This window comes from Marinobacter sp. E2 (genome assembly GCF_055755345.1).
In genome coordinates this window covers 3040216-3097886 of record NZ_CM146911.1, presented here as the reverse complement: position 1 = coordinate 3097886, position 57671 = coordinate 3040216, and the positions used below count along the sequence as shown (strand labels likewise).

At 60.7% G+C, this 57671-nt stretch carries 48 protein-coding genes (2 of these 48 only partly in view); 30 read left to right on the top strand and 18 right to left on the bottom strand.

Features of this window, described 5'->3' with window-relative positions; all coding sequences use genetic code 11:
- The 3 genes from AC0J1C_RS14155 to AC0J1C_RS14145 form a co-directional block, all read left to right on the top strand.
- On the top strand, positions 1 to 896 hold the 3' portion of the coding sequence (locus AC0J1C_RS14155; protein ID WP_473044422.1) for a sodium:calcium antiporter. The gene continues 145 nt to the left of window position 1, outside the view; only the last 896 of its 1041 coding nucleotides appear in the window; its start codon lies beyond the left edge, outside the window; its stop codon occupies positions 894 to 896.
- Between the two features lie 34 nt (positions 897 to 930).
- Positions 931 to 1293, top strand: a complete 363-nt coding sequence (locus AC0J1C_RS14150) for a DUF488 domain-containing protein (protein ID WP_473044421.1) — start codon at positions 931 to 933, stop codon at positions 1291 to 1293.
- Positions 1294 to 1608: 315 nt separating this feature from the next.
- Positions 1609 to 2757 (top strand): NnrS family protein, encoded by a 1149-nt coding sequence (locus tag AC0J1C_RS14145; protein WP_473044420.1) that lies wholly within the window; start codon positions 1609 to 1611, stop codon positions 2755 to 2757.
- A 6-nt stretch (positions 2758 to 2763) separates the two neighbouring features.
- Here the strand turns inward: AC0J1C_RS14145 and ubiT are convergent, their stop codons facing one another.
- The 3 genes from ubiT to AC0J1C_RS14130 form a co-directional block, all read right to left on the bottom strand.
- Positions 2764 to 3240, bottom strand: coding sequence for a ubiquinone anaerobic biosynthesis accessory factor UbiT (ubiT, locus tag AC0J1C_RS14140; RefSeq protein WP_473044419.1), 477 nt, complete (start codon positions 3238 to 3240; stop codon positions 2764 to 2766).
- Between the two features lie 68 nt (positions 3241 to 3308).
- Positions 3309 to 3968, bottom strand: a complete 660-nt coding sequence (gene narL, locus AC0J1C_RS14135) for a two-component system response regulator NarL (protein WP_375193375.1) — start codon at positions 3966 to 3968, stop codon at positions 3309 to 3311.
- A 17-nt stretch (positions 3969 to 3985) separates the two neighbouring features.
- Entirely contained in the window at positions 3986 to 5845 is a 1860-nt protein-coding gene (locus tag AC0J1C_RS14130; protein ID WP_473044418.1) for a histidine kinase, read from the bottom strand.
- A gap of 178 nt (positions 5846 to 6023) precedes the next feature.
- Between AC0J1C_RS14130 and AC0J1C_RS14125 the strand changes: the two genes are divergently transcribed.
- The 15 genes from AC0J1C_RS14125 to AC0J1C_RS14055 all read left to right on the top strand — a co-directional run bounded on the left by AC0J1C_RS14125 (position 6024) and on the right by AC0J1C_RS14055 (position 25158).
- Complete coding sequence (locus tag AC0J1C_RS14125; protein ID WP_473044417.1) at positions 6024 to 7292, top strand: MFS transporter; 1269 nt, start codon at positions 6024 to 6026, stop codon at positions 7290 to 7292.
- Positions 7293 to 7438: 146 nt separating this feature from the next.
- A complete protein-coding gene (locus AC0J1C_RS14120; RefSeq protein WP_473044416.1) occupies positions 7439 to 11182 on the top strand; it encodes a nitrate reductase subunit alpha in 3744 nt (1247 codons plus the stop codon).
- On the top strand, positions 11179 to 12753 hold the full coding sequence (gene narH, locus AC0J1C_RS14115) for a nitrate reductase subunit beta (protein WP_473044415.1): 1575 nt from the start codon (positions 11179 to 11181) through the stop codon (positions 12751 to 12753). Before AC0J1C_RS14120 ends, narH begins: the two co-directional genes overlap by 4 nt.
- Positions 12754 to 12763: 10 nt before the next feature.
- Positions 12764 to 13504, top strand: coding sequence for a nitrate reductase molybdenum cofactor assembly chaperone (narJ, locus tag AC0J1C_RS14110; RefSeq protein ID WP_473044414.1), 741 nt, complete (start codon positions 12764 to 12766; stop codon positions 13502 to 13504).
- A 23-nt stretch (positions 13505 to 13527) separates the two neighbouring features.
- Positions 13528 to 14205 carry a respiratory nitrate reductase subunit gamma gene (gene narI, locus AC0J1C_RS14105; RefSeq protein ID WP_473046557.1) on the top strand — a complete coding sequence of 226 codons (678 nt, stop codon included), beginning with the start codon at positions 13528 to 13530 and terminating at the stop codon, positions 14203 to 14205.
- Between the two features lie 64 nt (positions 14206 to 14269).
- Complete coding sequence (locus tag AC0J1C_RS14100) at positions 14270 to 15076, top strand: peptidylprolyl isomerase (RefSeq protein ID WP_473044413.1); 807 nt, start codon at positions 14270 to 14272, stop codon at positions 15074 to 15076.
- 428 nt (positions 15077 to 15504) lie between these two features.
- Positions 15505 to 16254: a Crp/Fnr family transcriptional regulator gene (locus AC0J1C_RS14095; RefSeq protein WP_473044412.1), complete on the top strand. Its 750-nt coding sequence runs from the start codon at positions 15505 to 15507 to the stop codon at positions 16252 to 16254.
- A 42-nt stretch (positions 16255 to 16296) separates the two neighbouring features.
- Positions 16297 to 16689 (top strand): putative zinc-binding protein, encoded by a 393-nt coding sequence (locus tag AC0J1C_RS14090; protein ID WP_473044411.1) that lies wholly within the window; start codon positions 16297 to 16299, stop codon positions 16687 to 16689.
- 36 nt (positions 16690 to 16725) lie between these two features.
- Positions 16726 to 17127, top strand: coding sequence for a ribonucleotide reductase subunit alpha (locus AC0J1C_RS14085; protein ID WP_473044410.1), 402 nt, complete (start codon positions 16726 to 16728; stop codon positions 17125 to 17127).
- A 166-nt stretch (positions 17128 to 17293) separates the two neighbouring features.
- Entirely contained in the window at positions 17294 to 19393 is a 2100-nt protein-coding gene (gene nosR / locus AC0J1C_RS14080; RefSeq protein WP_473046556.1) for a transcriptional regulator NosR, read from the top strand.
- 65 nt (positions 19394 to 19458) lie between these two features.
- A complete protein-coding gene (gene nosZ, locus AC0J1C_RS14075) occupies positions 19459 to 21354 on the top strand; it encodes a TAT-dependent nitrous-oxide reductase (RefSeq protein ID WP_375193385.1) in 1896 nt (631 codons plus the stop codon).
- A gap of 225 nt (positions 21355 to 21579) precedes the next feature.
- The gene (locus AC0J1C_RS14070; RefSeq protein ID WP_473044409.1) at positions 21580 to 22848 is read left to right on the top strand and encodes a nitrous oxide reductase family maturation protein NosD; all 1269 of its coding nucleotides are present in this window, start codon (positions 21580 to 21582) and stop codon (positions 22846 to 22848) included.
- Complete coding sequence (locus tag AC0J1C_RS14065; protein ID WP_473044408.1) at positions 22845 to 23777, top strand: ABC transporter ATP-binding protein; 933 nt, start codon at positions 22845 to 22847, stop codon at positions 23775 to 23777. The genes AC0J1C_RS14070 and AC0J1C_RS14065 overlap by 4 nt, the downstream gene beginning before the upstream one ends.
- On the top strand, positions 23774 to 24604 hold the full coding sequence (locus AC0J1C_RS14060) for an ABC transporter permease (RefSeq protein WP_375193388.1): 831 nt from the start codon (positions 23774 to 23776) through the stop codon (positions 24602 to 24604). The genes AC0J1C_RS14065 and AC0J1C_RS14060 overlap by 4 nt, the downstream gene beginning before the upstream one ends.
- 14 nt (positions 24605 to 24618) lie before the next feature.
- Positions 24619 to 25158 (top strand): nitrous oxide reductase accessory protein NosL, encoded by a 540-nt coding sequence (locus AC0J1C_RS14055; RefSeq protein ID WP_473044406.1) that lies wholly within the window; start codon positions 24619 to 24621, stop codon positions 25156 to 25158.
- 222 nt (positions 25159 to 25380) lie between these two features.
- On the opposite strand, the gene moaA is transcribed toward AC0J1C_RS14055, so the two are convergent.
- From moaA to AC0J1C_RS14040, 3 genes are all read right to left on the bottom strand, one after another.
- On the bottom strand, positions 25381 to 26373 hold the full coding sequence (gene moaA / locus AC0J1C_RS14050; RefSeq protein WP_473044405.1) for a GTP 3',8-cyclase MoaA: 993 nt from the start codon (positions 26371 to 26373) through the stop codon (positions 25381 to 25383).
- 170 nt (positions 26374 to 26543) lie between these two features.
- On the bottom strand, positions 26544 to 28838 hold the full coding sequence (locus AC0J1C_RS14045; RefSeq protein ID WP_473044404.1) for a nitric-oxide reductase large subunit: 2295 nt from the start codon (positions 28836 to 28838) through the stop codon (positions 26544 to 26546).
- Positions 28831 to 29340 (bottom strand): hemerythrin domain-containing protein, encoded by a 510-nt coding sequence (locus tag AC0J1C_RS14040; protein WP_375193392.1) that lies wholly within the window; start codon positions 29338 to 29340, stop codon positions 28831 to 28833. Before AC0J1C_RS14040 ends, AC0J1C_RS14045 begins: the two co-directional genes overlap by 8 nt.
- A gap of 225 nt (positions 29341 to 29565) precedes the next feature.
- Between AC0J1C_RS14040 and AC0J1C_RS14035 the strand changes: the two genes are divergently transcribed.
- The 4 genes from AC0J1C_RS14035 to AC0J1C_RS14020 all read left to right on the top strand — a co-directional run bounded on the left by AC0J1C_RS14035 (position 29566) and on the right by AC0J1C_RS14020 (position 32619).
- Positions 29566 to 29790: a hypothetical protein gene (locus AC0J1C_RS14035; RefSeq protein WP_375193393.1), complete on the top strand. Its 225-nt coding sequence runs from the start codon at positions 29566 to 29568 to the stop codon at positions 29788 to 29790.
- Between the two features lie 47 nt (positions 29791 to 29837).
- On the top strand, positions 29838 to 30206 hold the full coding sequence (locus AC0J1C_RS14030) for a YbaN family protein (RefSeq protein WP_473044403.1): 369 nt from the start codon (positions 29838 to 29840) through the stop codon (positions 30204 to 30206).
- A gap of 28 nt (positions 30207 to 30234) precedes the next feature.
- The gene (locus AC0J1C_RS14025) at positions 30235 to 30672 is read left to right on the top strand and encodes an RrF2 family transcriptional regulator (protein ID WP_091987556.1); all 438 of its coding nucleotides are present in this window, start codon (positions 30235 to 30237) and stop codon (positions 30670 to 30672) included.
- A 114-nt stretch (positions 30673 to 30786) separates the two neighbouring features.
- Positions 30787 to 32619, top strand: coding sequence for a sensor domain-containing diguanylate cyclase (locus AC0J1C_RS14020; protein WP_473044402.1), 1833 nt, complete (start codon positions 30787 to 30789; stop codon positions 32617 to 32619).
- Here the strand turns inward: AC0J1C_RS14020 and AC0J1C_RS14015 are convergent.
- Complete coding sequence (locus tag AC0J1C_RS14015) at positions 32609 to 33682, bottom strand: fatty acid desaturase family protein (RefSeq protein ID WP_375192389.1); 1074 nt, start codon at positions 33680 to 33682, stop codon at positions 32609 to 32611. The genes AC0J1C_RS14020 and AC0J1C_RS14015 overlap by 11 nt on opposite strands.
- Positions 33683 to 33750: 68 nt before the next feature.
- The gene (locus tag AC0J1C_RS14010; protein WP_473044401.1) at positions 33751 to 34854 is read right to left on the bottom strand and encodes a ferredoxin reductase; all 1104 of its coding nucleotides are present in this window, start codon (positions 34852 to 34854) and stop codon (positions 33751 to 33753) included.
- A gap of 194 nt (positions 34855 to 35048) precedes the next feature.
- Here AC0J1C_RS14010 and AC0J1C_RS14005 point away from each other — a divergent pair, with 194 nt between their 5' ends.
- Positions 35049 to 35675: a TetR family transcriptional regulator gene (locus AC0J1C_RS14005; protein ID WP_091990865.1), complete on the top strand. Its 627-nt coding sequence runs from the start codon at positions 35049 to 35051 to the stop codon at positions 35673 to 35675.
- 26 nt (positions 35676 to 35701) lie between these two features.
- On the opposite strand, the gene AC0J1C_RS14000 is transcribed toward AC0J1C_RS14005, so the two are convergent.
- Entirely contained in the window at positions 35702 to 37201 is a 1500-nt protein-coding gene (locus AC0J1C_RS14000; protein ID WP_473044400.1) for a WS/DGAT/MGAT family O-acyltransferase, read from the bottom strand.
- A gap of 252 nt (positions 37202 to 37453) precedes the next feature.
- On the opposite strand from AC0J1C_RS14000, the gene AC0J1C_RS13995 reads away from it, so the two are divergent.
- The 4 genes from AC0J1C_RS13995 to AC0J1C_RS13980 all read left to right on the top strand — a co-directional run bounded on the left by AC0J1C_RS13995 (position 37454) and on the right by AC0J1C_RS13980 (position 41695).
- Entirely contained in the window at positions 37454 to 38338 is an 885-nt protein-coding gene (locus tag AC0J1C_RS13995) for a bile acid:sodium symporter family protein (protein WP_473044399.1), read from the top strand.
- A 15-nt stretch (positions 38339 to 38353) separates the two neighbouring features.
- A complete protein-coding gene (locus AC0J1C_RS13990; RefSeq protein WP_375192385.1) occupies positions 38354 to 38734 on the top strand; it encodes a CidA/LrgA family protein in 381 nt (126 codons plus the stop codon).
- A complete protein-coding gene (locus tag AC0J1C_RS13985) occupies positions 38727 to 39464 on the top strand; it encodes an LrgB family protein (RefSeq protein ID WP_375192384.1) in 738 nt (245 codons plus the stop codon). Before AC0J1C_RS13990 ends, AC0J1C_RS13985 begins: the two co-directional genes overlap by 8 nt.
- Positions 39465 to 39619: 155 nt before the next feature.
- A complete protein-coding gene (locus AC0J1C_RS13980; RefSeq protein ID WP_473044398.1) occupies positions 39620 to 41695 on the top strand; it encodes a TonB-dependent receptor family protein in 2076 nt (691 codons plus the stop codon).
- An 18-nt stretch (positions 41696 to 41713) separates the two neighbouring features.
- Here AC0J1C_RS13980 and AC0J1C_RS13975 read toward each other — a convergent pair whose 3' ends face one another.
- From AC0J1C_RS13975 to tmpT, 5 genes are all read right to left on the bottom strand, one after another.
- Entirely contained in the window at positions 41714 to 43651 is a 1938-nt protein-coding gene (locus AC0J1C_RS13975; protein ID WP_473044397.1) for an alkaline phosphatase D family protein, read from the bottom strand.
- A complete protein-coding gene (locus tag AC0J1C_RS13970) occupies positions 43638 to 45197 on the bottom strand; it encodes a SpoVR family protein (protein ID WP_375192381.1) in 1560 nt (519 codons plus the stop codon). Before AC0J1C_RS13970 ends, AC0J1C_RS13975 begins: the two co-directional genes overlap by 14 nt.
- Positions 45194 to 46483 carry a YeaH/YhbH family protein gene (locus AC0J1C_RS13965; RefSeq protein ID WP_473046554.1) on the bottom strand — a complete coding sequence of 430 codons (1290 nt, stop codon included), beginning with the start codon at positions 46481 to 46483 and terminating at the stop codon, positions 45194 to 45196. Before AC0J1C_RS13965 ends, AC0J1C_RS13970 begins: the two co-directional genes overlap by 4 nt.
- A gap of 39 nt (positions 46484 to 46522) precedes the next feature.
- Complete coding sequence (locus AC0J1C_RS13960; protein WP_091987529.1) at positions 46523 to 48445, bottom strand: PrkA family serine protein kinase; 1923 nt, start codon at positions 48443 to 48445, stop codon at positions 46523 to 46525.
- A 289-nt stretch (positions 48446 to 48734) separates the two neighbouring features.
- Positions 48735 to 49388, bottom strand: a complete 654-nt coding sequence (gene tmpT / locus AC0J1C_RS13955; RefSeq protein ID WP_473044396.1) for a thiopurine S-methyltransferase — start codon at positions 49386 to 49388, stop codon at positions 48735 to 48737.
- A gap of 115 nt (positions 49389 to 49503) precedes the next feature.
- Between tmpT and AC0J1C_RS13950 the strand changes: the two genes are divergently transcribed.
- The 3 genes from AC0J1C_RS13950 (at position 49504) to AC0J1C_RS13940 (ending at position 53214) form a co-directional block, all read left to right on the top strand.
- Positions 49504 to 50439 (top strand): D-2-hydroxyacid dehydrogenase, encoded by a 936-nt coding sequence (locus tag AC0J1C_RS13950; protein WP_473044395.1) that lies wholly within the window; start codon positions 49504 to 49506, stop codon positions 50437 to 50439.
- A gap of 126 nt (positions 50440 to 50565) precedes the next feature.
- A complete protein-coding gene (gene malE, locus AC0J1C_RS13945) occupies positions 50566 to 51783 on the top strand; it encodes a maltose/maltodextrin ABC transporter substrate-binding protein MalE (RefSeq protein ID WP_473044394.1) in 1218 nt (405 codons plus the stop codon).
- A 69-nt stretch (positions 51784 to 51852) separates the two neighbouring features.
- Positions 51853 to 53214 carry a YihY/virulence factor BrkB family protein gene (locus AC0J1C_RS13940; protein ID WP_473044392.1) on the top strand — a complete coding sequence of 454 codons (1362 nt, stop codon included), beginning with the start codon at positions 51853 to 51855 and terminating at the stop codon, positions 53212 to 53214.
- Here AC0J1C_RS13940 and AC0J1C_RS13935 read toward each other — a convergent pair.
- The 4 genes from AC0J1C_RS13935 to AC0J1C_RS13920 all read right to left on the bottom strand — a co-directional run.
- Positions 53197 to 54246, bottom strand: a complete 1050-nt coding sequence (locus tag AC0J1C_RS13935; protein ID WP_473044390.1) for an HDOD domain-containing protein — start codon at positions 54244 to 54246, stop codon at positions 53197 to 53199. The two genes, AC0J1C_RS13940 and AC0J1C_RS13935, sit on opposite strands and share 18 nt — an antisense overlap.
- 110 nt (positions 54247 to 54356) lie before the next feature.
- A complete protein-coding gene (locus AC0J1C_RS13930) occupies positions 54357 to 55586 on the bottom strand; it encodes a DUF445 domain-containing protein (protein ID WP_473044389.1) in 1230 nt (409 codons plus the stop codon).
- A gap of 374 nt (positions 55587 to 55960) precedes the next feature.
- Entirely contained in the window at positions 55961 to 56695 is a 735-nt protein-coding gene (locus tag AC0J1C_RS13925; RefSeq protein WP_473044388.1) for a 16S rRNA (uracil(1498)-N(3))-methyltransferase, read from the bottom strand.
- Between the two features lie 44 nt (positions 56696 to 56739).
- On the bottom strand, positions 56740 to 57671 hold the 3' portion of the coding sequence (locus AC0J1C_RS13920) for an adenosylmethionine--8-amino-7-oxononanoate transaminase (protein ID WP_473044387.1). The gene runs 421 nt beyond the window's last position; 932 of the gene's 1353 nt are visible here — the last part of the coding sequence; its start codon lies beyond the right edge, outside the window — the gene reads right to left on this strand; it ends in the stop codon at positions 56740 to 56742.

Here is a 57671-nt window from a genome sequence, read left to right as displayed (position 1 = left end):
TGGTGGCCATCGGTTCAAGCTTTCCCGAGCTGGCAACGGTGGTCGTCTCCACTCTTGTTCATGGTGAATTCGAACTGGGCGTCGCAGCCATTGTCGGTTCCGCACTGTTCAACATCATGGTCATCCCCGCCCTGAGTGGCCTGGTTGCCCGGGAACAGTTGGCAACCAACCGCGACCTTGTCTATAAGGAAGCGCAGTTCTACATGATTGCGGTGGCCACCCTGCTGCTGACGTTTTCCTTCGCCGTTATCTACAACCCCGTTGAATCAACCGGGGGCCAGTTACAGGGTGAGCTCACCCGCGGGCTGGCATTCCTGCCCCTGGTGCTCTATGTGGTCTACGTGTTTGTCCAGTACCAGGACACCATGGACTATCAGTCCAACGAGGATGTCTCCCACATTCAGCCGGCCAGGGAGTGGGGTAAACTGGCGGTGGGACTGGTGCTGATTCTCGTCGGTGTTGAAGGGCTGGTTCGCGCGGCGGTCAATTTCGGCGATATTCTCGGTACGCCCAGTTTCCTCTGGGGCATCACCGTGGTGGCTGCCGGTACCTCAATCCCGGACGCCTTCGTTTCGGTGCGAGCCGCTCGCAAGGGAAAGGGCATTACAAGCACGGCCAACGTCCTTGGCAGTAACATCTTCGACCTGCTCTGCTGTATTCCGATAGGCGTGTTGATCGCCGGCACCGCAGTGATCAACTATTCCGTGGCCGCGCCCATGATGGCGGTGCTGACCCTGGCCACGCTGATCCTGTTCCTGATGATGCGCACGCACATGATCGTGAGCCGAACCGAATCCTGGAGTCTGCTTTTGCTCTACGGCGGCTTTGTGGCGTGGATTGCCCTTGAATCGTTCAATGTAGTCAATCTGCTGGTGAATTTCCCACCCGGTTCGTGAGAATCCGGGTCCACGGCAAGGAGGTGACAGGACCATGGACATCCGACTGAAACGCGCCTACGAAGCACCCGCCCGCTCCGATGGACCTCGGGTGCTGGTAGACCGCATCTGGCCCCGGGGTGTGTCAAAAGACGATGCCGACATCGACCACTGGCTGAAGGGGCTTGCACCGTCCACCGAGCTGCGCAAATGGTTCGGACATGATCCGCAGAAATGGCCGGAGTTCTGTGACCGCTACCTGAAAGAGCTCAAATCCGATGAGGCCGCCGAGGATCTTGCGACACTCGCCCGGATCCTCGATGAGCACAAGCGCATAACGCTGGTGTTTGCCGCCAAAGATACCGAGCACAATAACGCCGTGGCGCTTCGGGATTATCTTCTGAAGAACCAGATCTGAGTCCTCAGTTCCTTGACAGTTCATTGCACATCGCCCTCGACTCCTATAAGATTTATTTAAAATAAATCTTTATTCTTACCAAGTGGTTTTTTCACTTTCTCGATGCATCGGGAGGCCGTAATGACCTGTAACAAGCCTGCGCATATAAAAGATGAGCTCTGGGCACAGCACCTGAGATGGCTGGATCTTGTTGGTCAGGAGAGCCGGGCCAACCGCCTCAAGCGGGAACAAGACAAGATTAAGCGCACGCGTTCGTCGTCACAGCCCACTGATGTGTGCGGTGGGAGCTAGAGGATAAGGATTTTCGCCTTGTTCGTGCCCGGCCAACGGCCTTTCGCCTACCTTTACTTTTTTCCGGTGGCAGCAGCCTTTTCCGCCATTGCTTTACCTTGGTCTGTTTCTGCTCATTTCGGTCTGGTGATTGCGCCACCGGGCCTGGCAGGCTCGTTAGGGCACGCCCACGAAATGCTGTATGGGTTCGCCATGGCGGTTGTTGCGGGCTATATGCTGGGCCCGCAGCCCAGGCGCTGGATCGGCCTGATGCTGGCTCTCTGGCTGGTGGGCCGAGTGGCGTTTCTGGGCTGGCCGGGGAGCCTGTTTGCGGGTATTGCAAACATTGGTTTTCTGGTGGCTCTGGCCTGGCGGGTGGTACCCCGTTTTTCCCGTTCCGCCAAGAAATGGCGGAACAAGGCGGTAGCGCCGCTGATTCTCGGCCTCTGTATCGCCGGCTCCCTGTTCCAGGCGCTGTATATGGCAGGCAAATCCGGTCCTCTTTACGGGCTGCTGCTGGAAGCCATACTCCTTCTGAGCACTCTGATGTTTTTTATGGGTGGGCGCATGCTGGCACCGGGGGTGGCTGGTCATCTGAACAAGCAGGGCCGGGAACTGGAGGCCCGTGTACAGCCCGGGCTTGAGGGGGCCGTCCTGGTTTTGATGGGGGGTGCGGTGGTTCTCAACCTGTTGCCATGGGAAGCGTTAAGGCCCCTGGTTGGCATCCTGTTGGTGCTGGCAGCAGTGGCAACCCTAGTGCGCCTTCTGCGTTGGCCAGCCAGGTACTGCCTAGATCGGCCCGACCTGATTGCGTTAATGGCCGGATACCTCTGGCTGGTGGTCGGGTGGCTGTCGATTGCAGCCGCTTTGTTGATGGCGCTGCTTCCCCTGGGCACGGCATTGCACGGCCTTACCATTGGGGCTCTGGGCACGCTCACCCTTACGGTCATGGCCCGTACGCACACACAGCGCAGCCGCAAGACATTACGTATGCCGTTTGTTCTCTACCTCGCGGTTGCCATGATCAGCCTTGCCGCTTTCACAAGGCTCTTGGCAGGCAGTCTTCAGATGGGTATGGGGCCTTACCTGGTAGCCGCTGCCTGCTGGAGCCTGGCGTTCCTGCTCCTGCTGGGATTTCTCCTGCGCCTGGAACCTTCGCCAGCCCGCTCAAGGTCGCGCGGGCGGCCAGCCTGAGTCGTATCAAGTCCTGAAAACCTGCCACTCCAGGCTATCCAGCAGGTTTTTCAATGCCAATCCGAGCTCGGTATCGCCCTCAATGATCAGGCGGCGCTGGAAGAACAGCTGATCGGGGTCCTGTCGTCGCTCTGCCAGGGTTTTAAAGGCGGCCAGTGAACCGCGGATGGTGGCCTCCCCGGGGCCATCAACCACACGCAGGCGACCGGCCCAGAAGCCAAGGGTGATGCCCGGTTGTCCGCTGTCAACCTCCAGTCGGATGCGCCGGCCCGCGAACTCATCGAATTCTCCGTCTCTGATTGCCCGGGCGAACAGGCGATTCAGTGGTGCCTCTGCCACAAGTTGTTTGACCGGCATCGGAATTCGTTGATCGATAGCAGCAATCAGTGGCGCGGGGGAGGGTAGGTACTCCCGGATAACGGTAAGTGTCTGGCTTGTCAGAGGGGATTCAATGGAGCCAACCAGGGGCAGGGATAAGGCCATGCTTTACTCCGTGCGGTTAAAAACCTGCACAGGGTAAAGCAAAGCCCGCCGTTGCGATTTGATAAAACTCAGCCTTTGTGGAGGCCCTCCTCCACGGCCCACACGGCCACCTCCACCCGGGAGCGCAGGTTCAGCTTCTTTAGCAGGTGTTTCACGTGTACTTTGACCGTGCCGTCGCTGATGTCCAGCTTGCGACCGATCATCTTGTTCGACAGTCCTTCGGCGATCAGTCGCAGGATGTCTTTTTCCCGTGGGGTCAGACTGTCGTAATCCGGGCGCGAGGTCTGCTGGGGCTTGTTGGAACGCAGGGCCTGGGCCAGCAGCGTGGTCAGCCGGTCGCTGATCACCATTTTGCCAACGGCGGCCTGGTGCAGCTGGGTGATCATGTCCTCGGGTTCCATGTCTTTGAGCAGGTAGCCGTCGGCGCCGGCGCGAAGGGCGGCAACCACGTCGTCTTCCTGATCCGATACGGTGAACATCACAATCCGGGAGCTGATGTTCTGTTCGCGGAGCTTCCGCAGCGCCTCGATACCATCCATCTCTGGCATGTTCAGATCCATCAGGATCAGGTCCGGCTCCAGTTCTGTGGCCAGTCGAATGCCATCGGCGGCATTGCTGGCTTCGCCGGCCACGACCATATCCTCTTCCATGTCGATGAGCTGCTTGATGCCCTGGCGCAGCAGCGGGTGGTCGTCAATCAGCAGTATGGTTGCGGGGGATTCAGACATCGGGCTCTCTCTTGTTGTCAGGCGCTGGACGATTCCAGTGCAATAAGATTTCGGGTTTTGGGTACAAAGGACAGCACCACTTCAACGCCACCTTCCTCGCGGTTGCGCACCTTCACCTGGCCGCCCAGGGTTCGGGCGCGATCCTGCATGATGATCAGGCCGTAGTGGTTCATGGGCTGATCACCCCCGGGCAGGCCCTTGCCATTGTCCCGGATGCTGACCCGCACCTGGGGCGACTCGAACAGCACGTCCACGCAGATGTTGCTGGCGTCCGCGTGTTTCACCGCATTGGCCAGCCCTTCCCGGACGATCTGCAGGGTATGGATCTCCTCATTAGGGGAGAGGGTCTGGGGCGGCAGGTTGTAGTTGAGCTCCACCGGTTTACCCAGGCGCTCGGAAAATTCCGCGATGGTTTTCTGCAGGGCGCTGTACAGGTCCGGCGTGTCCAGCTTCAGCCGGAAGGTAGCCAGCAGTTCCCGCAGCTGCCGGTAGGCGCTGTTCAGCCCGGTACTGAGTTCGTCCAGTATGGCTTCATGGGTGGCCTGTTGTTCGCCGTCGATATTCAGGCGTCGCAGTCGGGCCACCTGCATCTTGAGGTAGGACAGCGACTGGGCCAGGGAATCGTGCAGCTCACGGGCGATCACAGTACGCTCCTCGGCCAGGGTCTGCTGCTGCTCCTCGGTGATCTGCCGTTCCAGGAAAATTGCCGTGGCCAGCTGGTCGCTGAGGGTCTCCAGCAGCCGGCGATTGGTTTCGGACAGGCCGGTCTCCACCGGGTACCAGACTTCCAGCGTGCCCAGCAGCTGGCCTGGCGTGCGTATCGGCAGCAGCAGGCGACGACCGTCGTTATCCTCTACCGGGAGTTCGTCATACACCTCCGGGGTTACCAGGCAGGCGTTGCAGTGGTGATCCCGGCAATAGAAGGGCCGTTCGCGGGTGGCGGTGGTAATGGCCTCGATCGGTTCCGCCGACTCCCGGTCATGGAGGTAGAGACGGATGGGGCCGATGCCCAGCAGCTGCTCCAGTTCCTGCAGCATGGGAATGGCGCCATGGCACAGGTCGTGGTTGGCAAACAGCTCGCGGCTTGCGGAGTGCAGCAGTTGCAGCGCCGCGTGACTTCTCTCGAGTTCTTCGGTTTTCAGCCGGGCCCGCTCTTCCAGCTCGTAGTAAGTCAGGGCCAGCTCGCTGGTCATCTGGTCGAACGCCTGGCCCAGCTGGGCCAGTTCATCGGAGCCGGCCAGGTTGGCCTTGTGGGAAAAGTCCTGTTCGCCCACGGCGGTGGCAATGCCCACCAGCTTGCGCAGTGGCCGGAGAATCCGGTTCCTCAGGTCGATAAACAGGGCCACGATGATCAGTATGGAAAACACCAGGCTGATAATCTGGATCAGGTGCAGAAGATCGATTCGGGCTTCGGTGCGTTGTTCCAGCATGCCCACCAGCCGGTCGACATCTTCCACGTAGGCCCGGGTGGCGGCCAGCATCTCCCCGCGTATGGGGGCTCCCTGATCGTGTCCTTCCAGGGCCGGCCGTAGACCGGTGTTCCAGGCGTTCAGAATGGTCTGGTACTGGAGCGCGAGGGGATGATCCCTGCCCTGGGGAACCGCTGCCTGGATGGCCGGCGCGGTGAGCCGCTCCTGGTACTGGTCCAGCATGGTGGCAATGCCATCCTGCCCGGGCTGCTCCGCTGACGGTGTTGCGGTTCTGGACAGGAGCTGGAAAGCCCCCATTCGTAAGGCGCCTGCCAGGTTGATGGCGGTGGCGTTACCTTCAATACTTTTCGACACCGCAAGCGTGGTCGCCATGCTGACAAGTGCGGTCAACACAACGGCGCCAACGACAATGGCAATTCGGTGGACAAGCGGGCTTCTGGGTGTCATTCGATCTCGTACGCGTCAATGCCTGTAGGCGGCGGATTGATTATGCCCCGCCGGCGACTTCCCTGATACCTCCTTGAGGATAGTCAATTACCCCGATGGTTGGTAACCCATCATAAACTTTGACCCCTTCCGGATCAAAAGATGAAACTGAAAAGAAGCTTTTGAATGAGCAGGGGTCATGATATCCGAACGGGAGCGCGTGGATGAACGTCTGGCATCACTGGCCGTGGTGCTGCCACTGGCGTTGGCCGGCTTTGTGGTTGCCGCCGGATGCTGGACGCTGTTTGCAGTGGCCGGCGTGCATTTGCGCCTGGAACTGGGGCTGAGTGACCTCCAGTTCGGTTTGCTGTTGGCCATGCCCATGGCCGTGAGCGCTGCACTCGCCATTCCGTCGGGGCTGGCCGCCCAGAAGTTCGGGGCCCGCCGGGTGATGCTGGGTTGCTTAGGCGGGCTTGCCGCCTGCATGCTGATCCTGCTTACCACCGACACTTTTTCCGGGTACCTGCTGGCCGCCGGTGGGTTGGGGCTGGCCGGGGGCTTTTACAGCGCCGGGCTCCAGTTCGTGACCGGTCATTGTGAATCGCAGCGGCTCGGGCTGGTGCTCGGAGTGTTCGGTGCCGGTGTGACCGGCGCCGGCTTCAATTACTATCTGGTGCCTCTGTTCCACGAGGCCTTTTCCTGGCACGGGGTGCCGCTCGCCTATCTGATCGTACTGGTGCTGATCATTGCCCTGCTGTTGCTGCTCACGGAACCGGAAGATGCCGAGGCGGACCCGCTCGCCGAAACCTCGGTGCGGGTGTTGTTGCAGCGCATGCGACGAAAACGCGCCGGGCAACTGTGCGCCTATTTTGGCGTGGTGGCTGGCAGCTTCTTCGCCCTGGCTCTGTGGTTGCCTGACTATCTCTCGGCACAGTTCGGGCTGTCGGTGGATGCCGGGGCCCGGTTGGCCCAGTGGTTTGTTGTTCCCGGTGCCCTGGCCCAGATGGCCGGGGGGTATCTGGCAGACCGGTTCGGCAGTGCCCGGGTGGTCAGCCGCGCGCTGCTGGTCTGCCTGGTCTCGCTGTTCGTGCTGTCCTACCCGCCCATGACCCTGTTCATCCAGGGGGTGGACCAGACAATCCAGGTGGAATTCGCCTTGCCTCTGCCGCTGGAGGGCCTGTTTGTGGTGCTCCTTGGGCTGGCGCTGGGTTGCACCATGGGTAGCCTGCAACGGCTGGTGATCATCGAGAACCGCCCGGTGGCAGCGTTCGTTGCCGGTCTGCTGCTGGTGAGCGCCTTCTCCGTGGCGTTCGTGCTGCCCGTGATCTTCAGCGGCGTGAACTACTGGCTGGGTATCCGCAGTGCCGTGTTCATGATCCTGTTCTTCCTGCTGGTCAGCTGCCTGTTCCTGTTCGCACGGGAAAGCCGGCGGCATGAACGCCAGAGCCTACTCCACCCGGGTGTATAGGTGTTCTACCACCAGGGTGGTAGAGGTGGGTTATGAGGTAGTAACCACGCAGATTTTACGGTTTTGCTCACACACAATGGTCTCAATTCGAAGCAACGATCCGTCAAACAGGTTGATGGGTTGATGGGTTGATGGAGAGAGAGACCATGAGTCATTTGATCGACAAACTGAACTACTTCAGGAAGAAGCGCGAGCCGTTCGCCAACGGCCACGGCGAAACCCACGAAGTGAGCCGCGACTGGGAAAACAGCTACCGCCAGCGCTGGCAGCACGACAAGATCGTGCGCTCCACGCACGGCGTAAACTGCACCGGCTCCTGCAGCTGGAAAATCTACGTGAAGAACGGCCTGGTGACCTGGGAAACCCAGCAGACCGACTACCCGCGTACCCGTCCGGATCTGCCCAACCATGAGCCTCGCGGCTGCCCCCGTGGTGCCAGCTACTCCTGGTACATGTACAGCGCCAACCGCCTGAAGTACCCGCTGATGCGCAAGCACCTGATGAAACTCTGGCGTGCGGCGAAGGTTGAACACCAGGATCCGGTCGACGCCTGGGCCTCGATTGTCGAGGATCCCAAGAAGACCGCCGAGTACAAGCCCCGTCGCGGCATGGGTGGTTTTGTTCGCTCCAGCTGGGATGAAGTGAACGAGCTGATCGCCGCCTCCAACGTCTATACCGCCCGCAAGTACGGCCCGGACCGGATCATCGGCTTCTCTCCGATTCCCGCCATGTCCATGGTCTCCTACGCCGCCGGCAGCCGTTATCTGTCCATGATCGGTGGCGTGTGCATGAGCTTCTACGACTGGTACTGCGACCTGCCGCCGGCCTCCCCGCAAACCTGGGGTGAGCAGACCGACGTGCCAGAGTCCGCCGACTGGTACAACTCCGGCTACATCATCGCCTGGGGTTCCAACGTACCCCAGACCCGTACCCCGGACGCCCACTTCTTCACCGAAGTCCGTTACAAGGGCACCAAGACCGTCGCCATCACTCCGGACTACGCGGAAGTCTCCAAGCTGTCCGACGAGTGGCTGAACCCCAAGCAGGGCACCGACGCCGCCCTGGGCATGGCCATGGGCCACGTGATCCTGAAGGAATTCCACGTCGACAAGCCCAGCGAGTACTTTACCGACTACGTGCGCCGCTACACCGATATGCCGTATCTGGTCATGCTGGAAGAGAAAGACGACGGCAGCTTTGTGCCGGGCCGCTTCCTGCGTGCCAGCGACCTGGTGGATGGCCTGGGCGAAGAGAACAACCCCGAGTGGAAGACCATTGCCATTGACGAGAGCACCGGCGAGCTGACCGCGCCGAACGGCTCCATCGGTTATCGCTGGGGCGAGAAGGGCAAGTGGAACCTGAAGCAGACCGCCAAGGACAAAGACGTCAATCTGCAGCTGTCCCTGGTCGAGAAGCACGACGACGTCGTTGACGTTGCCTTCCCGTACTTCGGTGGCATCGAGCATGACCACTTCCAGCACGTGGAAATCAAGGATGTCCTCAAGCACAAACTCGGCACCCGCAAGGTCAAGCTGGCAGACGGCTCTGAGGGCCGTGTGGTTACGGTCTACGACCTGATGGTGGCCAACTACGGCATCAGCCGTGGCCTGGGCGAGGATGATGGCGCCACGTCCTACGATGAAGTGAAGCCCTACACCCCGGCCTGGCAGGAGAAGATCACCGGCGTACCCGCCGAGAAAGTGATCCGCATTGCCCGCGAGTTCGCGGACAACGCCGACAAGACCAGGGGCCGTTCCATGGTCATCGTGGGTGCCGGTATGAACCACTGGTACCACATGGACATGAACTACCGTGGCCTGATCAACATGCTCATTATGTGTGGCTGCATTGGTCAGAGCGGCGGTGGCTGGAGCCACTATGTTGGCCAGGAAAAACTGCGCCCGCAGACCGGCTGGCAGCCGCTGGCGTTCGGCCTGGACTGGCAGCGTCCGCCCCGTCACATGAATTCCACCTCCTTCTTCTATGCCCACTCAGGCCAGTGGCGCTACGAGAAGCTGGGCGTGGACGAGATCCTGTCGCCGCTGGCGGACAAGTCAAAGTTCGGTGGCAGCCTGATCGACTACAACGTGCGCGCCGAGCGCATGGGCTGGCTGCCGTCCGCGCCCCAGCTGAACCGAAACCCGCTGACCATCGCCGCAGAAGCCGAAAAGGCAGGCATGGAAGTGGCCGATTACGTGGCACAGTCCCTGAAAGACGGCTCCCTGGCCTTTGCCAGTGAGGATCCGGAAGCGCCGGAAAACTGCCCGCGTAACATGTTCATCTGGCGCTCCAACCTGCTGGGTTCCTCCGGCAAGGGCCACGAGTACATGCTCAAGTACCTGCTGGGCACCAAGAGCGGCCTGCAGGGCAAAGACCTGGGCGTGGAAGGCGGTGCCAAGCCGCAGGAAGTCACCTGGCACGACACAGCGCCGGAAGGCAAGCTCGATCTGCTGGTGACCCTGGACTTCCGCATGTCTACCACCTGTCTGTATTCCGACATCGTTCTGCCGACCGCGACCTGGTACGAGAAGAACGACCTGAACACCTCGGATATGCACCCGTTCATCCACCCGCTGACCGCTGCCACCGATCCGGCGTGGGAAGCGCGTAGCGACTGGGAAATCTACAAGGGCATCGCCAAGGCCTTCTCCAGGGCGGCGGAAGGCCACCTGGGCGTCGAGAAAGACGTGGTCACACTGCCGCTGCTGCACGACGCACCGGCCGAGCTGGGCCAGCCGTTCGATGTAAAAGACTGGAAGAAAGGCGAGTGCGACCTGATTCCGGGCAAGACAGCGCCCAACTTCGTCACCGTGGAGCGGGACTATCCGAACACCTACGCGCGCTTTACCTCCCTCGGGCCGCTGATGGACAAGCTGGGTAACGGTGGCAAGGGCATCAACTGGAACACCGAGAAGGAAGTGAAGTTCCTGGGCGACCTGAACTACAAGCATATCGACGGCGCCAACGCGGGTCGCCCGAAGATTGAAAGTGCCATTGATGCGGCGGAAGTGATCCTCACCCTGGCGCCGGAAACCAACGGCCAGGTGGCGGTGAAAGCCTGGGCGGCGTTGTCCGAGTTTACCGGCCTGGATCACACCCATCTGGCGAAAAACAAGGAAGAGGAAAAAATCCGCTTCCGGGACATCGTGGCCCAGCCGCGCAAGATCATCTCCAGTCCCACCTGGTCTGGCCTGGAAGACGAGCATGTGTCCTACAACGCAGGCTACACCAACGTCCATGAGCTGATCCCCTGGCGCACCCTGACCGGTCGTCAGCAGTTCTACCAGGATCACGAATGGATGCGTGCCTTCGGTGAGAGCCTGCTGGTGTATCGCCCGCCGATCAACACCAAGACCGTGAGCTACATGATCAACCAGCGCAGCAACGGCAACCCGGAGAAAGCGCTGAACTGGATCACGCCGCACCAGAAGTGGGGTATCCACAGCACCTACAGCGACAACCTGCTGATGCTGACCCTCTCCCGCGGTGGCCCCATCGTGTGGCTGAGCGAGGACGATGCCAGGGAACTGAGCATCGAGGACAACGACTGGATCGAGCTGTTCAACGCCAACGGCGCCATCGCGGCGCGGGCGGTGGTAAGCCAGCGGGTCATGCCCGGCATGGTGATGATGTACCACGCCCAGGAGCGGATCGTGAACATTCCGGGCTCCGAGATCACCGGCACCCGGGGTGGTATCCACAACTCGGTCACCCGGGTGTGTCCGAAACCGACCCACATGATCGGCGGCTACGCCCAGTATTCCTACGGGTTCAACTACTACGGCACCGTCGGCTCCAACCGCGACGAGTTCGTGGTGGTGCGCAAGATGCACAACGTCGACTGGCTCGACGGCGAAGGCAATGACACTGTTCAGGAGGCTGTAAAATGAAAATCCGTTCCCAAGTCGGCATGGTGCTGAACCTGGACAAGTGCATTGGTTGCCACACCTGTTCAGTCACCTGCAAGAACGTCTGGACCAGCCGCGAAGGCATGGAATACGCCTGGTTCAACAACGTCGAGACCAAGCCTGGTATCGGCTACCCGAAAGAGTGGGAGAACCAGGACAAGTGGAAGGGCGGCTGGATGCGCGATAGCTCCGGCAAGATCCGCCCGAAGATCGGTGGCCGTTTCCGGGTGCTGGCGAACATTTTCGCCAACCCCGATCTGCCCCAGATCGACGACTACTACGAGCCGTTCGATTTCGACTACCAGCATCTGCACACCGCAGGCGACAGCAAGCATCAGCCGGTAGCACGGCCGCGCTCGCTGATCTCCGGCCAGCGCATGCAGAAAATCGAGTGGGGCCCGAACTGGGAGGAGATCCTCGGTACCGAGTTCGCCAAGCGCCGGAAGGACAAGAATTTTGACCAGGTGCAGGCGGATATCTACGGTCAGTTCGAGAACACCTTCATGATGTACCTGCCGCGCCTGTGCGAGCACTGCCTGAACCCGGCCTGCGTGGCCAGCTGTCCGAGCGGTGCCATCTACAAGCGTGAGGAAGACGGCATTGTACTGATCGACCAGGACAAGTGCCGTGGCTGGCGGATGTGTGTCTCCGGCTGCCCGTACAAGAAGATCTACTTCAACTGGAAAACCGGCAAGTCCGAGAAGTGCATTTTCTGCTACCCGCGCATCGAAGCCGGTATGCCCACCGTGTGTTCCGAGACCTGCGTGGGCCGGATCCGCTACCTGGGCGTGCTGCTGTACGACGCCGACCGCATCGAAGAAGTGGCCAGCGCCCCGGGCGAGCACGAGCTGTACGAGAAGCAACTGGAAATCTTCCTGGACCCGTTCGACCCGAAAGTGATCGAGCAGGCGAAGAAAGACGGCATTCCGATGAACGTGATCGAAGCCGCCCAGCAGAGCCCGGTCTACAAGATGGCAGTGGACTGGAAACTGGCCCTGCCGTTGCACCCGGAATACCGGACCCTGCCGATGGTGTGGTACGTGCCGCCCCTGAGCCCGATCCAGTCTGCCGCCGAGGCGGGCAAGATCGAGTTTGAGGGTGTACTGCCGAAGATCGAGAGCCTGCGGATCCCGGTGAAGTACCTGGCCAACCTGCTCACCGCGGGCGATGAGAAACCCATCGTGCGGGCCCTCAAGCGGATCATGGCGATGCGCCTGTACAAGCGTGCCGAGACCGTGGAAGGCAAAGAAGATCTGCGTGCTCTGGAAGAGTGTGGCCTGACCAAGGCCCAGGCGGACGAAATGTACCGCTACCTGGCCATCGCCAACTACGAGGATCGCTTCGTGATTCCCACCAGCCACCGCGAGCTGGCGAAGGAAGCCTTCCCGGATGCCACCGCCCACGGCGAGCGCAACGGCTGCGGCTTCAGCTTTGGCGACGGCTGCAACGGCGACAGCAAATTCAACATGTTCGGTGGCCGCAAGCAGACTACCAGCATGGTTCAGAAGCTGGCGACCGTTAAGCAGGTCGACCCGAAACAGCTGCAGGAATGAGGAGGCCGACATGCAACTGCTGAAAGTACTGGCACGGGTGCTCGAATACCCGAACGAAGAATTCCAGGCCTCCAAAGACGCGCTCACCGCGGCTGTCCTTGAGGACAGCCGGCTGCCCCGGCAGAACAAGGAGCAACTGTTGCGCTGTCTCGACAGGCTTTGCAGCGGCGATCTTCTGGATCTGCAGGAAGCCTACGTGGGCACCTTCGACAAAGGCAGGGCCACCTCCCTGCTGCTGTTCGAACACGTGCACGGCGAATCCCGCGATCGCGGCCAGGCCATGGTGGACCTGATGGAGGAATACCGCAGCAACGGGCTGGAAATCGACGCCCGGGAGCTGCCGGACTACCTGCCGCTGTTCCTGGAATACCTTTCCACCCGCCCCTGGGAGGAGGTCCAGAACTGGCTGGAGGATATCCACCACATCCTGGGCCTGCTGGGCGAGCGCCTGTACCAGCGGGAGAGCTTCTACCACGTGGTGATGGACTCCCTGCTGGTGCTGTCCGGCCGCAAAGCCAACCGCCAGGAGCTGGCGCAGATTGTGGCAGCGGAAGAGCGTGATGACACCCCGGAAGCCCTGGACAAGGTCTGGGAAGAGGAAATGGTGAAGTTTGTTGATGATCAGGGAAGTTCCTGCAGCACCGGCAGCGTGGTTGGCCAGCGTCGCCGGGAGCTGGAGCAGACCCAGACCATTCACCTGAGCGATCAGCTGATGACGGACGCAACGCCCCGTCAGGCAGGACGCGCCTGAGGGCGCAGGAGGAAACGGAAATGATGTCCTATCTGAACACACTACTTTTCGGGGTTTATCCCTACATTGCCATCGCCGTACTGGTGATTGGCACCTGGGCCCGCTATGACCAGGGACAGTTCACCTGGAAGGCCCACTCCAGCCAGATGCTGCGCAAGAAGAACATGGTGATGGCCAGCGTGCTGTTCCATGTGGGCGTACTGGTGATCTTCTTCGGCCACCTGGTGGGCCTGCTGACACCGCACGCGTTCTATGAGCCGTTCATGACCCCGGGCACCAAGCAGGTCATGGCCATCGTGGTCGGCGGCATTGCCGGCGTGATGGCCATCATCGGCGGCGGCATGCTCGCCTGGCGCCGGCTCACCGATCCGCGCATCAAGGCCAGCAGCACCTTTGCCGACAACATGATCATCGTGATCCTGGTGGTGCAACTGGCGCTTGGCCTGCTTACCATCCTGCCCACCCTGGGGCACCTGGACGGCAGCACCATGCTCAAGTTCTCAGCCTGGGCCCAGGGCATTGTCACCCTCCAGGGCGGCGTGGCCGGCTACATTGCCGACGTGCACTGGATTTACAAAACCCACATCTTCCTGGGCCTGACCATCTTCGTGCTGTTCCCGTTCACCCGCCTGGTGCACATGCTCAGCGTGCCGGTGGAGTATTTTGGACGGAAGTACCAGGTGGTACGCAAGCGCGCCTGATGCAAATGAAAACGGAGTCAGATGAACGCATTCATCTGACTCCATGTTTACCGAGGTTACTGCTATGCAACTCATCCCCGTCGGCGACGCCGAAAAACCCAGAAACCAGTTCCCGCCGGTCACCGTGGGAGACACCCGGATCAGCGAAGACGATATCGCCCGGGAAATGCAGCACCACCCGGCCGAAGAAGTCGCCGAAGCCTGGCACGAAGCCGCCCGAAGCCTCGTGATCCGAGAGCTGCTGCTGCAACAGGCAGCGCGCCTGGGCCTGCAGGACGTAGCCGACGAAGAAGATCGCATCGCACGTGTGCTGGAGCTGGAACTCAACGTTCCGGACCCCACCGAGGAAGACTGCGAACGCTTCTACAACGCCAACCCTGCCCGCTTTTGCAGCCCCACGCTTATGGCCGTCAGCCACATCCTGCTGGCCGCTGCCCCCGACGACGTCCAGGAACGCATCCGCCAGGAAGAGGCCGGTCACCAGCTGCTCACCGCGCTGATTGAAGGCCGCTCCCGGTTCGCCGACCTCGCCAAACAATACTCCGCCTGCGAATCCCGCCACCAGGGCGGCAGTCTCGGCCAGATCAGCAAAGGCCAGACCGTGGACGAATTCGAACGCCCGGTCCTCGCCCTGCAGGAAGGCCTCAACCCGGAACTCATCGAAACCCGCTACGGCTGGCACATCGTTCGCGTGGACCAGCGCATCGATGGCGAGCAACTACCGTACGAGCACGTCAAACCCCAGATCCGCCAGTACCTGAGCGAAAGCGTGACCCGCCGGGCGTTCCGGCAGTACTTGCAGGTGCTGGCGGCGGAAACCGGTGTGGAAGGTGTCGATCTGGAGCTTCCGGACTCGCCCCTGATGCAGTAATTGAGACTCCAGCTTTGAACTCTGGAGGTTGGTGACAGGTATCGCTTCCCAAAACTGTCTGCAGCCATGGATGGCTGCAGTCAAGCGTCACATGGGTGAGGCCGAGCGCTTATGAAGCGAAGCTTCATGCGACAGCCGAACGACCGCAATCTGCGATTGCGGGCTGGACCCCGGAGGGGTGCCGCAAGGAGCGAGTTTTGGGAAGCGATACCAGCCGCCAACCTGTGCTCCACAGTCAGTCCGCCAAGACCAAGCCCCAACAGGAACCCGTTGAGCTCCAATTAGTTGGCAACAAAACACATTGAGTTAGATCAATTACTCCTGAATAACCCCCGAACTACCCCCATGGGGGGAGCGCTTTCCCCCCGGTATCCCTCTACCATTTAAAACATGATTTCGAATGCATGAATGTGCAGAGAGGATACGCCATGGCACTCACCCAAACCGCCGAAACCCGCTACGCCAAACCGGTCCTGGTAGCCGTCAACAAACCCTTCGACGACGAAGACGGCCTGCAGGCCCTGCGCAGCCATCCGCTGTTCCGGACCCTGTCCGGCAAAGACGTACAGCACCTGGTGCAGCAATCCCGACGCATCCGGCTGGGGCATCATCAGCTCCTGTACCGCCAGGACATGCCGGCGCACCATTTCTTCTTTGTGATCTCCGGCCGCCTGCGCCTTTACCGGCTGGATGCATCCGGCATCGACCGAACCCTCGACAGCATTGCCCCCGGCGACTGCTTTGCGGAAGTGATGATCTACGCCGACCCGCCCCGGTACGCGTGCTATGCCGAAGCCCTGAAGTCCAGCGAAGTGCTGATGATTCCGGTGAAGGCCTATCAGGACCTCCTGGAAAGCAACCCGGCCTATGCCCAGGCCGCCCTGAGACACTACGCCAAGCGCGCGGTTTCCCGGTTCCATGACCTGGAAATCATGACCGTGCAGAACGCCCGGGATCGGCTCATTCGCTATCTGATCGACTTGCTGCCCAACGGCGCCGAAGAGGGCGGCGAAGTGGAGCTGCCATTGCCCAAGTGCCTGGTGGCATCGCGTTTGGCCATGCAGCCGGAAACCTTCTCCCGGATCCTGGCGGATCTGAAGGCCAACGGCCTGGTACGGGTGAACCGCAGCCGGCTGTTTATTTCCGACCCACAGCGACTGATCGACATCAGCCAGTAATACACCACAGCAAGCCTCCAGGCTTTTCGGGAAGGAGGACCAGTGACAGAAAAAGTGACAGCCAGAAAGCAACGACCACTGATTTATTCCTGCTCCGGCTGCTCCGATGTGGCGCAGCTGGCCAACAACGCGGCGGTGGCGCTCGACCATGCCGGCGAGTTCGAGATGTCCTGCATCTCGGGTGTTGGCGGCAAGGTGGCGCCGTTGGTCAAGACTGCCCGCTCCGGCCGGCCCATCACCGTTATTGATGGCTGCCCTCTGCACTGTGCCCGGGCCTGTCTCGAGAACATCGGCGTAGAGCCAGACGACCACGTCCGCCTCTACGACTACGGATTCAAGAAACATTACGGGCAAAGCTACGGTGCCGACGCCGTGGAAGAGGTGTGTGAGGAAGTCCGTAATCGCGCCCGTCAACTCATTGCCCGTCAGGCCTGATCGGCCACGGCCCGACATCGTCAAGGATTCTCAACCATGATCAGCAGTTATCAAGACCTTATCCAGGCCTCGCGCAGCCAGCAGGAAGCCCAGCGCCTGCTCTACGTCTTCTGCCGGGCCGAGCTGCCCGACGAGGCTTCCGCCGAGGAAAAGGCCGCATTCGAGCGCGGCGAGGGCGGCGCCCTCACGCCGGTGATCTGCGTCGACAAGACCCCGGAAGAGGCCCCGGATTTCGGTGCCCTGGTGGAAGAATCCCGGGCCACCGGCCAGTCCTGGGACGTGGTGTTCATTGCCGCCATGTCCGGCCGCGGCGGCATGGCGCCATCTACAGACGAAGCGCAGCAACCCCTGACCATGATGGTGGAGTCCATTCGCCTCGGACACATCGGCAACTACCTGCCACTCGACATCGAGGGTAATGCGGTCAGCCTGGGCTGACGGCCATCTATCACTAGTGTCTATCACCACAGTCAGCCCCGGGTATACATAAAGAGGTATTTGATTTCCCTCTGGTTTGTCTAGGCTTGGCAGTGTGCGTTCAAGCGTTTTGGAGCCCCCAGTGACCGTATTTCCCCGCTTGGTAGTTCTGTTGATCCTGTCGCTTATGGCTGGCGGCCTGGGCGCCACGCCCGTTGGCGAGTACCAGCCGGTCGCCGCCAGGCAGGTGGTGCAGAAGGCCATGCCGTCCGTGACCGACGTGAGTCCGCGGGAAGGCAATCGTGCCATCCAGGAACTCTATGCCGGCGAGGAGTTGGTGGGCTACGCCTACCAGAGTCTCGACTTTGTGCAGACCCCGGCCTATTCCGGCAAGCCTATGAACATTCTGGTGATTCTGGATACCAGCGGGGAAATCGTGACCAGTCAGGTGATTGAGCATCACGAGCCGATCCTGCTGGTGGGCATCCCTGAAGCCAAGCTGCATCAGTTCACCGACCAATACGTGGGCCTAAAGGCGGACCAGCGGGTGACGGTAGGTGGCACCTCCACCGAACACAAGGTGGCCGTGGATGGTCTGTCCGGGGCTACCGTCACCGTCATGGTGGTCAACGAAGTCATCATGAAGTCCGCCCACCGGGTGGCCGCCGAGCTGGGGCTGGTGGAAAGCCTGAGCGAGACCCGCCCGCCGGTGGCCAACATTGAGACCGGCGATTTCCAGCAGAAAAGCTGGCAGACCCTGCTGGGTGAGGGCTCGGTGCGGCGCCTGAATCTGACCCGCGGCCAGGTGGACGACGCCTTCAAGGGAACCGCCGCCGAAGGTGTGGATGTGGCGCCAGCGGAGCAGCGCGACGAGCCCCTGATCGATCTCTACACCGCCTATCTGGATGTACCCACCATCGGCCGAAACCTGCTTGGGGAGAGTCAGTTCCAGTGGCTGACCGGCGAACTGAAAGACGGCGAGCACGCCATCGCGGTGATGGCCAACGGTGAGTATTCCTTCAAGGGCTCGGGGTACGTTCGTGGCGGCATCTTCGACCGGGTCCAGATCCGCCAGTTCGGCGACACCTTCAACTTCCGCGACCTGGATTTCTACCGGCTCAGCGATGTGTACGCCGAGGGCATGCCGGAATTCAGCGAGATGGCGATTTTCATTATCCGCCAGCAGTACAACTTTGATCCCGGCACCGAGTGGACCCTGGAGCTGACGGTCAAGCGCCAGACCGGTCCGCTCGACAGCGAATTCCAGGTGTTCCCGCTGACGTACCAGTTGCCGGAGCAGTACTACACCCGCCCGGAACCGGTCATGACCGAAGAGGACATGCTGGCGGACCAGCCCATGTGGGTGCAGGTGTGGTACCAGCGCGAATTCCAGATTGTGGTGCTGGGTATGGGTATCGGCGTGCTGCTCTTCATCCTGTTCTTCCAGGACTGGCTGGTGAAAAAGCCGAAGATCATGCGCTGGATCCGCCACGCCTTCCTGACTTACACCCTGTTTTTCATCGGCTGGTACGCCATGGGGCAGCTGTCCATCGTAAACGTGCTGACCTTCGTTAACAGCCTGATCAGCGGCTTCAGCTGGAACACCTTCCTGATCGACCCGGTGATTTTCATTCTCTGGGCAGTGGTTGCCGGCATCATCCTGTTGTGGGGGCGTGCGGTGTACTGCGGCTGGCTGTGTCCGTTCGGGGCGCTGCAGGAACTGCTGAACGAAATTGCCCGCAAGCTCAAAGTGCCCCAGTACACCGTGCCGTTTGCCATTCACGAGCGGCTGTGGGCCATCAAGTACATCATCCTGCTGGTGCTGTTCGGGGTGTCGCTGGACTCCATGGCCACCGCCGAGCGGCTGGCCGAGGTGGAGCCGTTCAAAACCGCCATCACCCTGAAGTTTGACCGCAGCTGGCCCTTTGTTACCTACGCGGTGCTGCTGCTGGTGGTCAACCTTTTTACCCGCAAGGTGTTCTGCAGGTACATGTGCCCATTGGGCGCAGCGCTGGCGCTGCCCAGCAAGCTGCGGGTGTTCGACTGGCTCAAGCGGCGCAAGGAATGTGGCAACCCGTGCCGGCTGTGCGATCACGAGTGTGAAGTCCAGGCCATTCACCCGGACGGGCACATCAACTACATGGAATGCCATTACTGCCTGGATTGCCAGATGACCTATTTCGATGACCACAAGTGCCCGCCGCTGATCGTCAAGCGACGCGGCAAGCGCCGTGGCCATAACGCACCCGGCCATCCGGAGGAGATTCCGGTGGTGCAGGTGACGTGAGCAGTCCCACAAAAAGAAAGCATGAGAAGTAAAACCGCCATTACCAACAGATGGAGTTGGATGTTATGAAAAAGAAAGATGATCTGATCAAGGGCTCACCGGCGCTTCCGGAAAGTGGCCAGAGTCGTCGCCGCTTCATGGGCGCTGCTGCTCTGGCTGGTGTTGCGGGAGCAACCGGCCTGGGAACCGCCGTGATGTCCCGGGAAGCCTTCGCGGCTGCTGCCGAGGAAGCCCGTAACAACTGGCTGATCCACCCCGGCGAACTGGATGAATACTACGGCTTCTGGAGTGGCGGCCACTCCGGCGAGGTGCGTGTGCTGGGCGTGCCCTCCATGCGCGAGCTGATGCGGATTCCGGTGTTCAACGTGGACTCCGCCACCGGCTGGGGACTCACCAACGAGAGCAAGGAGATCCTGGGTGACAGCAGCCGTTTCTCCAACGGCGACACCCACCATCCGCATATCTCCATGACCGACGGTCGTTACGATGGCAAGTACCTGTTCATCAACGACAAGGCCAACACCCGCGTGGCCCGGATCCGTCTGGACATCATGAAGTGTGACAAGATCACCACCATCCCCAACGTTCAGGCCATTCACGGCCTGCGCCTGCAGAAGGTGCCGAAAACCAAGTACGTGTTCTGCAACGCCGAGTACGTGATTCCGCACCCCAATGATGGCAGCGACACCAGCCTCGAGAACAGCTTTACCATGTTCAACGCGGTGGACGCGGAAACCATGGAGGTGGCGTTCCAGGTGATTGTGGATGGCAACCTCGACAACACCGATGCCGACTACACTGGCAAGTATGCCTGTGCCACCTGCTACAACTCCGAGAAGGCGCTGGATCTGGCTGGCACCATGCGCAACGATCGCGATTGGGCAGTGGTGTTCAATATTGCGCGTATCGAGCAGGCGGTGAAGAACGGCAATTACAAGACCCTGGGTGATTCCAAGGTGCCGGTTCTGGACGGCCGGGCAGGCTCGGAGCTTACCCGCTACATTCCTGTGCCGAAGAACCCCCACGGCCTGAACACCTCGCCTGACGGCAAGTACTTCATTGCCAATGGCAAGCTGTCCCCCACCGTGTCGATCATTGCCATCGACAAGCTGGACGACCTGTTTGATAACAAGATCGAGCCGCGTGATGCGGTGGTGGCCGAGCCGGAGCTGGGCCTGGGGCCGCTGCACACCACCTTCGATGGCCGTGGCAACGCCTACACCACGCTGTTTATCGACAGCCAGGTGGCGAAGTGGAACATCGCCGATGCCATTCGCAACTACAACGGCGAGAAGGTGGATTACATCCGTCAGAAGCTGGATGTGCACTACCAGCCGGGCCATAACCATGCTTCGTTGACCGAGTCACGGGACGCGGACGGCAAGTGGCTGGTGGTTCTGTCGAAGTTCTCGAAGGACCGGTTCCTGCCGGTTGGCCCGCTGCATGCGGAGAACGACCAGTTGATCGACATCTCCGGCGAGGAGATGAAGCTGGTGCACGACGGCCCAACGTTCGCCGAGCCCCATGACTGCATCCTGGTACGTCGCGACCAGATCAAGACGAAGAAGATCTACACCCGTGATGATCCGTTCTTTGCTTCGGCGCGGGCCCAGGCCGAGAAGGATGGCGTTACCCTGGAGGCCGATAACAAGGTGATCCGTGACGGCAACAAGGTGCGCGTTTACATGACGTCGATCGCGCCGCAGTACGGGATGACCGAGTTCAAGGTGAAGCAGGGCGATGAGGTGACGGTGTATGTGACCAACCTGGACACCATCGAGGACGTGACCCACGGTTTCTGTATGGTGAACCACGGTGTGAGCATGGAGATCAGTCCGCAGCAGACGTCCTCGGTGACCTTCAAGGCGGATCGCCCGGGGGTTCACTGGTACTACTGCAACTGGTTCTGTCATGCGCTGCATATGGAGATGCGTGGGCGCATGATTGTCGAAAAAGCCTGATCCATTGAGGTTGTTGCCGGGGCCTGGTTCTTGGGCCCTGGCAAGCCTTCTGGGTTGGGTGCGGCAAACCGATGGAAGAGGGCTTTCCGAAACACGCCCGCAAGTACTTCCCTGTAGGGCTCGGATCGGGCCATCCATGGCCCTCCACGGTTTCGGAAAGCCCTCTTCCATCGATTTGCTCGAAGCATGGTGCAGTCCTCTAATTTCTTTTTTTGAGAAACGTTGATGTATCGAAAACTGCGTTATGGAGTGGCCCTGACAGTCGCTCTGTTTTCGCTGACCGCGCAAGCGGAACTGCAGGCCAAACTGGATGCTCTGGAGCCGGGAGCATCGTTTGAACTGCCCGCTGAGCAGCTTTCTCCACTGGTTATCCGGGTGGCTGACGTATCTGTGTCCTGCCAGGCCGGGACTGTGATTGACGGTGGCGGGCAGGGGAATGCCGTGGAGATTCAGGCGGCGGGTGTGACGTTTTCCGGGTGTGAGGTGCGCAACTGGGGCGGCGATCTGAACGGGCTGGATGCCGGGATTTTTGTGGCGCGGGAGGCCGGTGGGGCGGTGGTTGAGAACAACCGGCTACAGGGGCCCGCATTCGGGATCTGGCTGGATGCGACGCCGGAGGTCACCGTCCGCAACAATCGTATTCGCGGGGATGCGTCGATTCGCTCCCAGGATCGGGGCAACGGGATCCATCTGTTCAACACTACCGGGGCGCTGATCGAGGGCAATGACATCAGCCAGACCCGGGACGCGATCTACATCGAGACCGCCAATAACAACACGATCCGCGGTAATGAAATGTCGGATCTGCGGTATGGCATTCACTACATGTACTCCATGAACAATCTGCTTGAGGGCAATGTGACCCGTCGCACCCGGACCGGCTACGCGCTGATGCAGAGCAAGCGTTTGCGGGTAATCAATAACCGGTCGGTGAACGACGCCAATTACGGCATTCTGATGAATTTCATCACCCAGTCCGAGGTGCGGGGCAATGTAGTGACCGGGGTGTCCCAGGGTCGGTCGGCAGGCGTGGCCATTGAGGGAGCCGAGGGCAAGGCGGTGTTTATCTATAACTCCCTGTACAACACGTTCGAGGGCAATGTGTTTGCCGACAGCGACATTGGTATTCATCTCACGGCCGGTTCGGAGGACAACGAGGTGTTTGGTAATGCCTTTGTGAACAATCAGCGCCAGGTGAAGTATGTGGCCACCCGGACCCAGGACTGGTCGAAAGGAGATCGGGGCAATTTCTGGAGTGATTACCTGGGCTGGGACCGAAACCAGGACGGGGTTGGTGATGTGCCCTACGAGCCTAACGACAACGTCGACCGGCTGTTATGGAAATACCCGGAAGCCCGGGTGCTCATGTTCAGCCCGGCGGTAGATACCCTGCGCTGGGTGCAGGATGCCTTTCCGGTGGTCAAGTCTGCCGGTGTCGTCGATTCCCACCCCCTGATGCGGCTGCCCGCAGTGCTTCAAACGGAGATCCGATGAGCTGCTTTCAACTGGACAATGTCAGTTACCGCTACGACAAGAGCCCTGTGCTCAGGGGCATCGATCTGACGCTTGAGCCCGGCGAGATTCTGGGACTGTTCGGCCACAACGGCGCGGGCAAGACCACTTCGATCAAGCTGATCCTTGGCCTGATGGCGCCCGAGCAGGGAACGGTGTCGGTGCTGGGTGGCCAGGCCGGCGATCCGCAGGTTAGCCAGCATATTGGGTATCTGCCGGAAAATGTGATGTTCTACCCACAGCTCACGGGCCGCGAGATTCTGAGGCACTTTGCCCGTCTCAAGGGGGCCGAGCTGCGACAGGTACCGGACCTGCTGGAGCAGGTGGGGCTGAGTGATGCCATGGATGCCCGCACCAGGACTTATTCCAAGGGCATGCGCCAGCGTCTGGGGCTGGCCCAGGCACTTCTGGGTAAACCCCGGCTGCTGATGCTGGATGAGCCTACCGTGGGGCTGGATCCGGTGGCAACGGCGGATCTGTACCGGTTGCTGCGGACACTGCGGGACGAAGGCACCGGCATTGTGCTGTGCTCCCATGTTCTGCCCGGTGTGGAGCCCTACATTGATCGGGCGGCTATCCTCACCGGTGGCGCCCTGCAGGCAGCCGGTGATCTGACCGCCCTCCGGCGCCAGGCGAGCATGCCGGTGACTCTTTCCCTGGAGCCGGCCCATGGCCTCTCTGCGCTGGAGCGGGCTATTGACCGGGCCGGTCGCTTCAACGGCGTGATGGTAAAGGCCGATAACGGTCGTCTGCGGGTGGATGTTCAGCCCCGGGAAAAAATGCCGCTGCTGCAGGCGCTTTTCACCTCTGGCGAGCTGGCCGATGTGAGCATTCATCAACCCAGCCTTGAGGATATCTACGTGCACTTCATCGGCCGCGGCGGTCTGGCTCACCGGGGAGGCAACTCATGAACAGTATCTGGACCATCGCCCGCAAGGAACTCAGTGACAGTCTGCGCAACCGCTGGCTGGTGGCCATTGCCCTGGTGTTTGCCACCCTGGCCCTGGGCATTGCCTGGTTCGGCGCTGCCGCTTCGGGGCAGGTGGGCTATGCCTCCACCCCTGCCACCATTGCCAGTCTCGCGAGCCTGGGCATCTTCCTGATTCCGTTGATCGCATTGCTGCTGGCGTACGATGCCATTGTGGGCGAGGAAGAGGGTGGCACCCTGCTGCTGTTGCTGACTTACCCCCTGAGCCGGAGCCAGCTTTTGCTGGGCAAATTCCTGGGCCACGGCCTGACCCTGGCGCTGGCCACGCTGATTGGATTTGGTGTGGCGGGTGTCGCTATTGCCCTGCTGGTGGAAGACGTGGTCGTCACCAGCCTGATGGCGGCCATGCTCAGGTTCATCGCTTCCACCGTGTTGCTCGGCTGGGGATTCATCGCGCTGGCCTACGTGATCAGCGTCCGGGTCAGTGAAAAGCCAGTAGCTGCAGGACTGGCCCTGGCCATCTGGTTTTTCTTCGTGCTGATCTTCGACCTGCTCCTGCTGGGCACTTTGGTGGCCAGCGAAGGCCAGTTCAGCGCCGAACTGCTGCCCTGGCTGCTGATGCTCAATCCCACCGACATCTACCGCCTGCTCAACATCGTGGCCTTCGGTGACAGCGGCCAGTTGACCGGCGTGCTCAGCCTGGGAACCGACCTTCCCGTCGGCGCCGCCGGCTTATGGATTGGCCTGGTGCTCTGGTTTGTTGTGCCACTGGCTGGTGCTCTCGCACTTTTCCGAAACCGCCGTATCTGAACGGAGTAACCCCGATGCAGCGATCCAGATTGAACTGGCTCCTCGCCAGCCTTGCCGCTCTCACACTGACCGCCTGCTCAGGCGCGGAGGAGCAGCCTGCGGCAAAACCCGCCCCGGTGCACTTCGAAAGCGGCGACGAATGCCACGTGTGCGGCATGCTTATAGAAGGCTTCCCCGGCCCCAAGGGCCAGGCCATTACCGAAAAGAACCAGCAGGTCCGTAAATTCTGCTCCACCCGCGACATGTTCGCCTGGGTGCTGCAGCCGGAGAACGTCAACCGGGCGCACACCCTGTACGTGCACGACATGGCCCAGACCGACTGGCAGAACCCGAACGACACGGCACTGATCAATGCCCGGGAAGCCTTCTATGTCGTAGGCTCCAGCCGTAACGGTGCCATGGGGCCGACTCTGGCGTCCTTCGCCAGCAAGTCCGATGCCGAAGGTTTTGCCAATGACCACGGTGGCAGGGTTTTGGCCTTCAACCAGGTCACAATGGAGGATCTGACCACCGGCATGGGCATGCACAGCAAAGCTGGAATGGACCACCAGTAAATTCGGATGGGAGTGTTGTTTCTGGTTAGCTGATAGATAGAAGAGACTATAACTGCCAAATCGGATGAGCGCGTGTGGAGCGGGTTTCCAAAACTGTGCGGAGCCATGGATGGCGGAGCCCAAGCGTCACAGGGATGTGCCGCAAGGAGCGTGTTTTGGAAACCCGCTCCATATGTGCTCCACTCCAGAAATGAAAGGCTAGGGACAGAGAAGCGACTAAAGTCAGCCGCCGGTCATATTCATAAACCGAAGAATCTGCACATCCCCATTGCTGGAGAAATGATGCCGCTCCGGCTTCAGATCCATGGCATTGATGATGGTTTCCCGCAACTTTCCGTCAGATTCGGGGTGGCCCCGAAGCACACGTCGCAGATCCACCGAATGCTCATTGCCCAGGCAAAGCAGCAGCCGGCCTTCGACGGTTACCCGCACCCGGTTGCAGGTGGAGCAGAAATTATGGGAATGGGGTGAAATGAAACCGACCCGGGTCTTGCTGTCTTCCATCCGGTAGTAACGGGCAGGGCCGCCGGAATCCTCGGTTGCCGGCACCAGGTCGTGGTGCTTGCGGATGATATCCCGCACCTCCTCGCTGGTGCACAGGGCCAGACCCCGATCGTGTTCGGAGATCTCACCCAGGGGCATTTCTTCGATAAACGTGATGTCCACCTGCTTCTTCCGGGCGAACTCCACCAGCTCCGGCACCTCTTCATCGTTGCGGCCTTTCATCACCACGGTATTGATCTTGATGCCGCGGAAGCCCGCCTCCCGGGCGGCATCAATACCGTCCAGAACCTGGGACAGCCTGCCGGTACGGGTAATATCGTGGAATTTGTCGGCGTCCAGGGAATCCAGGCTGATGTTCAGCCGGTGCATGCCCGCCTTGCGCAGCGGCTCGGCCATGGTGGTCAACTGGCTGCCGTTGGTGGTCATGGCGAAATCGCGTAGACCGTAGGTGCCGATTTCCTTGACCAGTTCGAGAATGTCCTTGCGCACCAGGGGCTCGCCACCGGTCAGACGGATCTTCTCGGTACCCAGGTCAACAAAATTGCGGGCCACACGGGCGATTTCTTCCAGAGTCAGCACTTGCTGACGGGGCAGGAAGGTCATGTCTTCGGCCATGCAGTAGACGCAGCGGAAATCACAGCGGTCGGTTACGGACAGACGTACATAGTTGACGGTGCGGCCAAAACGGTCTGTCAGCTTGGTTCGGGACATCGGGATGATCCTGTAGTACTGCTTATTTTTTACACCAATTATAGGCCAAGTATTGCAGATTGGATCAAGGATTCCGATACCCCGGGGTAGGTAACTCCCGTGTTCGGGCGTGGGCAGGAAGTGCCGGGCCGTCCATGGCCCGGTCGTGATCAGTGGGTGAATCCCTTGGCTCAGGCGGATTCCGTTGCGGTGGCAGGATCCTCTGGCGTGCCAAGCGCCGGTGCCATGGTGGGGAAGAACAACGCCTTCACCACCTGCCAGGCCACCGCGAGCGCGCCAACGATGAACACCACGTCGCCAATGGTCCGGATCCAGCGCAGGAACTGCAGAATGTCAGACTGCATGAAGGCCTCGCTGCGGGCGTACCAGAGACCTTCGCTGGCGCTGGCGGCGAACTGGATCAGGCCCACCGGCAGCAGGCTGGTGAACAGCATCAGCACCAGGCCACCGTTCAGCCACCAGAAGCCGACTTTCATCAGTCGCTCGTCGAACACCAGACCTGGCCGGATGTAGCGGAGCACCAGCAGGGTGAAGCCCAGGGCGAGGAAGCCGTACACCCCGAACAGGGCCGCATGGGCGTGGGTGGGTGTGGTGTTCAGGCCCTGCACGTAGTAGAGCGCAATGGGTGGGTTGATCATGAAGCCCAGCACCCCGGCGCCCAGCATGTTCCAGAAGGCAACGCCCACGAAGAACAGCAGCGGCCAGCGCACGTTTTCCATCCAGGGCGCACGGCTCTTCAGGCGCCAGTTCTCCCAGGCCTCGTAGCCGAGCACAATCAGCGGAACCACCTCGAGTGCGCTGAAGGTGGCGCCCACTGCCATCACCGGCGTAGTGGTGCCGCTGAAGTACAGGTGGTGGAAGGTGCCGGGTACGCCGCCGAGCATGAACAGGCTGGCGGAAGCCAGGCTGGCCGAAGTGGCCACTGTGCGGGATACCAGGCCCATGCTGCAGAAGATGAAGGCCAGGGCTGTGGTGGCAAATACCTCGAAGAAGCCTTCCACCCACAGGTGGACAATCCACCAGCGCCAGTACTCCATCACCGACAGATGGGTACGCTCGCCGTAGAAGAAGCCGGCGCCGTAGAACAGGCCGATGGCCACGACGCTCGCAGTCAGCAACGCCAGCAGGTTTTTGTCGCCGCCGGGTGTGCGCAGGGCGGGCACAATGCCGCGAAGCATCAGTACCAGCCAGAAGGCGATGCCCAGGAACTTGCCAATCTGCCAGATGCGGCCAAGGTCCACGAACTCGTAACCCTGATGGCCCAGCCAGAAGTTGAGATTCGCGGGCATGATCTGCGCGATGGCCAGATAGTTGCCGACGAACGAGCCAACCACCACGGCAACCAGCGCCCAGAACAGGATGTCGACACCCAGCTTCTGGAATTTCGGGTCCTTGCCGCCGTTAATGATGGGAGCCAGGAACAGGCCGGCAGCCAGGAAGCCGGTGGCAATCCAGAACAGCGCCGACTGGATGTGCCAGGTGCGGACCAGCGAGTAGGGGAACCACTCGGATACGTTGATGCCGTAGAAACTCTGGCCTTCCACTGTGTAGTGGGCGGTAAAGCCGCCGAGCATAACCTGGAAGGTGAACAGGCCCACCACCAGCAGCAGGTATTTTCCGAGCGCCTTCTGGGAGGGCGTGAGGGCAACGTTGGTGAGGGGATCCTTGATGGGCGCCTCGGGCTCCTCTTCGTCGTGCTTGCGCAGGAACGCCCAGGCCCAGACCAGTCCGCCAATACCGGCGATGAGCAGAACCACGCTGACAATCGACCAGATGATATTCTCCGCGGTCGGTTTGTTATCGATCAGCGGTTCGTGGGGCCAGTTGTTGGTGTAGGTGACATTACTGTCCGGACGTTCGGTGGCGGCGGCCCAGGCGGTCCAGAAGAAGAACTCGGTCATCCGCTCCCGGCGCTCCGGGTCTGGCAGGGTATTCTCCTTCATGGCGTAATTCTCGCGCGTGGACTGCAGCGCCGGGTCGCCACCGAAGAGGCTGTGGTAGTAGGCAGCGGTCTGTGCCATGGCTTCCGCACGACGCTCCGATAGCACGACGGTGTCCCGCGCGTTGTCGTAGGTGTTGGTGCGGTAGGCTTCCTTCAACTGGTACTGCAGGGCGTTCTGTTGCTGGCCGTTCAGAGACGCGTAAGGCGCGCCGTATTCCTCCTGCGCCGCGATCTCAAGCCAGTTCACCAGTTCCCGGTGCAGCCAGTCGGCGGTCCAGTCCGGGGCCTGGTAGGCGCCGTGGCCCCAGATGGAGCCCAACTGCATGCCACCAACCGACTGCCAGGCGGTCTGGCCGTCCAGGATGCTGTCTTCGGTCATCAGCAGGGTGCCGTCGGCCGTCTCGACCCGATCCGGAATCGGGGGCGCTTCCCGATACACTTCGGTGCCGAAATAACCGAGCAGTCCGAAGGTGATGGCCAGAACCGAGATCAGTATCCACCAGAGTCTGCGATAGTCAGCCATGATGAGCGCCCTCCGCTTGCCCGCCCACGCGGTTGAACAGCACGTTATTTTCAAGATGGATGTGGTTCACGAGATCGTTCTCCAGGGTGGCCAGGCCCCGGTAGAGGGTCTGCCAGGTGTTACAGGCCCCGTCCGGCAGGGCAAGGTGGTTGGTAAGGCGGTGGACGCCGGCCAGGGCCAGGCCGTGGTCGTCGTGTTCACGACGCATCACGGAAATGGGCGCGGCGGCCATGCCGTTCATGTTGCGTGCAATCATTGGAAAAAGGATCTGCTCCTCTTTCTGCATGTGGGCTTCCAGCTCGGCCTGCATCTGCTCAAGGTGAGCGCTCAGGCCGGCGGGGCAGTCCGGGTGGTGGTTATGGACACGCTCGACACGCTGGGCAAGCCGGATCAATTCCGGAAGCTGTTCACGGTGAACGTCGTGGTAGCGGGTAAGAATGTGTTCGATCACCACTTCGGTGTCGGCCTGGCGCAGGTCGTCCAGGGCATCCTTCGGTAGCATGGCATTTTCTCCTCTTAAACATTCATTAAAAATAAATGTTAAATTTAATTTTGATTAGATGTATCTGGGGTGTCAAATTTAATTGGTGGTATGGCTGGTGGTACGACTGGTGAGATAGGTACAAGACGCCATCTCTCGGAGCGTCTTTTCGCTCTTGGTGGTTGCTTTTTTAATGACCAGCACCTAGATTAAAAATGTATTAAAAATATGTTTATGGTGAGAATCATGGCTGACCTTGAAAAATGGCTGTTCACTGCGAACCGGACACTGGGGTTGTCGGTGGTCGGGTTGCTGGTAACCGTCCTGATGGCCTATCCGATGGCGGATTCACTGGCGATGCCCATTCAGATTGCGGCTCACATCGGCACGCTGCTCTTTGCGGTGGGTGTGAAGATTGCCTACGTCGCCAGGCTGGTTTTTCTGAGCAAGCTAGGCAGACCTGTTCATTGAATCCCGGTAGACTGGATGCAGTTATGAACTTTGGCGGAGCCCCCGTGATGGGCGATTTTTTCGGCAAAACCGGATTCAGGATTCTTGCGTATATATTCGTCGGGTTGGCTGTGGCCGGAGTAGCGCTGCCGCTACTGCCGACAACGCCCTTTGTTCTGCTGGCCGCGTATTGCGCGAGCAAGGGCTCGCCGGCGTTTGCAGAATGGCTGGATAACCACCCCAGGTTCGGGCCTGCCATAGCCCAGTGGCGCACCCGACGGGCGGTACCTGCCAGAGCCAAGGTGCTGGCCTGCAGCATGATGGCGGTGAGCTGGACAATGCTGTTCATGCTTGGGGCCTCGGCCACTGTGCTGGCGATTTCCGGCCTGTGCCTGTGTGGCACCGCCTGTTACCTGTTAACACGACCGACTTACTGACTGACTGTTCGATAAACTGGAGTCTTGAATGCACATCACCCGATACACGGACTATTCACTTCGAGTGCTCATCTACCTGGCAGTGCAGGGTGATCGTCTGGCAACCATCCAGGAAATCGCGGACAGTTACGACATCTCCAAGAATCACCTCATGAAGGTGGTGCATCAGCTCAACAAGAAGGGGTACATCGAGACGATCCGTGGCAAGAAGGGGGGCATGCGACTCCACATGGCGCCATCGGATATCAACATCGGTATCCTGGTTCGCGAAACCGAGCAGGATCTGAGCATTGTTGAGTGCTTCTCTTCCAAGAACGCCTGCAAGATCACGCCGGTGTGTGGACTCAAATCGATGTTCGGTGAGGCGCTCAAGGCCTTCCTCGAGGTGCTCGACAAGTACACTCTGGCCGATGTGATACAGGATCAGCACCGGCCCCAGTTGTTGCGGTTGCTGCAGATTGCCTGAGGCGCGGATACACAAACTTACCAATCGAATCCAACAATCAGTGCCGGTTCCGTAACGGCTGCGATACACTTGTGTTCAGCAGTTTGATAATAAGAACGGATCAGGGCCAGTTAGTTGCATATTGCGTTTCTTGTGTTGCTGGCACTTTGCTCGTCCGGAGCTTTTGCCATCGAAATTCCGGACAACCATCCCGTTGTACTCGATCGTGATAGCGGGAGACTCGACATTTCCCGTTATCTGGCCTATTACGAAGACGCCTCGTCTGATCTCTCCATAAACCGCGTCATTCGCCAGTGGCACCGTCTGGGCTCCACCGGTATGCCCGATCAGGCCTACAACTTCGGCTTCACAGATTCCACCTACTGGTTTCATACCCGTGTGGTCAACCGCTCCAGCCCGAACAATCGCTGGGTTCTGGAAGGGCTATACCCCATTATCGATGAGATGGAACTGTTCGTGGTGCGGGCAGATGGCACCATCAACCGGCAGATTGCCGGCGATTCGGTGCCTTTCCATCTGAGACCCAGGGATCATCACAACATCAACTTTTACCTGGATCTGGCCACGGGCGAGCAGGTGGATCTGTTTTTCCGGGTAAAGACCACCGGGGCCGTGCAGATGCGCATGTTGCTCTGGCATTCCGATGAATTCAGCGCCGCGGATCACCAGGAGCGATTTCTGCTCGGCCTCTATTACGGCTTGCTGGCGTGCATGGTGATCTTCAACTTCCTGATTTTCGTGTCCATTCGGGACACTAACTACCTGTGGTACGTTTCCTATATCCTGTCCTACGGCCTGTTGCAGCTCAGTTTGAACGGGTTGGCGTTTGAGCATCTGTGGCCGGAGTCGCCCTGGTGGAATAACCGGGCTGTCGCGTTCCTGATTGCCACCGGCATGTTCTGCGTGCTGGGTTTTTCCCGTTCGTTCCTTGCGCTCCGGGACAACGCCCCACGGCTCGAGAAGATCTTTCTGGGCCTGATGGCGTTTTTCCTGGTGACAGGCGGGGCTTCGCTGCTCTGGCCCGCGTACGGAACCGTTATCCGGATCAACACCTTCATGGCCGCAGTGGCGGTGGGCTTTGTGATCCTGGCGGGTGCTCTCTGCCTCTACCGGCGGTTCCGACCGGCCCGCTATTTCATGCTGGCCTGGACGGCGCTGCTATCGGGCATGTTGTTATACACGTTCAAAACCTTTGCAGTCGTGCCGGCCAACTTCGTTACCGAGTTTGGCATCCAGATCGGTTCCGCGTTCGAGGTTATCCTGCTGTCCATAGCCCTGGCCGACCGCTTGCGGCACATGACCCTGGAGACCCAGAGAATACAGCAGGAAATGACCGAAAAGCTGGAGTCCAGGGTGGCCGAGCGAACCGCGGAACTGGAAGCCGCCAACCGACAGCTCGAGGCGCTCAGTTCAACCGATGGGTTGACGGGCGTGTTCAATCGCCGTTTCTTTGATGTCCGGTTATCGGAGGAAGCCGCCCGCTGCCGGCGCAACGGGCCCCTGGCTCTGGTCATGATCGACGTTGACCACTTCAAGGCACTCAACGACAACCTCGGCCACCAGGCGGGTGACGCCTGTCTGCGAAAGCTGGCCGATGTGCTGACCACCGTGGTGCGACGGGAAACCGATCTGGTTGCCCGCTACGGCGGTGAAGAGTTCGCCATTATTCTGCCTTACACCGATATGGCTGGCGCCGAGGCCCTGGCCAACAAGGTACGTGCGGCGGTGGAGCGGGATCTGAATTTCCGCTGGGAAGGTCAGTTGGTGCCGGTGACAGTGAGTCTGGGTGCCGCCGCTGCGCCGGGTGGCACTTCCGTTGAGCCCGGCGATCTTATCGCGGCAGCCGACGCCGCCCTGTACGCCTCCAAGCAGGCCGGGCGCAACCGGGTAACGGTGCGCCCGCCCGGGCATCTGCGCGCTGGCGGTACCGAGCCGGCTACGCGGTAGCGGCCCGGTTTGCCTGCCCCAGCGGCAGGGAGAAGCGGGCAATGCGCTTGAGTACCGTGCCGTACTGGCGGGCAAAGCTACCGGTGTTGTAGTGAATACCGTGTTTGCGGCAAACCGCCTGCACCTTCGGCGAGATTTCCGGATAGCGATGGGCCGGCAGGTCCGGGAACACGTGATGCTCAATCTGGTAGCTCAGGTGCCCGCTCAGTACGTGCAACCAACGGCCACCGGTGAAGTTGGAGGAGCCGGTCAACTGACGAAGGTACCAGTGGCCCTTGCTCTCACCCTCGCACTCTTCCTCGGTAAAGGTTTCTGCATCCTGGGTGAAGTGGCCACAGAAAATCACCGTGGATGACCACAGGTTGCGGATCAGGTTGGCGCTGATATTACCCGCCAGCACAATCGGGGCCACCGGGAAGGTCAGCAGGGGGAAGAACAGGTAATCCTTGAACGCCTGGCGCCCGCCCTTGCGCGCAAAGTCCTTCAGGAACGGCAGCTTCTCGCGCCAGCTGATCTCCCGCCGCCGCAGTTTCTCGGTCTCAAGTTCGTGCAGCCCAACGCCCCACTGGAAAAACACGCTGAGCAGGATGTAGTTGATGAACTGCAACGCGTGCCACGGCTTCCAGGGGTCATCGTCGGTGAGGCGCAACACGGCGTAGCCGTAGTCCCGGTCCTTGCCGATGATGTTGGTGTAGGTGTGGTGCTCGTAATTATGGGTGCGTCGCCAGGAGTCGCTGGTACAGACGGTATCCCACTCATAGGTTTGTGAATGCAGGGCCGGGTCGTTCATCCAGTCGTACTGGCCGTGCATGACGTTGTGGCCAATCTCCATGTTCTCGATGATCTTGGCCACGCCCAGGCTTGCTGTGGCGGCCACGAACACGGGCGGAATGAAACCGAAGGGCATCATGATCCGGCCGCCGGCCTCCAGCGCCCGGTGCAGGCGGACCATGCGCCGGATATACCGGGCATCCCGCTCGCCAAGGTCTGCGATAACCTCGTCGCGGATGGCGTTGAGGTCCTGTTCGAGTTCTGCCAGTTGCGCTTCGTTCAATTTCTTCATGGTCTTACTCCTCGCGGACGTTGATGACTCTTTCAAAGGCTCAAGGTGCCGCAATCAGAATTGGGTTCTCAAAGGTCCAGGGATACCGGGCCCCGGGGCACGGAGATACAAAGCTGGATGGTTTCCTCGCCGGGGCCCGAGGCTTTTCCGGTCAGCCGGTTGATCACGGTGCCGCTGGTTTTTCGACAGCTGCACTGGTGGCAGATACCCATCCGGCAGCCGTGTCGTGGGTTCAGGCCAGAGGCCTCGGCAATGTCCAGCAGCGAGGCGTCGCCTTCCGAGCTGGCAGCAAGATCGCTGTTCGAGAACTGCACCTCGCCGCCCAGGGGCGCGTCGCTCAGATCCGCTGCGGGCGCGGAAAAGAAGGTGCTGTGAATGTCGTTCTCGGCAATACCCCGGGCCGCCAGCAGATCGCCGGCCAGATCCATCAATCCCTTGGGGCCGCAAAGGTACACCTGGCGGGCCTTCAGCCCGGGCACGCTGTCCAGATCCCGTTCGTTCAGGAAGCGGGGTGTCGTGCCCTCATGGGTCGGGATGATCTCAAGGGTCAGTGCGCTGAAGCGGCGTGCCAGGGCTTCAAGCTTCTCCCGGGCGATGATGTCCTGCGACGTGCGCACGTAATAGAGCAGGGTGACCGGAGCCCGGTAATCCTGTGCTGCCATGGTTTCCAGCTGGCTGAGTATTGGCGTGATACCACTGCCGCCGGCAATGAACAGCACCGGCTGCACCGGCTCGGGAATCCGGAATTCGCCAAAGGCGTCGCCCAGGCCAATCACTGCACCGGTTTCCAGATGATCGTGTAGCCAGTTGGTAACAAGGCCTCCGGGCAGGCGTTTGATGGTCAGGCTGATCCTTCCGGTTTCCTGCCAGAGGATTGGTGAACTGGACAGGCTGAAGGTGCGCTGGCGGCGAACGCCGTCGATTTCAATACAGATGTTCACATGCTGGCCCGCCTCGAAGCCGGGCCAGCGCCCGGCGGGCTTCAAGACCAGGGTTTTGGTATCTGACGTTTCCTGGATGATCTGTTCCACCCGTGCTGGTGTGTACTCTTGTACCCACATGGGGTTGATCTGCTCCACCAGCGGGTCCAGGAAGGTTTCCGGTTTGTTGCTGTTGAACAGCTGCCTGCCAAGCCAGTGCAGAGCTTTGGACTGTGTTTGTTTCGCTAACATGCTTGGGCCTCCCTGAGGCTTTTCAATATCGTGTGTACGACTGTTCACTAATGTGTACGAATGTACACACCGATATTCAGGGAGGCAACAGATCCCGTATGCTTGGCATGAAATGACAAGCATCCGCTGCCTTTTACGGTGCGGATGTGTACACTTGTAGCCCATCAATGGGTGGTGGTCAGAGCACAGAAGAGATGGCGGACAAGCAGCGCAGAAAGCCCGGGGAGACCCGTGAGAAACTGATGAACGCGGCCCTGACCCTGGTGGGTAAGGGCCGGCATTTTGCCAGTCTGGGCATCCGGGAGGTCACCCGGCAGGCTGGCGTGGTACCCACGTCCTTCTATCGGCATTTCCGCAACATGGACGATCTGGGCCTGCAACTGGTGGATGAGCTGGGGCTGGTGCTGCGCCGGATGATGCGGGAGGCGCGGGGCAATGTACTGCAGGCGGATAAGCTGATCGACGAGTCCGTGGCCATCTTCATCAGCCATGCCCGTGCCAACCGCAGCTTTTTCATGTTCATGGCCCAGGGGCTGGCCGGCGAGAGCCGCGCGGTGCAGGAGGGGATTCGCAGCGAGATGCGGTTTTTTGCCAGCGAGCTGGCCAACGATCTGCGCCGTCTGCGGCTGGTGGATCACCTGAGTGATCAGGATCTGGACGTAACCTGCGATCTGGTGGTTCGAAGCGTGGCGTTCAGCCTGACGGATCTGCTCGGGGTGTCACCGGATGACGATTACCAGATTGACCAGATCCGGAAGCGGACCACCCGCTTCCTTCAACTGATCTTCGTGGGTGCGGCCCATTGGAAGAGCAACGGCTGAGGCGCCGCTGGCTCTACCAGAAGACCTCAGCTGCCGGCCGCCGGAGTTTTCCGGCTGCGTGCTGTCCGCTTTTTCGGTGCTGCCACCGGTTTGGTGCTGGCGGGTTTAGCCGCTGCACTGGCTTTGGCCGGCGGCGGCAGGATCAGGCTTTCCAGCTCGTCCAGGGCCTCGCCTGTGTATACCGCCAGCTTCTGCATGCTCGGCAGGGTGTCCCGGCAGCCGGTGTAGCCGAAGTTCAGGGAGCCGTCGTAGCTCAGGCAGGTGATGTTCAGGGCGCCACCGTGGGCGATCAACGACACCGGGTACATGGCCTCGAGTTTGGCACCTTCGTAGTAGAGCGTCCGCTGCGGCCCGGGCACGTTCGAGATGGTCACGTTGAATACCGGCCGCATGCGCCCGCCAAGCCCGGACATCAACTGCAGGATATAGGGCGACATCAGCAGCATGGTGTATTGGGTCAGCGCGCTCTTGGGCAGCTTTTGCAGGTGCTCCTTGGCGCGACGGGTGGACGTCTTGATGTTCTGCAGCCGGATCAGGGGATCCGGCTCATCGGTCGCGAGGGACGCGATCATGAAGCTGATCTGGGTGCCGGTGCCCTGGTCGTCGGCGGGGCGGATGTTCACCGGAATGCCCGCAGTCAGCGGGGTTTCCGGCAGCTCGTCCTGTTCCACCAGAAAACGACGCAGCGCGGTACCGCAAAGGTACAGCACGATATCATTCAGGGAACCGCCAGAGACGTTGGCCAACTCCTTGATGCGGTCCAGCTGATAGTGCTGGGTGGCAAATCGGCGCTGGCCGGTAACCCTGTGATTGATCTTGGAAACAGGGCCGGTGAAGGGCGCCGTCAGGCCATCGTCCGGGTGACGCACGGAATGAATTAGTCGGTTGCCAGCCTGCCAGAGCCTTGGCGCCATATCCGCCTGCAGCTTGAGGGCGTCCATGGCCTGGGAAATAGCCGCCGGCACGCTGGCTTCGGAATCGGTCTTGCTACCGCGACGGCGCTCGGGGCGCACGGACCAGGGCGGTGGCATGTCCCGCTTGTCGGGGTCGGTGGTGAGCACCCGTTGCATCAGTCGCACGCCGCTGATGCCATCAATCATTGAGTGATGCATCTTGGTGTAGAGCGCGAACCGGTTGTTTTCCAGGCCCTCGATAACATGGCACTCCCAGAGGGGGCGGGCAAAATCCAGCGGATTGGAGTGCAGGCGCGACACCAGCACACCCAACTCCCGCTCACCGCCCGGGCGGGGCAGTGCCGAGTGACGCACGTGGTAGTCCAGATCGATGTCCTTATCAACCTTCCAGGCCGGTGCCACCAGCCGGCCCAGCAGGCCGGACCAGGCGAGTTTGTAGCACCAGGGCGGGGCTACATCGCCGGTTTCCTTCATGCGGGCTACCATGTCCCTCAGGAAGGTGTCAGGGGCGCCCTCCGGCAGTGAGAAAATCTGCAGATTGCCCACATGCATGGGGGTGTCTTCAGATTCCACGGCCAGCCAGGAGGCATCCAGTGTTGCGAGGCGTTTCATTCCTTGTGTCTCTCCCCTTGTGTTCCGCCACGTGTGTCCGGGTAAATACGTGTGTGTTGCAAGTATACGTGTAACGCCCCCCAGACACGATGCCCGCGGCCAGAAAGTTCCTTTTTTTGCCAACCTTTTGCCAAGGCTTTGCCAAGGGTTCCGGTTACACGCTGTTGCCGTTTGCAGGCTCCCGCAAATGGGCGGCGTGTGCTACTTTGCATCGATTGGTTCCTACTAAAAACAAAAACCTTCGGAGGCATCGTGGAATCCAGTCCGCTTATCTCGGCAGGCCTGCCGGTTGCACTGTTCATCATCATGATCGGCATTGGCATGACCCTCACCGTCCGGGATTTCCGCCAGGTTGCGGTCTATCCGAAAGGCATGATCGTGGGCACTGTCGCCCAGATACTGATCATGCCGCTGGTGGCTTTCCTGCTGGCCACACTATTGTCTGTTCCACCGGCCATTGCCGTTGGCCTGGTGATCATCGCCGCCTGTCCCGGAGGTACCACGTCCAACCTGTTTGTCCTGCTGGCCCGGGGCAATATCGCCCTGTCCATCGTGCTGACCGTTTCCGCCAGTCTGATCACCATTCTCACCTTGCCCCTGTTCACCAATCTGGCTCTTGCACATTACATGGGTACCGAGGAAGACATTGTGCTGCCGGTCTGGAAAACCGTGGGCATGCTGGTGGGGATTGTGCTGGTGCCGGTGGCGATCGGCATGGCCGTTCGTACCCGCAATCCGGAGGCCGCACGAAAAGCCGAGAGTGTTGTCAGCCTGTTCGGCGGGGTGGTGCTGGCGTTGCTGATTGTGGTGATTATTTACGGTGTGCGGGACCAGATCTGGGATTTGCTCCGACAGGCGGGGCCGGCAACCATCCTCCTGAATCTGGCGGGCATTCTCCTTGGGCTGCTGGCCGGCCGGGCCACCGGGCTGACCCAGCGCGAGTCCCTGGCGGTGGCCGTGGAGCTGGGCGTGAAAAACGGCACCATTGCGCTTATGGTTACCCTGACGCTGCTGGAATCCAGCGCCATGTCGATACCGGCGGCGGTGTATGGCGTGCTGATGTTCCCCATCGGGTTTGTACTGGCCATGTATGGCCGGCGCATTATCCCCGCGTCCACGGTTCACGTGGCGAACTGATCGGAGTCTCCAGTCATGCAGTTTCTCAATGGCATTACCCTGCTTCTGGTATACCAGCTGGTCGGCGAGGTCACCGTTCGTCTGGTCGGGTTACCCATTCCGGGGCCGGTACTGGGCATGGTGATGCTGTTTATTACCCTGATGATCCGCGGCCACACTCCGGCGTCGGTGGATCAGGCGTCGTCGGCGCTGCTCAGCCATCTGTCACTGCTGTTTGTGCCGGCGGGCGTGGGCATGATGGCGCACTTTGGCCGGATTGCCGACGAGTGGCTGCCGATAACGCTGGCCCTGCTCCTGAGTACCGTCATCACCATGGTAGCCACGGCCCTGATCATGCAGCTGACCAGTCGCTGGTTAGTGAAGGACGCGCCAATAGAGGAGGGAAGCGATGAGTGAGCCGGGTCTGAAGGATATCTGGGTCTATCTCTCCACGTCTCCGCTGCTGGGATTGACCATCACCCTGGTTGCCTACGGGCTGGCCTACCGGCTGTACCTGAGAACCAACTCCAATCCGCTGGCCAACCCCGTGGTTACCTCCGTGGCCATGCTCATTGTGCTGCTGCTGGCAACCGGAACGCCCTACAGTGATTATTTCGAGGGTGGGCAGTTTGTTCACTTTCTGCTGGGGCCGGCAACCGTGGCCCTGGCCGTGCCCCTGTACCAGCAGTTTTCAAGACTCCGACAGCTGTGGTTGCCGGTGACTATCTCGCTGGTTTGTGGCGTGGTGATTGCCGCTGGCAGCTCTATCGGTCTGGCACGATTGCTGGGTGGCTCCATGGAAATCCAGATGTCCCTGGCGCCGAAGTCGGCCACGGCGCCGGTGGCCATGGGCATTTCGGAAAAAATCGGCGGTCTGCCTTCGCTGACCGCGGTGCTGGTGGTACTGACCGGGATTACCGGTGCGGTACTGGGCACCAAGTTGTTCGAGTGGGTCCGGGTGCGGGACGATACCGCCAAAGGCATCGCCATGGGTGTGGCGGCCCACGGCATCGGAACCGCGAGAGCCTTCCAGGTGAGTTCCCAGATGGGCGCGTTTTCAGGCCTGGCCATGGCGCTCTCCGCCTTTGCCACGGCGCTGTTCGTGCCCTGGCTGGTGGATCTGCTAGCGCAGTGGCTGCCGGCTTGAGCGTAACTGGTAGCGGTACCAAAGTTGCATAAGATACAAAACAAATGATTATTTAAAGTCTGGCAGTCTCCCGCTGCAATGAGGTGACACCATTTTCTGGTCACTGCGTACCGTTAATGGGCGAGCGAACCCGGTCATGAGTGCGAGGAGACCACATGAACAAGAAGCAGATTATTCTTCCCCGGGTTCTGGTATTGGCGTCTGGTTGCCTCGCCAGCGTTTCCGCCGTGGGGCAGGCGACGACGGACAGCGATGAACAACTGGTACTCGAAGTGACGGCCTCGCGCCTGGTTCGAGACCTTTACGAAACCCCGGCGGCGGTTTCGGTTATTGATGCTCCGGACATACAGGAGGGTCAGCAGCGCCTGCAGCTGGATGAGTCACTGAGCACAGTCCCCGGCCTGTTCTTCCAGAACCGCTACAATTTCGCACAGAACCTGCGCTTGTCCACCCGGGGCTTTGGGGCCCGGGCTCCGTTTGGAATTCGCGGGATCCGCGTCCAGGTGGACGGCATTCCCTACACCCTGCCGGATGGCCAGTCCCAGATCGACGCCATAGACCTGGACTCCGCACAGCGGATCGAGGTCATCCGTGGTCCGGCATCGGTGCAGTATGGCAATGCGGCGGGTGGTGTCATTGACATTACCACGGCACTGGGCGACGAGCTTCCCGAGCGCGGGCGCCTGCGCCTGGATGGCGCCAGTGACGAGTACCGGAAAGCCGCCGTTCAGACCAATAGCGTTCGTGGCGATACCAGTGGAATTGCTACGCTTTCCTGGCTGACCGTGGACGGACACCGGGAGCAGAGCGAGGCGGAGAAAGGCATCTTCAATGCCCGTGTTGGCCATGAGCTGGCCCCCGGCAGACGAGTGATCACCACCCTCAATCTGTTGCACAATCCCAGGTCCGAAGACCCGGGCGGCCTCACACTGGCCCAGGCGGAGACCGATCCGACCCAGGCAACTGCCCTGGCCAAACGCCTGGATAGCAGCCAGACGGTTAACCAGCAGACCCTCGGTGTGCGCCTTGAAGACGCCGTCGCCTTGCCCGGCCGAGTGACGGTGGATACCTTTTACACCCACCGGGATTTTGCCCAGCAACTGCCCTTCCCGGGCGCCAGCCGGGTTGCTTACGACCGCCATTTCTATGGCGTCAGTTCGCAATACCAGCAAAACTCCTTCCCCGGCGGCCTGCCACTGACCTGGGTCACCGGGCTGGACCTGCACCACCAGTCAGATGACCGTCGCCGTTACTCGGTATCAATCGATGGGGACATCACCGGGCAAACCCAGGCCGAAAACCAGAGTGCTACCAATACGGCGGTGTTCGGGCAGGGCGATCTGGCGCTCACCGACGCCCTGAATCTGTCCCTCGGCGTACGCTTTGACCACCTCAGACTGGCCATTGATGACGAACGGCGGGTAGATGGCGACGATTCCGGTAGCCGCACTTTCAGGGAGTGGAGCGGCGTGGCCGGCATCAGCTACCAGTGGGCCGCCAGACAACAGGTGTACGCAACGGTGGGCACGGCGTTCGAATCGCCCACGTTCACCGAGTTCGCCAACCCCGGCGGTGGTGGTTTCAATCCGGCGCTGGAGCCCCAGCAGGCACTCAATCGTGAGGTCGGGATGCGGGGACTGCTGGGAGAGGGCGTGAGCTACGAGCTGGCGCTGTTCTCGATCCGGGTTGAAGACGAGATCCTGCCTTACAACGTGGGCGACCAGACCTTCTACGAAAACGCCGGCGAAACCCGTCGCGATGGCCTGGAGTTGGGGCTGGGCTGGGATATCTCCTACGCGTGGCGGATCACCAGTGCCCTGACCCTGGCGGACTACGAGCTCAAGGAGTTCACCGACGAGCAGGGCAACAATGCCAACGGCAACGAGATCCCGGGGTTGCCCGGAACCCTGTGGGTCAATGAGCTGGAATGGCAGGACGTCGGTGGCCGGTTTGCTGCCCTTGAGTGGCAGTACGTGGGCGAGTTCTACGCCGAGAACAGCAACCAGACCCGGGTTCCGGATTACTGGCTGGTTGGTGTCCGCGCAGGCGACTCCCTGCGGGTGGCCGATCAGACCCTCAACCTGTACGCCGGCATCCGCAACCTGCTGGATGAGGACTATTTCAGCAACGTGCGCATTAACGCCAACGCCAATCGGCCGGTGGCGGAGCGGGGCTACTTTGAGCCCGGGCCGGGCAGAACCTTCTATGCGGGGTTGGAGTGGGTGTTCTGATGCCGGGGTGAACCCCGATCAATCCGGTTCCCGTTGCCGGAAAATCGTCCCGTCACCTTCGGCATTGAGTTGGTGGATGGCGGTGGGTGCGCCCGTTTCATCCAGCCGCAGGTCGCCGATGCCGGCGTGGTTCCAGAGCCGCTCGCCGGCGTCCCGGCCTTCCGGCAGTCGGGGAGAAATCCACATCCGGCGCCGTTTGGTGAACCAGTTCAGGGGGGACCAGGGCGCGAACAGCCAGCGGTTCAGCCGATCGAGCCATTCCAGCAGGTTGTTGGGGAATTCGTTCTTGATGCCGCTGCTTGTGATCTGCCAGATTCTCGGGCCGCGGCTCTTGTGTCTCAGGCGAATATCGTAGGCAAAGGAATAGTGCACATCCCCGGACAGGATCACGAAGTGGCGGGGCGTTCGGGGATGCCGGAAGATGTTCAGCAGCACGCTGGCGGCACCCCGGTGGGCCATCCAGTTCTCCGCATCTACCAGCAGTGGTTTGCCGAAGAAGGTGAATACCCGCTGGATGAGCTCGATCAGCTTCACCCCGAACATGGGCGCCGGTGACACCACAACCACGGCGTCTTCGCCCATGACCTCCTGCTGAAAGTCAGTCAGCGATTCCCAGTCCATCAGGCCAGATGGATGGCTCCGGCGCCTTTCGCTGCGCCAACGGTGGGTACGGGTGTCCAGCACCACGAGTCTGGGCGAGGTTGGCAGGCTGTAGTGCCATTGTCCGAAGTGGAACAGCCGGTCGATCAGCTCGTTCTGACAGACCCTGTCCAGTTCGTCCTGGTTGTTTGTTTCCGGAAACAGCGTCTGGCACTGCTCGATCAGCTCTTCAAAACCCTCAGGCCGGTTGCCCCAGCCCTGGCAAAGCAGGTAACCGAGCAGGGCATTACCGATGATCCTGCGGGAAAACGGGTGCTCGTAGGCCGTGGTTTCCCACAGCGCCGAGAGGTTCCAGTCGTCGGTGACATCGTGGTCGTCGAAGATCATGTACACCGGCACATTGGCCAGGGCCCGGGCCGCCCGGGGCAGGGTATTTCGGAAATCGTCAATGGCGCGCTGTTCCCTGCGGTAGCGCTCCAGTTCGTCCGGCCGGTTTACGGGCTCGGCGTCGGTGACCAGTTGCCAGGGCACCGGCGACCACACCAGCAGGTACATGGCCATCACCTCGGCGAAGGAGATCAAGTGGTTGCCTGCGTTGGCGGTGGTGAACACCGGTTTGCGCACGCCGCCGAAGAAGCGCTCGGTCAGGTCCTCGTTGAATTCCGATTTCGGCAGCAAGGCGTCCCGATGATAATAGGCGTTGGCCACCGAACCCAGCTCACGGCTGTGGCTCAGGGAAGCGCCCTCCAGGTGTTCCTGGTAAAGGCCCAGGCGGTGAATCACACATTGGATGGCGTGCAGCATGGGCCCGGCCACGTCATCGGCGTAGATCTGGTCGCCGGTCATCAGTAGCAGCGAGGGTACTTCCTCGAGCTGCCGTGCCTGTTGCAGTTCTTTGTCAACCCGCACCAGGCCATCGGCGGCAGGATGATGGGGGCGGCGGCAGGAGCCGTGAAGAATCCGGTCCAGGCGGGATTTCAGGGTGAAGCCTGGTTGGCCCTGGCCATCGGGGCACAGATGGGGTGCCCAGTTACGGATCCAGAGCGTTTCGGCAACCTCGGTATCCAGCAGGCCCAGGTCGTATTCGAGTCGGGCATTGTGGGGCAGTGGTGAGTCCGGTGTGATCGCCAGCAGGTTCAGCCAGGCATGGGCTCCAACCCGAAGCCGGGTTATCTCGGTGTCGCTGACCGGTCTGTCCACGAGCGTGTCGTCGCCCATGGCAATATGCACACGAAAGCCCTGCTTCTGCCGGGTAACCAGCCAGAAGCAGACAGATTCCGGGGCAGCATGGCGAAGTAGCGGCCCGGCCAGAACCGGGCTCAGAGTACCTTCGGGGTCCAGCTCAGTCCTCCTCAAGCTCCCTGGGCGGGCAGTGATGCTCCTCGACCACCGCGCCATCGTCCACGCTTTCCAGGTGCACATCAAAGCCCCACAGGCGATGCACGTGCTTGAGCACTTCGTCGGTCTCGCCGCCCAGCGGCACCCGATCCACCGGGATGTGACGCAATGTCAGTGAGCGGTCGCCGCGAACGTCCACGTTCCAAACCTGGATGTTGGGCTCCCGGTAGCTGAGGTTGTACTGGCGGGCGAGTTTCTCCCGCAATTCCCGATAACCAGGTTCGTCGTGGATGGCGGTTACCCGGTACACGTCTTCCTGGTCGTCGTTCTGGATGGCGAACAGTTTCAGATCGCGCATTACCTTGGGCGAGAGGAACTGCTGGATAAAGCTCTCATCCTTGAAATTCTTCATGGCGAAGTGGAGGGTCTCCAGCCAGTTGCTGCCGGCAATGTCCGGGAACCAGTGGCGATCCTCCTCGGTGGGGTTCTCGCAGATCCGCCGCAGGTCTGTGAAGATCGAGAAGCCCAGGGTGTAGGGGTTGATGCCGGAATACCAGGGGCTGTTGAACGGCGGCTGGTACACCACCGCCGAGTGGCTCTGCAGGAATTCCAGCATGAAGCCGTCGTTCACCAGTCCTTTGTCGTACATGCGGTGCAGCAGGGTGTAGTGCCAGAAGGTGGCCCACCCCTCGTTCATCACCTGGGTCTGGCGCTGGGGGTAGAAGTATTGGCCAAGCTTGCGGACGATGCGGATGATCTCCCGCTGCCAGGTCTCCAGCAAAGGTGCATTCTTTTCGATAAAGTAGAGAATGTTCTCCTGGGGCTCTTCCGGATAGCGCTTGCGACGCCTCTCTGAATTCTCATCCTCGTCGAGCTTCGGAATTGTGCGCCAAAGATCGTTGATGCGTCGCTGCTGATACTCTTCCCGTTCTTTCTGGCGCCGGGCTTCCTCCGAAGCGGAAATCGGCGCCGGACGCTTGTAGCGGTCCACGCCGTAGTTCATCAGCGCGTGGCAGGAGTCCAGGATCTCCTCCACCGCGTCCACACCGTAGCGCTCCTCGCACTCGGCCACGTAGTGGCGGGCAAACACCAGGTAGTCGATGATGGCGCTGGCGTCGGTCCAGGTGCGGAACAGGTAGTTGCCCTTGAAGAAGGAGTTGTGCCCGTAGGAGGCGTGGGCGATCACCAGCGCCTGCATGGGCAGCGTGTTTTCCTCCATCAGGTAGGCAATGCAGGGGTTGGAGTTGATCACGATCTCGTAGGCCAACCCCATCTGGCCGCGCTGGTAGCCCTTGGAAGTACTCAGGAACTGTTTGCCGAACGACCAGTGATGGTAGCCTACGGGCATGCCCACGGAGCTGTAGGCGTCCATCATCTGCTCGGCGCTGATGACTTCAACCTGGTTGGGATAGGTGTCCAGCCCGAACTCGGCGGCGCACTTGGCGATCTCCTCGTCGTACTGCCGGATCAGCTCGAAGGTCCACTCCGAGCTGGTGGAAATCGGCTCCCTGGCTCTGGGCTGGTCGTTTTCCGGCGCATTCGGGCGGTCCATGATTCCAGTCATGCGGCTTTCCTCTCGAACAGCTGGCGGAATACCGGATAGATTTCGCCCGGGTCTGCAATCTGCTGCAGGGCAAAACTCTGGGGGTATTGCTCGTGAATTTTCTCGTACTCGTACCAGAGCATCTGGTGGTCCTGGGGCGTGATCTCCACGTAGGCGAAGTACTGCACCAGCGGCAGCAGATTCTCCGACAGGATCTTGCCGCACACCGGCGAATCATCGTTCCAGTTGTCACCGTCAGACGCCTGCGCCGCGTAGATGTTCCACTCGGCCGGTGAGTAGCGGGACTCGATGATCTTGTGCATCAGCTTGAGGGCACTGGAAACGATGGTGCCGCCGGTTTCCCGGGAGTAGAAGAACTCTTCCTCGTCCACTTCCTTGGCGCTGGTGTGGTGGCGAATGAATACCACCTCGATTTTCTTGTAGTTCTTCTTCAGGAACAGATACAGCAGGATGAAGAAGCGCTTGGCAATGTCCTTGTGCATCTGGGTCATGGACCCTGACACGTCCATCAGGCAGAACATCACCGCGCTGGTGGCCGGTTTTGGCTGTTTCACATGCTGCCGGTAGCGCAGATCGATCTCGTCAATAAACGGGATGCGACGCACGTTGGCCTTCAGGCGCGCAATCTCGTCTTCCAGCACCTTGATCTGGTCGTCGTGGCTGAACGCCGGGTCCAGATCATCGGGCGCGGATTTCAGCGCTTCCAGCTGCTTTTCCAGGTCCCGGATCTTCTTCTTGCGGGCACCGCCCAGGCCCAGGCGCCGGGCGTGGGCCCCGCGCAGCGAGCGCACCACATCCAGCTTGGCAGGGACGCCCTGGTTGGTGAAGCCGGCCCGCACGTATTTGAAGGCTTCGGTGTCTTTGAGTTTCTTGCGGGCCAGATTGGGCAGCTCCAGGTCATCAAACAGGAAGTCGAGGAATTCTTCCTGGGTGATCTGGAAGGCGAACTCGTCCATGCCCTCACCGTCGGGGCTGGCCTTGCCCTGGCCGGAACCCTGGCCTCCGCCGCCCTGGGGCTTGGGGATGGTGTCGCCGGCCACGAACTCCTGGTTGCCGGGGTGCACCACCTCCCGTTTGCCGCCCTGGCCGTGGTGGAAGATGGGTTCGTCGATGTCCCGGGATGGAATGCTGACATTCTCGCCCCGTTCAATGTCGGTGATCGAGCGCTTCTGTACCGCGTCCGCCACCGCCTTCTTGATGTGGTGGCGGTAGCGGCGCAGGAACCGTTCCCGGTTCACCGCGCTCTTGTTCTTACCGTTCAGTCGCCGGTCGACTATGTGGGTCATTCCCATGGCGTTACTCCAGCTCAGTGAATGGTCACTGACTCAGTGAGACTTGCGAACGCGCAGATACCATTCGGCCAACAGCCGAACCTGCTTCTCCGTGTAGCCTCGATCGACCATACGCTCGACGAACTGCTTGTGCTTCTTCTGATCTTCCTGGCTCGCTTTCGGGTTGAAGGAAATCACCGGCAGCAGGTCCTCGGTGTTCGAGAACATCTTCTTCTCGATCACGCTGCGCAGTTTTTCATAGCTGAGCCAGGACGGGTTGCGGCCCTGATTGTTGGCCCGGGCCCGCAGTACGAAGTTGACCACCTCGTTGCGGAAGTCCTTCGGGTTGGAGATGCCGGCCGGCTTCTCGATCTTCTCCAGCTCGTCGTTGATGGAGGAGCGGTCGAGGATCTCGCCGGTCTCCGGATCCCGGTACTCCTGGTCCTGTATCCAGAAGTCGGCATAGGTCACGTAGCGGTCGAACAGGTTCTGACCGTACTCGCTGTAACTCTCCAGATAGGCGGTCTGGATTTCCTTGCCGATAAACTGCACATAGTGCGGTGCCAGGAATTCCTTGATGAACCGCAGGTACTTCTCGTGGGTTTCCGGCGGGAACTGCTCCTGTTCGATCTGCTTCTCCAGCACGTACAGCAGGTGAACCGGGTTGGCGGCCACCTCGGTGGTGTCGAAGTTGAAGACCTTGGAGAGGATCTTGAACGCGAACCGGGTCGAGAGCCCGTCCATGCCTTCCATCACCCCGGCAGCGTCACGATACTCCTGGATCGACTTGGCCTTGGGATCGGTGTCCTTGATGTTCTGGCCGTCGTACACCCGCATCTTGGAGAAGATGCTTGAGTTTTCCGGCTCCTTGATGCGCGAGAGCACCGAGAACTGGGCCAGCATGTCGAGGGTATCCGGCGCGCAGGGGGCGCCATCAAGGGAGCTGTTGCTCAGCAGCTTGCGGTAGATCTGGATTTCCTCGGTGACCCGCACACAGTAGGGCACCTTGACGATGTATACCCGGTCGAGGAAGGCCTCGTTGTGTTTGTTGTTGCGGAAGGTTTGCCACTCGGATTCGTTGGAGTGGGCCAGGATCACGCCATCAAAGGGCACCGAGCCCATGCCTTCGGTGGTGTTGTAGTTGCCTTCCTGGGTGGCGGTCAGCAGCGGATGCAGCACCTTGATCGGCGCCTTGAACATTTCCACGAATTCCATCAGGCCCTGGTTGGCCTTGCACAGGCCGCCGCTGAAGCTGTAGGCATCCGGATCGTCCTGGGAGAAGTCCTCCAGCATGCGGATGTTGACCTTGCCCACCAAAGCGGAGATGTCCTGGTTGTTGTCGTCGCCCGGCTCGGTCTTGGACACGCCCACCTGGTCCAGTACCGAGGGGTACTTTTTCACCACGCGGAACTGGCTGATGTCGCCGCCAAACTCGTGCAGGCGTTTCACCGCCCAGGGCGACATGATGTTCTTCAGGTAGCGGGCCGGTATGCCGTACTCCTCTTCCAGAATATGCGCGTCTTCGGCCGGATCGAACAGGCCCAGGGGCGATTCGTTCACCGGTGAGCCCTTGATGGCGTAGAAGGGTACCTTCTGCATGAGGGATTTGAGCTTCTCGGCCAGGGAGGATTTACCACCGCCCACCGGGCCGAGCAGGTACAGGATCTGTTTCTTTTCCTCCAGGCCCTGGGCGGCGTGGCGGAAGAAGGAGACGATGTTTTCCACGGCATCTTCCATACCGTAGAACTCGGAGAATTCGGGGTAGCGCTTGATGACCTTGTTGGAAAATATCCGTGAAAGCCTCGGATCTTTGGAGGTATCGACGAGTTCGGGCTCGCCGATGGCAATTAACATTCTCTCGGCGGCCGTGGCGTAGGCCGTTGGGTCCTTTTTGCAGATCTCCAGGTATTCCTCCAGGCTGTATTCTTCTTCCTGGGTACTCTCATACCGGTCTTTGAAGTGCTGCAGTATGCTCATAGATTGCCCTCGCTCGCTGTATCTTCAGCTTTCAGTTCACGCAATATCCCCGTTGCAGTCGGTGCCGCCCGTCCGGGCGGTTGGTCTAGTTATGGGTGGAAGGAATGGATACTTGCAAGCCTGTGCGCGAATGACTCGTGGCCGGCTTGCTTAACTTGAGCTTAGTTCACGGTTGGGAAGTTGGACAGTGGGCGTGTGGTTAAGGTTCATTAAATTATGTTAGAGGGCTGTGCGGTTTTTGTAGCCCGGCACATTCCGGCCGGGCTGCGAGGGCGAGGGCCTGTGGGCGCTAGAGTTTGGTGAGACGAAACACGCTTTCCGAGGCGTTTTCCAGGCCTTTTCGCTTGGTGAACGGATGGTCCTTCGCCAGGGTGTTGGTCAGGATGTGCTCGATTTTATAGTCGCCCTGGTAGAGCTCGCGCACTTCCTCATCGCTGACGTTGAACGGCGGGCCCTTGATCTCGGTGTCGTAGTCCAGGGTAATCAGCAGGATCTTCGTACCGTCCGGGATAATCGCGGTGAGGTGGTCCACGTAGCCTTTGCGCATGCCCGGCGGCAGGGCGATCAGCGCGGCGCGGTCGTACACCAGGCGGATGTGCCTCAGGTCCTCCGGCACCAGTTGGAAGAAGTCGCCGCACCAGAGCTGCAGGTTGTCGTGACGGAAGGTGGTAAAGGGCTCGCCCGGATGGACCTTGGCTTTCTCGCCGGCTTCCTCGAAGAAGTCCTTGCAGGCAATGTCGCTCAACTCCACGCCAATGATCGGATGGCCCCGATCGTGGAGCCACCACATGTCGTGGGCCTTGCCGCAAAGGGGCACGAACACGGCATCGGTGCCCGGGCCTGCCAGCTCCGGCCAGTGGTCATGCAAGTACTGGTTGACCGTGCCCTCGTGGAAGCCGATTTCCTTTTTGGCCCAGCGTTCATGCCAGAATTCATGTTCCATAGTCTTCACCCTTTATTCACCCCGTTTACACCGGGTTGTTGCCCGGAAATGCGGAGTTTTGGACGTTTGTTTCAGTCTACCTTAATCTGTCGCTAATCGGACTCAGGAGAAAAGTATGAAAGCGGTGTTCCTGGATGCCAATACCCTTGGCGATGACGTGGACCTGTCACCGATCGAATCGGTGACCGGCGAACTTACAAAGTACCAACGCACGACCCCGGACGAGGTTCTGGAGCGGATCCGAGGATTTGATACAGTTCTGGTGAACAAGGTGGTGCTCGGTCGCGAGCATTTCGAAGCGTGCCCGGAGCTGAAAACCATTGCGGTGGTGGCCACGGGGCTGAACAACATTGACCAGGTCGCGGCGAAGGAACACGGCGTCCGGGTGATGAACGTGACCAATTACGGCCGGGCGACCGTGGCCCAGCACACCATGGCCCTGATGCTGGCTCTGGCCACCCGGTTGCTGGATTATGACCGGGATGTCCGTGCCGGCCGCTGGGGGCAGAGCGATATGTTCTGCCTGATGGATCATCCGATCATGGAGCTGGAGGGCCGGACCCTCGGGATCGTTGGTTACGGCGACCTGGGCCAGGGCGTGGCCGAGCGAGCAGCGGCGTTCGGCATGAAGGTCCTTCTGGGGGCGCGACCAGGCCAGTCCACTGGCGAAGTCGATGGCTACTCCCGGATCCCGCTGGATGAACTGCTGCCCCAGGCGGACGTGCTGTCGCTGCACTGCCTGCTCACCGATAAAACCCGGGATCTGATCGGCGCGCGGGAGCTCAAGATGATGAAGCGGGATGCGCTGCTGATTAACACCAGCCGGGGTGGTCTGGTTAACGAGCAGGCACTGGCGGACGCCCTGCGCGCGGGGGAGATCGGCGGAGCCGGATTCGACGTGCTCACCGAGGAGCCGCCCCGCAACGGCAACCCGCTGTTGGCGGATGACATTCCCAACCTGATCATTACGCCTCACTCAGCCTGGGCCAGCCGCGAGGCGCGGCAACGGATTGTTGGCATCACGGCGGCCAACCTGGCCTCGGTGGCCTGAGCCGGCCGCCCGGGGCCTGATACGCCCCCGGGTTCAGCCCCGAAAAGATGACAGCCGTATGACGCGGCTGTTGTTGCTTCCTGAATAAACTGCTGTTGCTCAAACAAAAACAAAAGGGCAACACTCATGATCAGAAAAACACTGGCAGTCCTCTGCTGCGCTTTGCTGTGCTCGCAACCGTTGATGGCCTTCGAGCGGGGCGAGTTGCTTATCTGGATCAACGCCGACAAGGGCTTCAAGGGCCTGGCGGAGGTTGGCAAACGGTTCGAACAGGACACGGGCATTCCGGTAACCGTTGAAACGCCCGAAGACCTGACCTCCCAGTATGACCATTACGGTTACTCCGCCAAGGCGCCGGACATTGTCATCTGGCCTCACGACCGGTTCGGCAGCTGGATCAACGAAGGCCATCTGACGCCCATAGAGCCGTCGCCATCCATCCGCGAGGCCATTGCCCCGTTTGCCTGGCAGGCGGTGTCGGTGGGGGACCGGGTGTATGGCTACCCCATTGCCATGGAGGTGGTCAGTCTCCTGTACAACAAGGCGTTGGTGGACACGCCGCCACGCACCCTGGATGAGGTGGCGGCCCTGGATCGGAAACTGCGCAAACAGGCGGTTCACGCCATCGCCTGGGATTACCGCAACGTCTATTTCTCCTGGCCCATCCTGGCCGGCTCGGGCGGCTACAGCTTCGGCGCGGAGGGCTTTGTCTACGACCTGTCCGATGTGGGCGTGGCCACCGACGGAGCCATCGCTGCCGTTGCCGGCATTCGCGATTTAATTGGGCAGGGCGTACTGGCCAGCGATGCGGACTACGGCAGCATGATGGCCGGTTTCAAGGCCGGCGACGTGGCCATGATTATCAATGGACCCTGGGCCTGGAGCGAGCTGCGGGAAGCCGGTATCGATGTCGGAATCGCCGATGTGCCCACCGTCAACGGTGATCCGGGCCGACCGTTCGTGGGTGTTCTGGCCGCCGGTATCAGTGCGGTGTCGACCAATCAGGCCATCGCCCGGCAGTTCCTGGAGGAGTACCTGCTCACCGAGCCGGGACTGCATGCCGTTAACGATGACAAGCCGTTGGGTGCCGTTGCGCACCTGGGCGTGGTGGATACACTTCGGGCCGACCCCTTCATCGACCATACGTTCCGCTCCGCCAGCCGGGGCGAGATCATGCCCAACATTCCGGAAATGAAGCGGTTCTGGGACCTGATGACGCACCGCTTTGCCGGTATGCTGGAGGGCAGCGACCCGGTCAGGGCCACGCTTCGAGAAGCGGCGGTGAGGTTGCAGCGCCTGGATGAGATGCGTGGCTGGACCCGCCGCCACTATTTGACGGAATAACGCTGGCCCGGGTTGTTTACTGTCAGTTGCCTGATAAGCTTAGGAAAACACTGACCGGCAGGATGATGCGTGGCTGCATTCCAATTGAAGGACAGGCTCCAGGCTGCTGAAAACTGGATTCTGTTCAATTCCAACCCGCCCCAGCACTGGCCGTGGACCTGGCTTTACAAGGTCGGGCGCACGGCCTATGCCATGGTGCGAGATGTCATCAGCGGCCAGCTCACCCTCCACGCGATGAGCCTGGTCTACACTACGCTGCTAAGCATTGTGCCGCTGCTGGCCCTGAGTTTTTCGGTGCTCAAGGCCCTGGGCGTGCACCAGCGGATGGAACCCTTCCTTTATCAGTTTCTGCAGCCCCTGGGGCCCCAGGGCGTGGAGCTGGCGGAGCGCATTCTCGGGTTTGTGGACAACATGAAGGTGGGGGTGCTGGGTTCTGTAGGCCTGGCCCTGCTGGTGTACACCGTGATCGCCCTGGTCCAGAAAATCGAGCGGTCGTTCAACATGATCTGGCGGGTGCCGGACATGCGTTCCATGGCGCAGCGGTTCAGCAACTACCTGAGCGTGATCATGGTGGGACCGCTGCTGATGGTTTCGGCCATCGGTGTCAGCGCCACCATCTTTTCATCGACCATTGTCCAGACACTCATGGAAATCGAGCCGTTCGGCTCGCTGATCCTGGTGGTCAGCCGCTTTACCCCGTTCTTCCTGGTGGTGGGGGCGTTCACCTTCGTGTATGTGTTCATGCCCAACACCCGGGTGAAACTGCGCTACGCCTTTATTGGTGGTCTGGTGGCAGGCGTGTCCTGGCAGGCAGCCGGTATGCTGTTTGCCTCGTTCGTGGCCGGTTCGGCCAAGTACGCGGCCATCTACTCGAGTTTCGCCATTGGTATCATTCTGCTGATCTGGATCTATCTCAACTGGATGATCCTGCTGCTTGGCGCAAGTCTCGCGTTTTACCTGCAGAATCCGGGCTCGGTGGCCAAGCGGCAGCAGGTGCAGCTGGCGCCGGAGCTGCAGGAGCGTGTGGCCCTGGCGATGATGTGGCTGGTTGCCAAGCCGTTCAGCGAGGGCGGGCCGCCACCACAGCAGGAAGCCCTGGAGCAGTCTCTCAATGTGCCCGGAGAAGTGACCCGGGCCCTCAGCGACAAGCTGATCCGCTCAGGCCTGCTGATCCTGGCCGGGCGCAACGGGGATCGACTTGCCCCGGGACGCTCGCTGGATCTGATTACTGTGGGTGAGGTGTTGCGGGTGGTGCGTAACGATGAGGATCGGGTCGTGGACCGGCTGCCCCGGGTGATTCCCGATGAGCTTGTCAGCATCCGGCGCGGCGACGAGAGCCGCAGCTTCGCTGATCTCCTGCGCGGCCACCGTGCCGAACGGCCGGAGAATACCGAGGCCCGAACGGAAGCCGCCTCAACTTCGGACGTTTGAACGACCACCTTCCCGCAGCATGACCTGCAGTGCCCGCCGCACGTTACTGATCTGTTCGGGGGTCAGGCGCAGTACGGTGGGCAGATCCTCTTCGGCAAGGTTCCGCTGGTGGGCATGCCTGAGTACCTCACGGGTTCCGATCACCATGCCATCGGTCAGAGGAGTGTGCCGCGACAGGGGAACAGGGCGCTCGGCCGCCAGCAGATAGGCGTGGTACTTCGGCGGCAGATTCCATTCATTGGCAATGGTCTGGCAGGTGGCCCACTGGTACCGCGCCAGGGCATGGCGAATCAGCGCCGGCTCCGGCTCTCTGTTGCCTGTATTGGTGCGGCAGATACGCTGCAGCTCCCGCCGGACGGTAATGTAAGCCAGAGAAGGCAGCAGCCCCACCATGAAGTGGGCACTGGTGTCTTCATGCTGGATCTTGGCGATGAGCTCCGCAGCCCGGGCGCAGGTCAGTCCCCAGCGCCAGGAACGTTGGCCGAAAAGCGCTTCCCGGCTGTTTCTGGCGGCCATCATCGGGCGCATCACGGCGGCCGATATGACGTTACGGATGCCCTCCACACCCAGCACAAACACCGCCTGGTCGACCGATTCAATGGCGTGGTCGCCAGGCCTGAAATACGGGCTGTTGGCGATCTGCAGGAGCTGGTCGGTCAGGGACGGGTCCTGGAGAATGATGTCGGTGAGTTTATGGCGGTCGGTGGAGTCGTCCGACAGGGCCCGCATCAGCATCGGCAGGCTCATGGGTTGTCTAGGCAGTTCTTCCATGGCCTGGCTGTGCAAGCGGCGCCCGAGTTCTGCCAGAACCTCTTCCAGCCCGGCAGGGTCGGCCTGCAAGGCGGCGGGCTCGCAGTCGAGCAGCCAGTAGAAAAGGTGGTCTTCCAGTTGTCGGGTGAGGTCGGCGGCCCGGTCTGGGGAGTCGATTTCCGGATTCAGTGGAGAGGGGTTGAACAGTCGCACTTCCGGTGTGGGTGGTGCGGGCTGGGGTGATGAAAATAATCCTGAAATCCAGGAGAGAAAACCTGGCATCCGTTGCCTCCGGGTCAAGCCTGCTCGAAGTTGTGAACCTCCGTTTTCATGAGTATAGAGGTACGACGCATTCTTGCACAGGCTCAGCCCGGGAATCCGGTGTCAAAAATCTAGAAGAAGGACTCGCCGAAGACGAACACCAGCTGGCAGACACCGGCGGCAAAACCGAGGAAAGCGCCCACCAGGATCAGTTTGATCTCGTCTTCCTGGAAACAGGGCCGGAGCAGGTCCTGAAACTCTTCAGAGGAGAGCGCGATCATGCGCTCCACCATGATCGACTCGACCGCCTGGGCCCGGTCCTTTTCGAACACGGGGTTGTTGAAGGAGGTCTGCGAGATCTCGATGGCCTTTTCCCCGACCTGGTTCTTCAAAGTGGCAAATCCTGTGGGCCCGAAGGCCATCTGGGTCAGGGCCCTGCCCATGCCCGCAGTCTCGTCCACCAGGGGTTTGATGTGCTTCTTCACCATGTTGCGGGCCCGGTCGCCCCTGGGGCCGCCAAGTATGGCGTTGATAATGTTGCCCACGGTGAGGATTTCGTGGGTCACAATGTGGCAGAAGGATTCGGCCACTGCTGGCTGGCGCTTCAGGAACAGGCCCTGCACCTTGAAAGGGCCGACCTTTTTCGGATGCAGCGGGCGGAAGATCACGTTCAGGGCAATCCAGTTGGTGGCCCAGCCCACCAGCAGGCCGAAGAACGGCAGCACCCACCAGCTCGGGTACACATACCAGACCGCCATCTGGATCAGGCCGAACAGGAACCCGAAATACAGGCCGGAGTTGATGATGAAGCGAAACTCCACCTCGCCGCATTCGATGAAAATCCGGTTCAGCAGCTGTTTGTCACTGGCCAGGCGCTCGATGACCATACCTTTGATGTCGAGCAGGTCTTCTATGTTGTCAGAAATGTCCTCAACAAGGTTGTCCACCAGTTGCGGCGTGGACTTGCGGACCCGGTCGTAGACCATGTTGCGGGCAGACGAGGGCAGGTTCTCCCAGAACGTGGGGTATTCCCGCAGCATCATTTCGTCCACGTATTCCTCGATGCGCGGATCGACGTTGTGGACGATGTGCGCCGCCAGTACTTTCGGGTCGATCTGCTGGAAGATCTCGCGCACGGTACCGATCTTGGAGATGGTGGCATCAACGCTGATGGCGGCCATTTTCCGGGCCTTGGAGGGGATGATGCCCTGCCAGCCCAGCAGGGGCGGCTTGCCGATGAATTCCAGCGGGTAGAAGGTCATCTTGATCGCGAGCCAGTTAGTGGTCCAGCCGATCAGGGCGGCAATCAGCGGGATGCTGAGGTATTGCCAGAATTCTTGGGTACTTAGCAGGCTTGTCATCCTGATACTCGCAGTTTCAATGTTGTTTTGTCTTCTGGAGTCTGAGCGGACGGGCAGGTTCTTGTGAAACACGCTGTGAATACATCCGTGTACGCTCGGCTCCGCCCTTTGGCGCTAATTGCTCCTGCATCGCGCCAAAGGTCCTGGGCAAGCCATCCTTGGCTTGCCCGTGCAGTGCTTCGCACTCCACCCATGGCTCCGCACGGTTTCACAAGAACCTGCCCGTCCGCTCGAGCAAACTTAAGCGCAGGCCCTCTTCGGGGCGGTTGAGATCGCTTGCTGCCACGTTTTGATTGGACAGGATGATGTTGTGGGGCCCCGGTTATGTCAATGACTTGGGTGCCGGCGTGAGACGGCGGTACGGTCGTTGTGGGTCAGCCGCCAATGTCGCCCCAGAGGTACTGGCACAGGGCCATGGCGGCCACCGGGGCGGTTTCGGTTCGCAGGACGCGGGGGCCGAGGGCGACGGGGAGGAAGCCTTCCTGTTCGGCCTGGGTGATTTCGTCCGGGGACAGGCCGCCTTCGGGGCCGATCATGAGGGCAACGCGGCTCGGGGGCGTCATGGATTTGAGAGTCTGTTCCGTACGGTGGTGCAGCACCAGGCGTACGTCGCAGTCACGGGTGTGTTCCAGCCACTCGGAGACGCTCATGACCGGCAGGATGTCCGGCACCCGGGCCCGGCCGCACTGTTCAGCGGCGCTGACGGCCACCGATTGCCAGTGACGCAGGCGTTTGTCCTCTCGGTCGCCCTTGAGTTTTACGTCGCAGCGTTCGGTGGTGAGGGGCACGATGCGGGCGACGCCCATTTCCACGGCCTTCTGTACCGCGTAGTCCATGCGGTCGCCCTTGGAGAGGGTCTGGCCCAGCACAATCTCCAGATGGGACTCGGTGGGATTGGCCCGGGGGCTGCCCACCCGGACTTCCACGTGCTTTTTGCTGGCGGCGGTGATGGTGGCCGGGTAGTCGTTGCCATCGCCGTTGAACAGCTGTAGTTCCTGCCCCGGCTGCATGCGCAGGACCCGACCGACATGCTGGGCAGCGTTGTCGTCCAGGTTGGCAGTGGCGCCCTCGGCGAGGGCAGTGTCGGTGTAAATCCGGGGTACGCGCATGGGCGGTTCTCTCGACGCGGTGAGGGCTGACGTTCCGGCGGCCCTCAGTCGCGGACCGCGATCTCGATGCCTTCCGTTGCTACCTGGGCCAGGTGGCGGATCTGCTCCTCGGTGATCACGTAAGGCGGCATGAAGTAAACCACATTACCCAGGGGGCGAAGCAAGGCCTGGCGGGTGAGGGCGTGCTGATACACGCGGATACCGCGGCGTTCCTGCCAGGGGAACAGCGTTTTCGAGGCTTTGTCTTTCACCATTTCCACCGCCAGGGTCATGCCATGCTGGCGGATGTCGCCTACGTTCGGGTGGTCGGCCAGGTGCGCTACGGACTCGGCCATGCAGGCGGAGAGCTGCCGGTTGCTCTCAATCACGTTGTCGTCCCGGAAAATGTCCAGGGTGGCCAGGGCCACCGCGCAGCCAATCGGGTTGCCCGTGTAGCTGTGGCTGTGCAGGAACGCCTTGAGGGTTTCGTAGTCGTCATAGAAAGCGTCGTATACCTCGTCAGTGGTCAGCACCACCGACAGCGGCAGGTAGCCGGCGGTCAGACCCTTGGACAGGCACATGAAGTCCGGGGTAATGCCGGACTGCTCGCAGGCGAACAGGGTGCCTGTGCGGCCGAATCCGACCGCGATTTCGTCGGCGATCAGATGCACGCCGTAGCGGTCGCAGGCCTCACGAAGTTTGGTGTGGTAGATCGGGTGGTGCATGCGCATTCCACCTGCGCACTGGATCAGGGGCTCCACCACCACGGCACAGATTTCGTCGTGTTTCTCAGCCAGCAGCTTGTCCATCGCCTCGAACTGGCGCAGGGCGTAGGCCTCGTCGGTTTCGCCGGTTTCTTTGTTGAAGGCGTCGGGGGAGGGCGCGGTGAGCACCTCCATCAGCAGGGGCTGGTAGGTGTCCTTGTACAGGGAGACATCGCCCAGGGCCAGGGCGCCCAGGGTTTCTCCGTGGTAGCTGTTGCTCAGATTCACGAAGT

Coding starts and splice junctions, on each gene's coding strand:
- AC0J1C_RS14150 (WP_473044421.1), top strand. CDS start 931: ATGGACATCCGACTGAAACGCGCCTACGAAGCACCCGCCCGCTCCGAT.
- ubiT (WP_473044419.1), bottom strand. CDS start 3,240: ATGGCCTTATCCCTGCCCCTGGTTGGCTCCATTGAATCCCCTCTGACA.
- narL (WP_375193375.1), bottom strand. CDS start 3,968: ATGTCTGAATCCCCCGCAACCATACTGCTGATTGACGACCACCCGCTG.
- AC0J1C_RS14130 (WP_473044418.1), bottom strand. CDS start 5,845: ATGACACCCAGAAGCCCGCTTGTCCACCGAATTGCCATTGTCGTTGGC.
- AC0J1C_RS14125 (WP_473044417.1), top strand. CDS start 6,024: ATGATATCCGAACGGGAGCGCGTGGATGAACGTCTGGCATCACTGGCC.
- AC0J1C_RS14120 (WP_473044416.1), top strand. CDS start 7,439: ATGAGTCATTTGATCGACAAACTGAACTACTTCAGGAAGAAGCGCGAG.
- narH (WP_473044415.1), top strand. CDS start 11,179: ATGAAAATCCGTTCCCAAGTCGGCATGGTGCTGAACCTGGACAAGTGC.
- narJ (WP_473044414.1), top strand. CDS start 12,764: ATGCAACTGCTGAAAGTACTGGCACGGGTGCTCGAATACCCGAACGAA.
- narI (WP_473046557.1), top strand. CDS start 13,528: ATGTCCTATCTGAACACACTACTTTTCGGGGTTTATCCCTACATTGCC.
- AC0J1C_RS14100 (WP_473044413.1), top strand. CDS start 14,270: ATGCAACTCATCCCCGTCGGCGACGCCGAAAAACCCAGAAACCAGTTC.
- AC0J1C_RS14095 (WP_473044412.1), top strand. CDS start 15,505: ATGGCACTCACCCAAACCGCCGAAACCCGCTACGCCAAACCGGTCCTG.
- AC0J1C_RS14085 (WP_473044410.1), top strand. CDS start 16,726: ATGATCAGCAGTTATCAAGACCTTATCCAGGCCTCGCGCAGCCAGCAG.
- nosR (WP_473046556.1), top strand. CDS start 17,294: ATGGCTGGCGGCCTGGGCGCCACGCCCGTTGGCGAGTACCAGCCGGTC.
- nosZ (WP_375193385.1), top strand. CDS start 19,459: ATGAAAAAGAAAGATGATCTGATCAAGGGCTCACCGGCGCTTCCGGAA.
- AC0J1C_RS14070 (WP_473044409.1), top strand. CDS start 21,580: ATGTATCGAAAACTGCGTTATGGAGTGGCCCTGACAGTCGCTCTGTTT.
- AC0J1C_RS14065 (WP_473044408.1), top strand. CDS start 22,845: ATGAGCTGCTTTCAACTGGACAATGTCAGTTACCGCTACGACAAGAGC.
- AC0J1C_RS14060 (WP_375193388.1), top strand. CDS start 23,774: ATGAACAGTATCTGGACCATCGCCCGCAAGGAACTCAGTGACAGTCTG.
- AC0J1C_RS14055 (WP_473044406.1), top strand. CDS start 24,619: ATGCAGCGATCCAGATTGAACTGGCTCCTCGCCAGCCTTGCCGCTCTC.
- moaA (WP_473044405.1), bottom strand. CDS start 26,373: ATGTCCCGAACCAAGCTGACAGACCGTTTTGGCCGCACCGTCAACTAT.
- AC0J1C_RS14045 (WP_473044404.1), bottom strand. CDS start 28,838: ATGGCTGACTATCGCAGACTCTGGTGGATACTGATCTCGGTTCTGGCC.
- AC0J1C_RS14040 (WP_375193392.1), bottom strand. CDS start 29,340: ATGCTACCGAAGGATGCCCTGGACGACCTGCGCCAGGCCGACACCGAA.
- AC0J1C_RS14035 (WP_375193393.1), top strand. CDS start 29,566: ATGGCTGACCTTGAAAAATGGCTGTTCACTGCGAACCGGACACTGGGG.
- AC0J1C_RS14030 (WP_473044403.1), top strand. CDS start 29,838: ATGGGCGATTTTTTCGGCAAAACCGGATTCAGGATTCTTGCGTATATA.
- AC0J1C_RS14025 (WP_091987556.1), top strand. CDS start 30,235: ATGCACATCACCCGATACACGGACTATTCACTTCGAGTGCTCATCTAC.
- AC0J1C_RS14015 (WP_375192389.1), bottom strand. CDS start 33,682: ATGAAGAAATTGAACGAAGCGCAACTGGCAGAACTCGAACAGGACCTC.
- AC0J1C_RS14010 (WP_473044401.1), bottom strand. CDS start 34,854: ATGTTAGCGAAACAAACACAGTCCAAAGCTCTGCACTGGCTTGGCAGG.
- AC0J1C_RS14005 (WP_091990865.1), top strand. CDS start 35,049: ATGGCGGACAAGCAGCGCAGAAAGCCCGGGGAGACCCGTGAGAAACTG.
- AC0J1C_RS14000 (WP_473044400.1), bottom strand. CDS start 37,201: ATGAAACGCCTCGCAACACTGGATGCCTCCTGGCTGGCCGTGGAATCT.
- AC0J1C_RS13990 (WP_375192385.1), top strand. CDS start 38,354: ATGCAGTTTCTCAATGGCATTACCCTGCTTCTGGTATACCAGCTGGTC.
- AC0J1C_RS13985 (WP_375192384.1), top strand. CDS start 38,727: ATGAGTGAGCCGGGTCTGAAGGATATCTGGGTCTATCTCTCCACGTCT.
- AC0J1C_RS13980 (WP_473044398.1), top strand. CDS start 39,620: ATGAACAAGAAGCAGATTATTCTTCCCCGGGTTCTGGTATTGGCGTCT.
- AC0J1C_RS13970 (WP_375192381.1), bottom strand. CDS start 45,197: ATGACTGGAATCATGGACCGCCCGAATGCGCCGGAAAACGACCAGCCC.
- AC0J1C_RS13965 (WP_473046554.1), bottom strand. CDS start 46,483: ATGACCCACATAGTCGACCGGCGACTGAACGGTAAGAACAAGAGCGCG.
- AC0J1C_RS13960 (WP_091987529.1), bottom strand. CDS start 48,445: ATGAGCATACTGCAGCACTTCAAAGACCGGTATGAGAGTACCCAGGAA.
- tmpT (WP_473044396.1), bottom strand. CDS start 49,388: ATGGAACATGAATTCTGGCATGAACGCTGGGCCAAAAAGGAAATCGGC.
- AC0J1C_RS13950 (WP_473044395.1), top strand. CDS start 49,504: ATGAAAGCGGTGTTCCTGGATGCCAATACCCTTGGCGATGACGTGGAC.
- malE (WP_473044394.1), top strand. CDS start 50,566: ATGATCAGAAAAACACTGGCAGTCCTCTGCTGCGCTTTGCTGTGCTCG.
- AC0J1C_RS13935 (WP_473044390.1), bottom strand. CDS start 54,246: ATGCCAGGTTTTCTCTCCTGGATTTCAGGATTATTTTCATCACCCCAG.
- AC0J1C_RS13930 (WP_473044389.1), bottom strand. CDS start 55,586: ATGACAAGCCTGCTAAGTACCCAAGAATTCTGGCAATACCTCAGCATC.
- AC0J1C_RS13925 (WP_473044388.1), bottom strand. CDS start 56,695: ATGCGCGTACCCCGGATTTACACCGACACTGCCCTCGCCGAGGGCGCC.